Here is a 57,671-nt window from a genome sequence, read left to right as displayed (position 1 = left end):
CTTGCGCTCACGCTATCGGTTCGCCTCGACGGCGTTCGTGGACGTGACGGCTGTGACGTTGACGGCGGCGACCGCAGCCTGGGAGGATTCTATAGAATCTGATTGCCGTAAGAGGGAGCCCGGGCATGCCCGATTTCGAGTTGAACGCCGAAGAGCAGGCCATTGTTGAAGCTGTCGCCGAGTTCGTCGACAAGCAGGTCAAGCCGAACGTGCAGGAGATCGAGCACGCCAACGAATACCCGACCGCATTCATCGAGGCCATGAAGGAGATGGGAATCTTCGGACTTGCTATCCCCGAGCCGTACGGCGAAGTGAAGGTCTCTACGCCCTGCTATGCGCGAGTCACCGAAGAGCTCGCCCGCGGCTGGATGTCCCTGGCTGGCGCGATGGGTGGGCACACTGTTGTCTCCAAGTTGCTGATCGACTACGGCACTGAGGAGCAGAAGCAGAAGTACCTACCGCGGATGGCGACCGGCGAGTTGCGCGCGACCATGGCGCTTACCGAACCCGGTGGCGGCAGCGATCTGCAGAACATGCGCACCGTCGCCAAGAAGGAAGGCGACGAGTACGTCATCAACGGCTCCAAGACCTGGATCACGAACGCGCGCAAGGCTGGTCTCGTCGCGCTGCTGTGTAAGACTGACCCGACCGCCGAGCCTCGCCACAAGGGAATCTCGGTGCTGCTGGTCGAGAAGGTGCCCGGCTTTGAAGTCTCCAAGGACCTGCCGAAGCTTGGCTACAAGGGGGTTGAGTCCTGCGAGCTCAGCTTCGACGGCGCCCGAGTGCCTGCAGACGCGCTACTGGGCGGGGTCGAAGGTAAGGGATTCGCGCAGATGATGCGCGGGTTGGAGATCGGTCGAATCCAGGTCGCCGCTCGCGCCACTGGTGTTGCGCGCGCAGCTTTCGATGACGCCCTCGCATACGCGCAGGAACGCGAGTCGATGGGCAAGCCGATCTGGAAGCACCAGCAGGTCGGCGCGACGCTGGCGAACATGGGCACCAAGCTGTCCGCGGCGCGGCAGCTGCTGTGGCACGCGGCCCGCTCGTACGAGTCAGGGGAGCGCGCCGACATGGAAGCCGGTATGGCCAAGTTGTTCTGCTCGGAAACCGCGATGGAAATCGCGCTGGACGCGATCCGGGTGCACGGCGGGTACGGCTACTCGACCGAGTTCGATGTCGAGCGCTACTTCCGTGACGCGCCACTGATGATCGTCGGCGAGGGCACGAACGAGATCCAGCGCAACGTGATCGTCGGCCAACTCGTGCAGCGCGGCGGTCTGAAGTAGCTGGCCCCCGACGCGTCGTAAACCTGGCGATTCGAGCTGCTGCTCGGAAGCGGTTCGATGTGCCGCTCAGCAATCCTGGCGGCAGATGTGGTACCAACTACGGTCCAACATCTGCCGCCAGGATTTATTCGCGCGTGATGTTCGATGGACATGGGGATAGCGGCTTCGGTGCAGACATAGCGTTCGGCCGCGAGTGCTACTTCAGGCCGATCTCGTGCTGAAGGTGGGTGACCAGTAGTGCGCCCACATGGCGGATGTGCGCGCTCATCGCATGGCGGGCGGCGTCGGGATCGCGTGCGTGTAAGGCGTCGAGGATCGGTTTGTGATCGTGCACCGACGCCTGCGCCCACCCGGTGATCGCGCCGTACGACGAGAGCGGCACGTGCGCGACGGTAGAACGTAGCAGATTCGCCAGTCGAACCGATTCGGCCGCTCGGTTGATCGTGCGGTGTACCTGGTGGTTGAGCCGATCGACCTCCGCGGTGTCCCCGCGCGATTCGGCGGCGACCAACCTGGACTGGAACCCATCAATAGCGGCGATATCGGCGTCAGTGAGGTTGGCGACCGCGCGGAACGCTAACTCGCCGGCGACGTACGCCTGGACATCGAAGAGGTCATGGATATCACGAGTCGTGACCGGTACAACGCGAAATCCGCGACGTGGTTCCCACTTCACTGAACCCTCGGAGGACAGGGTCATCAGCGCCTCGCGAACCGGGGTGTGGCTGACGCCAAGCTCCGCGGCCAATTTGTCGGTGCGAACGAACTCCAGCGGCGCGAGTTCACCGAGCATGATCGCCTCGCGGACCCGTCCGGCCACACGTTCACTCAACTGCGCCCCGCGACCAGCCTGTTCGCTCAGTGGCCGAAGCGGCTTGGACACGTCTTCCTCCGGTGACTAGGTGCTGACGAGCCTATCGCCGGGCGGGCAGCGCAGACATCCCGGCGGCACAAGCGCCGCGGATATTCACACTGCTGGCGTGTATCCACAGCCTCGCACACCCCACGGCGGTTGTCGTGCTCGGCCAGTACCGTGGCCGATGTGAGTGAGACGACGCAGGCAGAACTGACCAGCGAGCGAGCCGACGTTGCGGCCGAGGTGCTGCACAAGATGGCTGGCCCAGATGCCGTTCTACGCGACGACCAAGCGCGGGCCGTCGCTGCGCTATGTCAACCAGCTGCCCGGGTGTTGGTGGTACAGGCGACCGGATGGGGAAAGTCCGCTGTCTACTGGATCGCCACCGCGATCGGTCGCCAAGCGGGCCGCGGCGTGAGCCTGGTGATCTCCCCGCTGCTCTCGCTGATGCGTGATCAGGTCGATGCAGCCGCCCGCGCCGGTCTTGTAGCCCGTACTCTGAACTCCTCGAACATTGATGACTGGTCGCGCATCGAGCAGGAGATAGCCGACGACGCCCTCGACGTGTTGCTGGTGTCGCCAGAGCGACTGGCGAATCCCAACTTCGGCGCACGCGTGCTGGACCAGCTCGCCGGGCGGATCGGCATGCTCGTCATCGACGAAGCCCACTCCATCTCCGACTGGGGCCATGACTTCCGTCCCGACTACCGCCGCATCTCCACGATGCTCACCCGACTGAACCCTGAGGCCGCCGTCCTGGCGACGACCGCGACCGCCAACGCGCGGGTGACAGACGACGTCGCCGCCCAACTCGGTGACGCACTGGTGTTGCGCGGGCCGCTGGCGAGATCGAGCCTGCAACTGGTCACCCTCGATTCGATGTCGCCGATTGATCGATTCGCGTGGGTGTGCGAGCGGTTGCCCGAGTTGCCGGGCAGCGGAATCGTCTATGTGCTCACGGTCGCTCAAGCAGATGAACTGACGTCCGCAATCAAGGACGTACATGGTGGTGGCTATCCCGTCGCGGCGTACAGCGGCCGCCTGGACGCGGACGAGCGTCAGCGCCTGGAAGAAGCGCTACGCGCTAATGAAATCAAGTGCCTCGTCGCCACGTCGGCACTCGGCATGGGGTTCGACAAGCCCGATCTCGGTTTCGTCGTACACGTCGGATCACCGCCCTCGCCGGTGTCGTACTACCAGCAGGTCGGGCGCGCCGGCCGCGGAATCGATCGCGCGGTCGTCGTACTGCTGCCCAGCGATGCCGACCGGCACGTGTGGGACTACTTCGCCACGGCGACGATTCCGGTGCCCGCGCAAGTCGAGGCCGTACTCGATGCACTGCGCGCTGACGGAACGCCGCTGAGCGTGCCCAAATTAGAGTCCTCTACCGGCGTACGGCGTACCCGTGTCGAGTTGATCTTGAAACAACTTGCCGTTGACGACGTCGTCGAGCGGCTCGCCGATGGCTGGATCGCGACCGGGGCGCAGTGGTCGTACGACAAAGCCCATTACGACTCGGTCGTTGCAACGCGCGAGCGTGAGGCGGCGATCATGCGGGACTACGCCGCCGCGCGGCGCTGCCTCATGCAGCTACTACAAGAGAGCCTCGATGATCCGAGCGCCGCACCCTGCGGGCGGTGTTCGGTGTGCGCGCCCGAGGCGAGCGATGCGCTGCGTCGTCCCGTCGATCCCGAGTTGCGCACGCGCGTGGAGCAGGCGCTGCGGGGGCAGGTCAGCGCGTTAGAGCCGCGGAAGATGTGGCCGGGTGCCCCGTCCGAACGTAAGGGGCGGATTTCGGCGACAGTGGGCGCCGACTGGGGGCGCGTTCTCGTCGATTACGACGCGCCGCAGTGGGCTGATCTGGTGCGGACAGCGCTGAATGCAGACGCTCCGGCGCCCGCCGAACTGCACGATTCCGTCGTGCGACTGCTCGCGTCGTGGAGCCGTGGCGATCGACGGTACGCCGCGTGGGCGCGGCGACCAGAAATCGTGGTGGACCTCCCAGCCGGCGGGTTGGAGACCCTCACCGCGACCCTGGCCGACGGCATTGCGCAGACCGGCAGGATGACGCGCGCTTCGTTCGAGGCGGAGCCACTGACGCATGGTTCGCGTCGAGCCAGATCCGAAGATTTGCCCAGCGGGACTAAAGCTGCGCTGTGGGACGGGTCCTTGGTCCTCGGTGCCGACACCGCTGACCGGGTTGCGGGTGCTGCGGTGCTACTGGTCGTTGACCGTGACTCGATGGGGTGGGCGATCACCGTCGCCGCAGCCAAACTGCGCGAGGCGGGAGCGGAGGTGGTGTTGCCCCTACTTCTGCACCGCACGGCCAGTTGATTCGGGACGTCTCGACCGTTAGCCACCCAGTTCGCTCATGCGCCACCAGCACGGTCTGCAGCTGCGCTCGTATCGAAGACCTCGCGGGCGATCGTGATGGCTCGTCGGGTGGCCGGGTTGGTCGCGCCCGCCCGCCACACGAGCCGTATCGGAAATTTGGCCTGAACGTCGTCCGCCAGCCGAATGTAGTGCACACCCGCCACGTGCAGCCGGTCCCGATGGTCGACCACGACGGCAGCGCCGACCCCAGCAGCGACAAGTGCTAACAGACTGAATGGGTCCGGCGCCTCGGCGACGAAATTCGGTGCGATCCCGGCGCTTTCCAGCATCGTCACCGTCGCGTGTCGCACCCACGAATCGTGCTCGCCTGGGTACGACACCAACGGTTCGCCGGCCAGCGATGCGACCGCCACTTGCGGCGTCGTGCTCAGTGGGTGTCCCTCCGGTACGGCCAGCACTAGCGTTTCCTGCCCGAGCGCCACCGATCCAAGGTCGGTCGGCAGTGGTGATCCAGTAATCGCCAGGTCCAGCTGTCCGCGCCGGACTAGTTCTATCGCTCGCCCGCTGTATACCTGCGGAACGAGGTCGACCGTCAGCGCGGGCTCACGCGATCGCACCTCACGCACCAGGTCTGCGAGGACGGCATACCCCGACGTGCCGGCGAACCCGGCGCGGACCGATCCGGCTGTGCCGGTCCGTCGTGCCGCCGCGATCTGTCGAATCTCCTCGACGCTCCCCAGGATTCGCCGGGCCGGTTCCAGCAGAGCCGCACCGTCGTCGGTCAGCCGCACCGTACGCGTAGTTCGCTCGAACAGCACCACGCCGACCTCGCGCTCCAGTTCCCGAATCGCCGCGCTGAGCGGCGGCTGCGAAATACGCAGGCTTTCGGCCGCGCGACTGAAGTGTTGATGCTCGGCGACCGCAACCAGCGCGCGCACATGCCTCAGTTCCATGGGTGCCTCTTTTAAATGTGGTGCCTATTAATAATGCGGCAAATCATCTTGGACACCGCTAAGTATGCGTGTCAGGCTGGATGTGCGGAACCACCGAGGGAGAATCTATGAACTTCTATACTGCCGATCCTGCCCTGGCTCGACTGATCGAGCGCAATGCCTCCGCCGAGGATCGAGCGCTACTGACGCCGCTTCTGGAGCGTCTTGGCGCCGACACCGCGCAGCGGATCGATCCGTTGGCCGAACTCGCCGACAAGAATCCGCCTACGTTGCGCCCGTACGACAAGGACGGTGAGCGCACCAATGAAGTCGTCTACCATCCGGCGTACGCCGAGATGGGCGACATCCTCTTCGGTGAGTATGGGATGTCCGCGATGTCGCATCGCGGTATGCACGGTTGGGCCGCCAAGGTGCCGCATCTGCCGAAGTACCTGATCACGTACCTCTATGTGCAAGCCGAATTCGGGATGGCGTGCCCGATCAGCATGACCGACACCGCCGCCCGCACGCTGCGGATGTACGGCGGCGATGACCCGGAGATCGCCGAGGCGGTCCGTCGCCTCATCTCGACCGACGACGATCGGTTCACCGGGGCGATGTTCATGACCGAACTTCAGGCCGGCACTGACATCGCCAAGACCGAGGCGGTCGCCGAGCGCGAGGGAACGGGCTGGAGACTGCACGGACGCAAGTGGTTCGCATCGAACGCCGGCGCGGACATCACCCTGGTCCTCGCGCGATTCCCCGGCGGCGACGCAGACACGACCCGCGGTGTCGGGCTGTTCATGATGCCTCGTCGTAAACCCGACGGGACGTTGAACGATTACCGTATTGAGCGGCTCAAGGACAAACTCGGCACTCGTTCGATGGCCTCCGGCGAAATCCGACTCGAAGGCGCGTACGCCGTCCAGGTCGGCGAACTCGAACGCGGCTTCCGGCAGATGACCGAGATGGTCAACATGTCGCGGCTCTCGAACGCCGTACGCGCGGTCTCGCTGATGCGCCGTGGTCTGTACGAAGCCACCGAGCATGCCCAACGCCGCGTCGTGTTCGGCCGCCCGTTAATCGATCAGCCATTGATGCGCCTGGACTTGCTGCGGCTGAGCGCCGACGTTGAATCGGGCCTGGGATTCGTTGTCTATTGCGCCCAGCAACTAGAACGCGCGGACGCAGGTGATGACACGGCCTCGTCCCTGGTGCGGATCCTCACCCCGTTGGCCAAGCATTATTTGTGTAAGCGCGCTCGGGTGGCCACCGGCGAAGCGATGGAAATCCGGGGCGGTAACGGTTACATCGAAGTATTCGTGCAGCCGCGACTCGTTCGTGATGCACACCTCGGTTCGATCTGGGAGGGCGCCAGCAACGTCATTGCCCTCGACGTGCTCCGTTCGATGCGCAAAATCGGCGCGCACAAGATTCTGTTCGACGACCTCCGGGTGCGCCTGGACGCGCTCGCGGACGCGAGCCTCAGCGAACAGCGTGACGCGCTCGCCGCGCGGGTGAATGCGATCAGCGAGCGCGCGGAACGCGTGCTATCGGCGGCCACGGACGATGCCGAAATTCTGATGAGTTCGCTCGCCGACGATATGGCCACCGCGATCATGGGGGTGCTGTTGGCCGAACAGGCCCAGTACGAGATCGACCAGTACGACGACCACCGGGTCGCTTTGGTGGCCGACGCATTCCGCCAACTCGTTCTTGACCGCGATGAAAACTTCGCGCCGAAGGGGATTAGCTACGTTCCCCAGATCGTCACCGGCGCCGCCGTCGACCGCGCTGCGGTAGATCTCACCAACTGATGGTGAGATCGGTGCTAATACCGGCGCCGACCTAACCTAACGGGTCCGAAACTGCGACGACATGGCAAAGTAGGGCCGTCATATTCCCCCGGGTCCGAGGAGTCATTTATGCCAGGGATCAAGCTGTCCGACGCCGGCGACGGCATCCGCATCCTCAGCATCGACAACGCGAAGAAGAAGAACGCGCTGAACAACGCACTCTGCGCCGAGATGGCCCAGAAGGTGCGTGAGGTTGCCGACGACAAGTCCGCCCGCGTGCTCATCGTGACCGGTGAGGGCGGCTCGTTCTGCGCCGGCGCTGACCTACCCGACGTGTTCGGCACCATGGGCACCGATGTCAACGACATCCGCGACCACCTCGGCGACACGGTATACAACAGCTTCTTGAGCTTGCGCGATCTGAAGATTCCGGTCATCGCGGCGGTCGAGGGACCGGCCGTCGGCGCCGGCCTCAATATGGCGTTGTCCGCTGACGTCGTGATCGCATCGCCGGACGCCGACCTCGCGGCGACATTCTCGAAGATTGGCCTGCATCAGGGCGGCGGATGCACCGCGCTGCTCGTTGAGGCACTCGGGCGCCAGCGCGCCTTGAAGTTGCTGCTGGAAGGCGGACGTCTCACCGGCCAGGAGGCCTATGACCTGGGTCTGGTCGCGTCGCTGTCGGCCGATCCGTTGGATGCAGCGCTCGTACTCGCGAAAACCACCTCCGACCTCGATCCGCGACTTGCCCGCAATATTAAGAAGGCCGTCCAGCTCGCGAACGAGGACGGCTTCGAGGCGTCGCTGCAGTTCGAGACCTGGGCACAGGCATACACGGCTACGCAGCCGGGAATCCAGACGATGATCGAGAAGCTCCGGCGCTAAGAGATCGTCACTGCGGCGCACGTTCCTTCGGGGCGCGCCGCAGTCGTGTGTCGACCTCGCTCGGATTCGATCTTCCAGGCGGCGATCAGAGGATCTCAGCAGTAGGACGAACAGTTCCCGGTGCCGCCGCACCGCTTGACGACACGCTCCGGGGCCGGATGAGCCTGAAGGTCTCGATGTCATTGCTGAGATTTGCGGTGCGGAGTCGCTGGTGCGGATGACCGCAAATGACGCAGTGAAATCAGGGTGGCATCGCACCTATGTCGATGCCTCGGTTCTCAGGCTGCGTTTTTGGACCAAGCAGCGTCCGTTCGCTCGTCCCAGGCCGCCCGAAGTGGGGTAGTCGCGCTCGCCGGTCGGCCTCGATGGCCGTGCGAGCGACTCCGGCTGTGTGTGCGGGCGGACTCGTGGCGGCTTGGCGCCTGAACGAGGCGCGGGTTGATTGGTTGAGGGCGGAGCCGTGGCGGGTGAGCGGCTAAACGTGACTCCGGCTACAGGCTTGAGGTCGAGCGCTACTTGCCGGTGAACCGAGGCTTTCGCTTCTCGGCGCGCGCCAGTCGCCCCTCGGCGACGTCCTCGCTGTTGAAGCATGCCTCGAAGTTGTCCACGAACGTCGGGTCGTCCAAGTCGCGCTCCGGATTATTGAGCACTGTCTTGCTGTAGGCCAGCGATAGCGGCGCCAAGGTCGCGATCTCGTGCGCCCAGTCCACTGCATCTTGCAGGGTCCCGGCGCGATCCACCAGGCCGGCAGCATGTGCCTCATCGCGGTTGATCTGTCCGGCGCCTAGTAGCAAACGTCGTGCAGCGCCACCGCCGGCGAGTTCGGCCAGTCGGCGAATCGTCCACGGGTCGACGGCGAGCCCGTTACGGGCCGTCGGTACGCCGAAGACGGCTGGCGAATCGACCACGCGTAGGTCGCAGGCAATCGCTAATTGGGTTCCCGCGCCGATCGCCGGGCCGTTGACGGCCGCGATCACCGGCATCTTTGCGTCCATGATCTTGTTGAACAAGCCGTACAGCGATACCAAGAATGCCTCGCCGTACACGCCATCGAGATCGGCGCCCGAGCAGAAACTTGTGCCCTCACCGGTGATCACGATCGCGCGCGAGCCGCGGGCCTCCTTCTCATGGATGACCTCGCCGATCATGTCGCACAGGTCCCCGGATAGCGCATTGCGCCGTTCCGGACGGTTCAGGGTGATGATGGCGACGTCGCCGTCGTCGTGATGATGCAGCATGTCGTCTCCGAGCACGAAATGGGCGTCTGTGCGGTGCCCAACTTATCCCGCTCGGAACCGCACCGCCTGTCCGGGACGCGTTTGCGCCAGGTCAGGCAGGCTGGTACGGCGTATGACGGCCAACACCGGATACCCGCCTGTTGTGGGCGTATCGGCGAGAAAGCACACCGGTGTACCAACGGTCGGGATCTGTACTGCGCCCTGCATGAGCCCCTCACTGGGTAACTCCGCGTCGATCACTCGCGGTAACGGTGGGCCATCGAGGCGTACGCCGATCCGGTCGCTGTTGGCGCTCGCGACGTATCGCGTGCGCAGCAGCATTGCCCAGGCGTCGTCGGCGAACCAGTCCGCGCGGGGTCCGCGATCGACGACCAGTTCGATCACGTCGGGCGGATCGGCGGCGGGGAACACATCGACCCCGGCGATGTCTCCGACCGCCGCGGTGCCGATCCCGAACACGTCGCCGGCGGTGACCGCCGCCGCCCCGATCCCGCCGAGCGTGTCCGTCGATGTCGACCCCAACACCACGGGAACGTCCAGTCCGCCGCGTACCGCGAGGTAGTTGCGCATCCCACGCGGCGGTAGGCCGATGCGCACTTCGCTGGCGGCGGGGGCGTAGAACGCGGTGCGGACGCCGACCGCAGCACCATCGCGCAGTACCTCGACCATCGGGCCCGTCACGCACAGCCAGGCGCCGCGATCGATGCGCACAGCGAGCCCGCCAAGCGTCGTCTCCAACGCCGCCGCACCAGGTGCATTGCCCAGAATTCGATTGGCCATCGCAAACGCGCGTTGGTCGGCCGCGCCGGATCGACCGACACCGAGATAGGCGTATCCGGGACGTCCGAGATCCTGCACGGTCGTCCGTGCGCCAGGCTCGATAACAGTAATGGTCCTGTCGCACCGAACTGCGTCACGCGGCGTGAACGGGCTGGTCATAGCGCCTCGAATCGCACGCGCATCCCCGGGCCGAGCAGCGCCGGCGAGGATCGGTCCTCGTTCCACATCGGGGTATCGGTGTGTCCGACCAGTTGCCAGCCGCCGGGAGAGCGGCGGGGGTACACGGCGGTGAACCCGCCGGTCATCGCCACCGACCCAGCCGGTACGGCGGTTCGGGGACTTGGTCTGCGCGGCACTCGTAACCTGTCGTCTAATCCGATCAGGTAGGCGAACCCGGGAGCGAATCCGTGGAAGGCGACGGTGTACTCGGCGCCACTGTGCACCGAGATGACCTCATCGATGCTCATTGCGGTGAGTGCTGCCACTTCCGATAAATCAGCCCCGTCGTAATGCACCCCGATCGTTGCGAGCTCTCCATGCTCTGCTGCGCGTGGAGTTGTGTCGATCTCCTTCAGCGCAGGTAAAGCGGCAGAGAGCGCCTCGGGATCAGTGAATGACATCAAGAGTGTCAGGGCGGCAGGGACGACGTCCTCCAGCCCGTCCGGCGGATCGTTCTGAATGGCGGCGTACGCGCCGAGGACGTGATCAATCGAGTCGAGTTCGAGTAGCACGGCACGTTCGCCGTACGGTAAAAATCGGCGGTTCATGCGAACGCTCGCACGTCGATTTTCGCCTCATGTAGGGCATCGCGTACGGCACGGGCGGTGGCGACGGCGGTTGGTGAGTCGCCGTGTACGCACAGCGATTCCGCATGTACCTCGATGGTGGAGCCGTCGAGGGCAGTCATCCTGTGATCGAGCGCGAAGCGGACGGCGCGTTCGGCCACCTGCTGCGGGTCTTCGATCTTTGCGCCGGGAGTGCCGCGCGTTGCGAGGCGGCCATCGGGGGTATAGCTGCGATCGGGGAATGCCTCGGGAACGACTCGCAGGCCTTCGGCGGCGGCGAGGTCGAGCCAGCGAGCGCCGGGCAACCCCATGACGGGGAGGTCTCTGCCGAACAGTCGGAGTGCCTCAACGACGGCCCGTGCTTGAGCCTCGTGATGCACGATCGCGTTGTACAACGCTCCGTGCGGTTTGACATAGCGCAGCGCGGTACCGCTAGAGCGGGCCATCCCGTCGATGGCGTGCAGTTGGTAGAGCACGTCTGCGGTGAGTTCGGCCGGGTCGACGTCGATGAATCTGCGGCCGAAGCCGATCAGGTCGCGGTACGCGACGTGGGCGCCGACCGAGGTTCCAGCCTCAGCAGCCAGGCGGCAGACCTGCATCATCTGGGTCGGATCGCCGGCATGGAAGCCGCAGGCGACATTCGCCGAGGTGACGATCTGTAGCAGGGCGGCGTCCTCAGTCATTCGCCACAGCCCGAGGCCCTCGCCGAGGTCGGCGTTCAAGTCGATGCTCACGTTGGGCTCCATGCGCTCATTCTTCCGCCTCGCGCGCACACGCACCACTTGGGCTCAGCCCGTCAACGTCGTGGGCGTTCCTAGCGGTGGGCCCTACCTGCGTGGGTTCTACCGGCCCGGCGGCGATCGTTGTCCGCCGACGGCCTAACGAGCCAGATGGCGCGCGATCACCAGTCGCTGGATCTGGTTGGTGCCCTCGAAGATCTGCATGACTTTGGCTTCACGCATGAACCGCTCGACAGGGAAATCCTTGGTGTACCCGGCGCCGCCCAGCACCTGGACGCCGTCGGTGGTGACCTTCATGGCGTTATCGGTCGCGATCAGTTTGGCGATCGAAGCTTCCTTGGAGAATGGCAGTCCGGCGTCCTTGAGCCGCGCCGCGTGAATGTACGCCGCACGTGCGCTGGTGACCGCAGCTTCCATATCGGCAAGCAGGAACGCCAGGCCCTGGTGGTCGATGATCCGTCGTCCGAACGCGGTGCGCTCCTGGGCGTACGCGACCGCGGCATCCAGCGAACCCTGGGCCAGGCCGACAGCGCAGGCGGCAATGCCAAGTCGGCCCGAATCCAGGCCGGCCAATGCGATCGGCAGCCCTTGGCCCTCGTCCCCGAGCCGGTTGGCCTCGGAAATCGGCGCATTCTCGAAGCGCATGGTCGTGGTGGTGGAGCTCATCAGCCCCATCTTGTCCTCGGGCGTGTCGGAGGTCAGCCCGGGCGTGGCGGCGGGTACGTAAAAGCAACTGATGCCGCGGCCGGCGTCCTCGGACGTGCGCAGCATGGTGATGTAATAGTCGGCGTGCCCGCCGTGGGTGATCCACGCCTTGGCGCCGTTGGCGACGTACTTATCGCCGTCCTTCCTGGCGCGCGCGATCATCGCGGCCGGGTCGCTGCCGGCGTGTGGCTCGGACAAGCAGTATGCGCCGAGGGTACGACCGCCGAGCATGTCCGGTAGCCACGCGTTGCGCTGTGTTTCGCTGGTGAACGAGACGCCGATTCCGCAGGTCAGCGCGTGCACGCTGACACCGACGGCGACCGCGGCCCAGCGCGCGGCGAGCTCCTCGAGCACCTGTAGGTAGACCTCGTACGGCTGCCCGCCGCCGCCGTGTTCCTCCGGGAACGGCAGCGCCAGCAGCCCGGCTTCGCCGAGCAGACTGAAGGCCTCTCGGGGGAAGCGTTCTTCGCGTTCGTACGGCGCTGCCTTCGGAGCGAGCTCCTTGTCGGCGATCTCGCGGGTCAACTCGATGAGGTCGTTGCCTTCATCGGTGGGCATCAGGCGCTGGACAGTCACGACGTACCTCGCTGAGTTAATGACGACTAACTCGAAGATTCTAACTGGCCGTGCCCGGCGCGAGACAGCGGATCGGGGTCGACGGTGCGCGCTGGGGTTGACAGCGTTCTTGTCGCGCTGTTTCACTCGCATCGAATTGTGATTCGAATCATGATTCGTTGCCTTGATGGCTCGCCGAGCTCGGATGCCAGCACCGCTGACCGGACGAGGGCCGCCGACAAAGCTGAGGAGCGCAATGAAGTTCGACCTGAACGACGAGCAGCGTGAACTACAGATGATGGTGCGAAGATTCGCCGCAGAACACCTGCAGGAGCGACGCGAATCGATTATCCGAGGCGAATCCGGGTACGACGACACGTCGTGGCGTCGGCTCGCTGTGGATCTCGGTGTCGTTGGGCTGACGATTCCCGAAGATCGTGACGGATCGGGCGCTACTGCCATCGAAGCGGTGATCGCGCTCGAGGAACTGGGTCGGGTGTGCGCACCACTACCGGCCGCCTCGACCATGACGGCGGTCGAGGTGCTCGCCCGCACGGACACAGATGCCGCCGGCAAGACGCTTGCCGCCGTGGCGTCAGGAGAAGCGCGAATCGGCCTACCCGTTGACTGGGCGGAGGTGAACCCCAGCGTCAGCGCGTCGACCTCGGGTGACGGGCCGCGGGTGTCGGGGAAGTTGCTGGTGCCGCACGCGGCCGAATTGACGCACCTTCTGCTGGCGACCCCCGGCAACGATCGCATGGCGCTCATCTCGCTACGCACGCCGGAAGTCACTTTCGCTGCCGTCGACACGCTCGATCTCAGCCAGCCGATCGGCGCGATCGAGTTGGCAGGTGCGCCGTACATCGCGCTGACTTCTCAGCGAGGTGACCTCGCTTCGATTGCGCGTGAGTTTGGCGCGCTGTACCTCGCGGCGGACTCACTGGGTATCGCGCGGTGGTGCCTGGAGGTGGCAGTCGAGTGGTCGAAGGAACGCGAACAATTCGGTCGCCCTATCGGGGCGAATCAGGCGCTCAAGCACATGTGCGCCGACGCGCTGGTGGAAATCGAGACCGCCGCGGTGCTGGTCTATTACGCAGCGTTTGCGCTGGATGGCGGACACGATGACGCGGGCGTCTACGTCTCACTGGCCAAACAGCAGGCGACGGATGCCGCCGACCTCGCGGCGCGCCAGGCGATCCAGATACTCGGTGGGATTGGCTTCACCTGGGAACATCACGCCCACCTATACCTGCGGCGCGCGAAGGCGAATGTCGCGCTGTGCGGCGATCGAGATCATCATCTTGAGCGCGTTGCAGAAGCGATCTGCGCGCCGTACGAACTGTCGGCGGGGGTGCGCTGATGAATCCGACCTTCAATGATGACCTTGAGCAGTACCGGGTAGCGGCACGCGACTTCCTGCGCGAGCTGGTTCCTTCGGATTGGCGCGGCAGCGGCCAACTGGCCGATGCGGAGTATCGCCAATTCAACCTGGACCTACGGAAACGGCTGTACGAGGGCGGTTACCTCGCGGTCGACTGGCCGAAGGAGTACGGCGGCCAGGGGCTCAGCCCCGCACACCAGGTGGTGCTCGCGGAGGAACTCACCGCTGCCGGCTTGCCGAACGGCACGGAGAACGACGTATTCGGTCTGCAGATGTTTGGCAATACCGTTCTGCATTGGGGAACCGAGGAGCAGAAGAGGTTCTACCTGCCGAACATTCTCAACGGAACGATGGTGTTCTGCCAGGGGTACTCCGAACCGGCATCGGGCTCCGATCTCGGATCGCTGCGGACAGCGGCGACCCTCGACGGCGCTACTTGGCGGATCAATGGGCAGAAGATCTGGACCTCCGAGGCCCACCATGCCAACTGGATCTTCGTACTCGTGCGCACAGACCCCGATGCGCCGAAGCACAAGGGCCTGACCCTGCTGGCGTGTCCGCTGGATCAGCCAGGGATCGAGATCCGCCCAATCCGCCAAATCCATGGAAACGCCGGTTTCAACGAGGTGTTCTTCACCGACGCCACGACAACGGACTTCCACGCCATCGGTCCGGTGAATGCTGGCTGGCGCGTTGCGATGTCACTGCTGGAGTTCGAACGCGGCGGCGCAGCCGCAGTGTTCGCCGCGCGGTTCGAGGAGGAACTCGGCCGCCTCACCGAACTCGCGGCCACTCACGGCAAACTTGGCGACAGCGAGATTCGTCGTACGCTCGCCTGGTTGCAGGGCCGGATCACTGCGATGCGGATGCTGGGCTACCGGGCGCTGACGAAGTCACTCGATGGCAATGCCCCAGGACCAGAGTCGGCGATGACGAAGTTGTACTGGACCGAATGCCACAACGTCGTCACGGAGTTGTCGTTGCGCATCCTCGGCACTCGGGCCCTGGTGCCGGAAGGGCGAATGCCGACGATCGTGGACGGACCCGACGCGCCTGGCGCCACGCAGGATCCCGGTACCTGGGTGGGCGCCTATCTCGCGTCGCGGGCCAGCACGATCTACGCGGGCACCAATCAGATTCAGCGAAACATCCTGGCCGAGCGTGTTTTGGGAATGCCTCGATAGATCGAAAGGGGCCACGCGATGAGCAGCGGAGTGGTGAGGGTGCAGGGTCGACTAGACGCGAATGACGGCATGTGAGGTGTCGTGATGTTGTTGCGTCGGTGATGATGAGATCTGTCCAGCCCCGTGAGCGAGGAGAAACCAATCGTGGACCAGCTCCAGAACGACGACGTACGCGAGCGCCTGCTCACGCATGGGCGGGCAGTGCTCGCCAGAGACGGATTCACCAGGGCTCGAATAAAGGACATCGCGGAGGCGGCCGGCGTCGGAATCGGCACCTATTACAAGCACTTCCCGACTAAAGAAGCGTTGTTTCAGGAACTCGCCGGAACCCTCCTGACCGAGATGATCAATCAGAAACAAGGTCGGGTCGCGCTTCGCGACGAGGATCCGATGGATGGCATCGAACGGGCCAACCGTAGGTATCTGGACTCCTATCGCCGCAGTACCGACCTGATGGGAATCATTGAGGAACTGTCCGCGGTGAATCCAGAGGTGAGGCGGGTGCAGCAGATGCGAAGTGATGCGTTCCGCAGCCGCGCAGCAGGTCACATCCGCGCCCTGCAGGAGGCTGGTTTGGCCTCGCCCCATATCGATCCGCGCTCTGCGGGCATTGCGCTGACTGCCATGGTCAGCAAATACGCCCATGCGTGGCTCGTGCACCCCAGTCAGACGACCGGGCAGCCGGACTTCGAGGAGTCGGTGTACACGCTCACCCTGTTGTGGGGCAACGCGATCGGGCTGGACACCTCCGCCTGGGTAGCCCGCTGGAACTCAACATCGACTCCGTAACTGCCGTGACTTTGCGGCCACTTCGATGACGACAGGAGCAACAGGTGGATCTAGGGCTTGCCGGTAGCCGGCTATGGTCCCGCCGAATTGGGCTCGATTGGAGAAGTCATGGCTGAGTTCGCTGCAGTACCCGACCTGCTTGCGCAACGCGCGGCCGAGCACCCCGACCGTCTGTATGCCACCGAAGTCGCTGGGCGTTCGGTCACCTATGCGCAAGTGTGGTCCGAGAGTCGGCAGTGGGCCGCGGTGCTCGGCGAGTACGAGGTGAGCGCCGGCGATACGGTGCTCTCGATACACGACCCTTCGATCACCGCATTCGAGGTATGGATGGGGACGGCAGCACTCAACGCGATTGAGGTGCCCGTGAACACCGAGTACATCGGAGACCTGCTCACCCACGTCGTCACGAACTCGCAAGCCCGCGTGCTCACGTGCAGCGCGCGTCACCTGCCGCAAGTGCTGGCCGTGCGGGATGCCTGCCCCGACCTGCGGAGCATCTTGGTCTCTGGTGTTGACTCCGTCGCGGACGTCGAGGGGATCGCGGACGTTCAGGGGATCGACGTCGTCGCGGTTGACCCATTGGTGCGGGCGGCTGCCCCGCTGGAGGATGTCGCGCACCCACAGGCGTGGGACATCGCCTGCATCGTCTACACCTCAGGCACAACCGGACCTTCCAAAGGTGTCATGACCGGGTGGGGACACATTCAAGAGGCCACGTTCGGGATGGCTCCGCGCCGCGGATTCTGCACACCTGATTCGGTGATCTACGACCCGTACCCGACCTTCCACGTAAGCGGCAAGGGTGGCTACGTCGCGTCGATCTTCGGTGGCGGGCGCGTCGTCATCCGCGAAAAGTTCAACACCGCGCAATTCTGGAACGATATCCGTGAGCACGACTGCACCAGCGTGCTGTTGATGGCGACCACTGCTAACTTCGTGGCCGGGCAGCCGCCGCGTCCGGACGATGCAGACTCGCCATTGCGCTACGTCATGTTCTCGCCGTGGATCGCCGACGTCGAGGGCTTCAAGGAGCGCTTCGGGGTCGAGGCGTACACGAACTTCAACATGACCGAGATCTGTTGCCCGATCGTCGCAGGTTGGGACAACGAAGTCATCACCGATCCGTTGGCCTGCGGCAAAGCGCGTCCAGGATTCGACCTCCGCGTGGTTGATGATCACGACCGCGAGGTGCCCACCGGAACCATCGGTGAGCTGGTGCTGCGTCCCGACGAGCCCTGGAAGATCATGGCTGGCTACTGGAAAATGCCCGAGAAGACTGTCGAGGCGTGGCGTAACCAGTGGTTCCACACCGGCGACCTATTCACCGTCGACGCCGACGGAGTGTTCCGGTACGTCGACCGCAAGAAGGACTCGATCCGCCGTCGCGGCGAGAACATCTCGTCGATGGAGATCGAGAAGCAGGTCGTCGCGCACCCCGCGGTGCTGGAGGCGGCCGCTGTCGCCGTCCGCGACGAGGTCAGCGGTGAGGAGGTCAAGGTCGTCGTCACGCTGAATGATGACGCGACGCTGCAGCACTCGGAGTTGGCGAAGTTCTTGGATGACCGACTGCCGCGGTTCATGCGCCCGAGGTACATCGAGATCCGGGAGGAGTTGCCGAAAACGCCGACCTCCAAGATTCGCAAGGCCGCGCTGCGGGAGGACGGCGTACTGCCGATGACGTGGGATCGCACGACAGCCGGCTGAACCGGAGAGTTAGCGGTAGATCGGTGCCTCGTCGGGGAATCCGGCCATTTCGTTGAGCTGGCGAACGCGCGAAATCCAATCCGCGGCGTACGCGGCCTCCGCGTCAGTGGTCCCCTCGAGCGGTACTGCGCTACCGGTCGACTTATCAAGTCGAGCGGCCCGTTCATCGCCGGGATACCCCCAGGTGTACGTGACGTGCGCGTCGTCCTCCGCAGTCTTGCGGAAGGGGATGATCTGCCGAACCATGCGTGCTCTCCATTCCTCGGCTGAGGGTCGATCTCTGCGACGGGCGCGCGGCGGCGCAAGATCCCACGGTCGTCCGCTCGCCCACCACGTATTGTGGCCGCGATGGGGTTGTTGCGCAGTCACGGCCCTTACCGCGAACGCCGATCAGGGATGGTTCCTTGCTGAGCGAAACCGACTACCGAACATATGTGACCGGCTACCCGACGGGGGTCGTGTACGCCGTTGAGAACCCAGATACCGGCGATCAGTTCGATTTCGCGGGGATCGCAGACGGGGAACTGGTGTACACCGTCGCATCGCTGTACGACGCAGTTCAGCCGGATGGCTCGCTGCTGACCGAAACCGCGGAGCTGTATCTCGGACTGGCGGCTCTGCAAATGAAGGCCGCAGCGGGAACGACCGTGCTGTGGGCGTGTCAGTTTCAGTCAGATGCTGATGCGTTAGCGCGACTGCTGAGCGAGTACGACGAGGCCCTGCGCGCCGCGGCCCCGCTCGCTGCGATCGACGTTCGGGCGGTGCCCGTTGTCGAGGACGTGAACCAGTGATTCGGGGCGCCGGTTCGCGCGGTGGCGCGTTCACTGGCACGCCTCCGCAGGTTGGCGCGCGGTTCGTGCGGGTTCGGTAGCGTAGATCAAATGACTAGGTCGGTATCGAGCCCCGTAGCGGCGATCCTCGTCCCCGTCGGGCAACCGCTCGGCGCGGTGGTCGAGGACGACGGAAGCACGTACCTACGCGTTCGGCTAGGCCCGGAGATTCATCGGCTCGACGAATCGTCAGCATCGATGTGGAACGCGTTGCACCGTACCCGTCCAGGCACTGAACGTGGGATCGACCGCGGATTGTTGGCGGCCGTGCGCCCAGCAACCGTCACCGATCCGGACCGCGAAGTCGAACTTCTGCTGGATCTCGGTCTCGTCGTGGAGGTTACCGTCAGCTCCCCGGAGGTGCGCCAGGCATTCGCCGATTCCTATCGGCTCCTACCTCTGCAGGAGATTCTCGGCAACAGCGACGGCGAGCAACACGCGCATTCGCTGGTCGCCGGCGGAACACATCGGACCTTGGCCATCGACACTCCGCTGCGGGACGTGCTCATCTACGCGCCGCGCGAAGATGACTTGTACGGCACCTGTTACGTACGTTCCGGGGCGCTGGTCGCGGACGAGGAATGGTCACGGCTGTCGGATCCGGACGCGTACCTCGAACACGTGCTTCGGCACGTACATCCGCTCCTCGAACGCCACGCCGCTTACTTCGACCTCGCGCTCGAGCCGAGCCCGCAACGGCAGCACACGGCCAAAGCCGGCGATTTGACCGATGGGTCGAATGAGCCGGAAGCGATCGAGGATGACTCGGACGAGGAATGTCTCTTCGCGGTGGGGTACCCCAGCGGTGCGCGGTACATGTGGCTGGGACTGGAAAGTGTGAACATCCGGGTTGGGGATGACGAGTTAGAACTCGCCACGGATCAGGCGTGGCTGGTGTGGCTCGCAGCTCACGGCAAGGTTGACGGCCTGACCGTTGACGATTCGGAGCAGACGATCTGTGCCATGGCACGAGATGCGGGAGTGCTCGCCCCCATCTTCGAAGTCGACGATCAGCAACTTCGCGGGATGGTGGTGCGCTCGGGAATCGGTCCCGAACTCTTCCAGTTCGCCGCGACCCACAGGCTCGAACCGCTGCTCTGCGGTCTCGGCAACAGCGCAGATGAGCCCGACCGGTACGTTCTGGGGATCGATGCCGACAATCCGCTCGTTGAGTTGTCCGCTGAGCAGTACGCCGTCTGGCGGGAGGCGCACTTGAGCGCGAGTCTGCTCGATGCGGCCCGCGCCGCCGAGGACACGATTGATCTGCGGCAGTACCTGCGGGTCGTACAGTATCTCTCTGTGCGTCACGCCGCCTATATTGATCGGGTTCGGTGATGATCGACCTCCCTGACCGCGTGGTCGTCCCGTTTGGTCGAGTTGTGCAGACTCAATGGGATCCGGCGATTGCCGAACGCGTCGTCACGGTGGCGGTACCAGGACTGTTCGTCGGGCTCACCGAGGACGAGTACACGGTCTGGTCGGCGGCAGCGGCCGGTAGATCGGCCGAGGAGTTACTGCGCGAGGTGCGTGTCGATGGGCCGCGTACGTCGTACGACGCGGTGCGCCGCTACGGCCTAGTCGCCGAGATCACCACCTCCGACGATCAGGTGCTCACCGAGACCGCGGGGATGAGATTGCTGGCGCACTCGCGGCTGGGCGTTCATGGCCGGCACGCGCTCGTGGTCGGCGAGCCTGATGCAACGCATGTGGTGCTGTCGCCTGTCGGTTTGGAAATATACGGGCGATGCGCCGGCGCGCACTCGCTCGCCGCGACGGTCGCCCTAGTGTCGTCGCTCGCGAGTGAGACCGGCAGTAACGACCCGGAGGTCATATATCCCCAACGGTTGGCGCGGCGCGCCCTGGCGGAGTTCTTTCCGCTAGTACGCGAGGGTCTGGCTTCCTTCGGATTCGTCGAGGGGGTGAGCGATGAGTGAGCGACTGATCGGGTTGGGCGCGCTGATAGCCCTCGACCCTCACGACCTCACCGATGATCTCCCGGCGGTGTCCATCCGTGTCGGCGCGGCCGAACGGGTATTGCGTTCGGCTGACGACTTTCGCGTCTGGGCATCGCTATCGCGTGAACCGAACACGCTGGGAGAGCTGACGCGCTTCGTGCATCCAGAACCGGGCTATACCGGTGAGCAGCGGTTGGTGGGTGCAGAGTCGGCTGCCGATATCGTTGAGCGGCTGCGATCAGACGGCACGGTCGTCGGGATCCACGACGGGCAACCACAGGTGGATCTGGCGATGCGATTGCGACTACTGCCGCTGTGGCGGGGAAGTACGCACCAACTGGCCGACGAAGAACGATTCCCGATCGGTACAGCGCACGGCACGGTATCGGTGCTCACCGCGGCCGAACACGCGGTGTGGGCCCGCCTGGACGGGCACAACAGCATCGCTGAGATCGCGGTCGGTATGTCGATTCGGGATGGCCTCGATGATGCTGCCGCATCACTCCCGGACGCATGGCAGGTATGTCTGAAGTTGGTGCGCCAGGGTGCGGCATACTTCGACCTCGCACTGACCTAGCGCCGTCGTACGGTTAAAGCCCACACGGGGGCGGGGGCCTAGTTGACTCCGTCTCTGGGTGGCCAAGCAGCATCGATGAGGTCGTAGATCGGTGTGCTGGCGATGTCGCGCGCCTCGTGCTCGATATCGAGATCGTTGATCCCGTCGCCCAACTCAGCGGTGTGTGTCGCGGGGCTATCCCAGTCGGGCAGCACTTCGGACAGTCGCTGTTGTAGTTCCAGGGGGAGCAGTCCCCGGCGTGTGGATGCCTCCGGTCCGCCGTCAAGGTCCAGTCCCATCGCCTCCGCCCGCTCGTTGAGTGCTATGGCTACGGCGTCCTGCAGCCCTCGGGTGGTGTGCTCGTACTGCCACACCAACTCTTGCAGCAGGGCCACCTGGCGTTGGTCGGCCATGCTCAGCAGCGCGCCATCGGTCGGGCGGGAAGTCGGCGACAACAGCGTTTCGTCGCCGAAGGACAATGTGGTCTGCTGCAGCAGCGCGGCCGAGGTAAGCGCCGCGACCTCGAGCGCGATATCCGCGGTGCTCGCGTTCATATCGAGCACGATGCGCAGGGCGTGCCCGTCGATCGTGACGACAAGCGCCTGCGCACCGTCCGAGTCGCCCGTTTCGAATATCAAGGTGAATGGCGTCTGGGGTGGCATCGTGATTCGCACTTGTGTGGCGCTGATGCGCGCGAGAGATGCGCCGAGCCGTTCGGCGGCGCGTTCGGCGGCCGCTAGGCCGGTCGGTACGGCGGCGGGACCGCTGGGCGCGATCGTCGGTTTCTGGTCATAGTCGGGTTCGTGATTATCTGCAGGGTTGTGGTCCCCGTGGCCAGGATCGTGCTCTGGGTTGTTCTGGTCTTGGTCGTCGGTGCTTGGCTCAGTGGAAGAGTCAGTGGACTGCTGCGGACCTTGCGATGGCTCGTCATCGTCCGGATCCGTCTGCTCGGTCTCCGGCGTTGATGGTTCATCCGACGGAGTGTCTTCGTCGGAGGCGTCTGGCTCCTCGGGCGTCGTCGACTCTGGTCCGGGCCGATCGGGCTCCGAGGGCTGTCGATCAGTGGGCAGGTCCGGCGTCAATGGACAGTCTGCAGGCGTGATCCTCGGGCACGTGCATTCCCGGCCCGGATCCAAGGCGCACCGATCGCGTTCAGCAGTGATCGTCACGCCCGTAAGCACCTGACGCCACAGCCGCATCTGCCGCTCGAAGTCAGTGCGATCCGGCGGCGGACGTAGCGTCGATCGATAGGACCGGTACGCGTTCTCATCTCGCTCGGCGAGCGCCCGAGTAATCTCCGTGTCCCGCGCCTCACGCGCGGTGGCCGCCTCGCGACGTGCCGTGCCCATGCGTTCGTTGATGCGTACCCGCAGGCGTTCGGAGCGCTCTGCGAGCCGTCGCAGCTCGGGTGCCGCGTCGGTCCCTGCGACCTCGTGACGATGTTCGGCGACGAGCGCGGCGAGGTCGGTGACGGTGCGTCGGCGCTCGTGCAGGGCGACGGCGCTCTGGTCAGCAATCTCGGTGATACGTCGTTGTTCGGCCTGCGCGATGGCGTTCTGCTCGTCGCCATCGATCCGCGCGAGTTCCGTAGCCGCGTCCAGTCGTGCCTGGGCCTCGTCGGCGATAGCCTGGTCGACTTCCGCCCGGTAGGTCCGCTCGATGCTGCGTACGCGCGGATAATTGCGCAGTCGGTCGGCGCCGTCGATCGCGACGAGATCGCTCTCGCGGGTGGTGCGGGCATCTTCAGATCGCTGGGTGATCTCCGCGAGAGCGGCCTGTAGATCTTGCTGGAGCGCCTCACGTGCGGATTCAGCCGCTTGCGCCGCCGCCGCAACATCGCGGTCCCGACGTTCGTCGGCTCGCGTTGTCGCGTCGGCGATCTGCTGCGCGGCGACGTCGTGGGCGTGGTGTCGGAGGCTGGCGAGTGCCTCGCGGTAACTGTCGCGCGCGAGCCGCACATTCTGCACAACCCGATCATGCTCGGTCAGCGCATCGGCAGCCTGCTGCGGATCGGAGCCGTCCAGGACTGCGTCATGACGGCCGTCCTGGCGCGCCACGGCTGTGCTGATGTCCTGGTGCGCCTGGCGTAGGGCCGCCAGATGGTCATTCGCTGCCTCCACGTGCACCGTGGGCTCACCGCCCGGTAGCGCTGCATGGAGCCGTTCGAGTGTTTCGACGAGCTGAGTGGTCTCGGTGTGGGCTCGTTGATCATCGCCGATCCGATGGTGCGCGGTGAGACGTTCCAATGCCTGCTCCAGTGCGCGTGAGCGGGCGGTGACCTCGGCGGTATGGGCATCAGTCTCGGAACGCGCCGTGGCGACTTCGGCGAGCACCCGTTCTGCGGTGGCCGCGGCATTGTCGATCTCGCGTTGGTTGGCGGGCAAGGCAAGGTGTACCGCTGCTGTCCCGAGCGGGTCGCCGATACCGCTGATTCGTGCGGCCGCCGCGGCGAATGTCCGCGTGCTGCTTTCCATACCTCGAAGGGAAGTATCGATATCGGCAAGAATCGCAGCCAGCGTCTCGCGATCAGCGCGGCTAAGCCCGCGGGCGTTGAACTGCAGCTGGGCGCGCGAGGTCTCGAGATGGGTGCGTGCTGCGTGCAGTGTAGTTGCGGATTCGGATCGCAGCGCCGATGCCGCGTCCCTCGCTAGGCGCAGTTGCTGTCCCTCGCGTGAGTCGTTCAGTGCAGCGTTCGACTCGATCAGGGTCCGACCGGTGGCTATCGGCAGGTCGCTTCCTCGGGTGCGCACGGTGGGCTCCGGCAGCGCGTGGGCGAGATCGAAGGATGCATTGCGCACGCTGTCGGCGACCGCGGTGAGCGATACTTGCGCGTCGTCGATAAGTCTCGTGGCGGCGTCGTGCTCGTCTTCTGCGGCGCGGATGCGCTGCTCGGCGAGTTGTGAATCGACTGCAGCGAGATCGGGAGCAGTGGACAACAATGCGGTCGCCTCGGTGAAGGCGATGCGCGCTGCGCGTATGACGTCTGCGATCTGGGTAGCTTCGGTGTGGGCGCGCACTGCTGGGGTTTCCGAGCGCCAGCTCAAGGTGTCCGGGATTTCGGCTTGCAGGTCCGAAGCGCGCCGCAGGGTCGCGGTGAGTCGGTCCTGCAGCGCCTCGAGTGTCGCCGCCGTATCGCTCAGTCCCGCCGCGGTCTGGGCGATGTCCAGCTGAACCCGGGCCTGCCCGATCTCTCGCTCGATGGCCTCGGAGCGCACCTGGGCTTGCGTGCGTGTGTGCTCTAGGACCGTCTGCGCAGCGTGCGCATCGGAGAGCGCGGAATCCGCCTGTGCAACCGAACGCGGCGGCTGGTGGCGTAGGTCTTCCAGTGTGTCGAAAGCACGACGGGCCTCCTCGCGCTCGGCGATCGTCCGCTGATGGGCTGCTTCGAGCGCCTGCAGGGACGTGCGGGCGTGATCGGTGGCGTCGATGACGCGGGGATCCGTCGACGTCGCGTAGCGATCGGTGTCTAGGCGCAGACCCGGTAGGTCCGCGAGCTGAGCCTCGAGATCGGTACCACGTCCCTCGACGTCTGCAAGGTAAGCGCGGGCAGTCGCCGACAGGTTCTGAATCGCGGCCTGGGTGAGGTGCCCGTACGCGGATTCGGCACGCGCCGGTCCCTGTGCGGCGGTGACCTCCACCTGCGCACTCAGGTCGGCTACGGCTTCGACGGCGCGCGCGAGGCGCCCTTGGAGGTCGTGCGCGCGGATCGATGAGTCTGTCAGTAAGTCGTCGGCGGCCGAAATCAATGTGGCCTCGTGGGCGCGCAGCGCCTCGGAGAGTTCAGCCAATTCGTTTTCACTGTCGGTGATCGCGGCGAGATCTTGTCTCGCACCATCGACGGCGTCAGCGGCGTCGGGATTATCGACGGGCACCGCCGGCAGCGACTCGCGGACGTAATCGGCTAGTGCATCGGTAGGCCCGGTGCCGGCCGCATCGAGTGCGTGGCGTGCCGCACTAGCGGTCCGGACGACCTCCGCAAGAAGGCCGCCTCGCTGCGCCTGTGCGGTGAGGTTCGTGGCGGAGTCCGAGATGCGCGTACCCAGGGCGGTCGCTCGCGCCGCCATCGCGTCCAGCGTGGACTGATGTGGTGCGGATTCCGCGGCTTCGGCACTCGCATCGAATCGGAGTTGCTCCAGTTCCCTTACCTGATCGGCTATCTCGGCCGTCATCTGCTCGACGCTCGCCGCTGCCGACAACAAGCCATCGCGATGGGAGGCAGACATGATGACGTTCGCGTCTGCGGCCAATCGACGAGCACCCGTGATCTCGTCTACGGCGGATATCGCTGCGGCCTCGAGCGCTGTCGCGTACGCCGTACGCACGGTGCTCGCGGTCGTCTCGGCCAGGGCAGTACGAAGGGCCTCTTCGGCAGCGGTCTCGGCTTGCGCGGCGTCCGCTCCCGCGCGCGCGAGGACGTCGGCTGCGCCCGGCTGTGCGGGCGATCCGGTCGCCATTAAGTCGCCGGTCAGCGCGGCGCTACGCTCGGCTGCTCGATTCGCGTCGAGGCGGGCCTGCAGTGCGCTACGTGCTGCGTCCTGGCTTTGCGGGTCACCCGTCGTCAATAGCAGGCGGATCTCATTGACCTTGGCATTCGCGCGGTCAGCGGCGAGTCGAACGGCGTCCTGCGCGGCTGGATCGGGCGCGGCGATACCAGCGGGTGCCGGCGCGACGAAGTGCCCGGCGGACTCCAACGATTCCCGGGCTCCTTCGGCGACCCGCTGGCTCAACTCAGTGGCGCGCCCCAGGTGCGCCTGGGCATCGGTCAGCAGCGTGGAAGCGGCTCGAGTCTCAGTGCCGACGTGAAGTCCGGCGACGGCGTCTCTAGTCGTCTGGGCCAACTGCTCAAGGCTCTGTTCGAGTGGCACTAACCGCGCATGGTCGGTTTGCAGGGAACGCAGCGATCCGGCGGCCTCGGCGATGTCCGCGGTCGGCAGCGGCGCCCCCTCGTCGGCGAGCGACTGATCCAGCGCCGCAGAGCGGTGGTCGATAGCCTCACGCAGCGGCATTAGGTCGGTGTGGGCCGAGGCGACCGCGGACGCGACCGTGTCGGCGGTATGCAACAGGACCGCGAGTGCGGAGTGGTGCATGACCCTCGCCGAGGCATCATCGAGTAGACCCGTTTGGTACCCGAATTCGGCGGACAACTCCGCAGCCCGCCGGGCAGAGGCGAGCACGTGCGCCAGATCGACAGATGTGTCTACACCGCGCGGTGCGTTCCGGATCCGAGTGGCCGTCTCGGTTGCTGCGCGTTCAAGTGCAGAGGCCTCATCGAGGGCGTCCTGGGCGCGTTGGGCAGCCTCGGTCATCGCCGCGGCGGCATCCTCGGCCGATGCCAATGCAGCGTCGATCTGGCTGTTTTCCCCGCGGGGAAGGACAGCAGCCGCATTGAACACCTCGCCGACGGGCCCGAACTGCGCGAACGAATCAGCCGCCGCACGGGTCGCGTCCTGGGCCACCCGCGATACCTCTCGCGCGGCCTGTTGCGCCGGGGTCATTGACCCAGCGGTGCCCTGATCGCCTGTGTGTGGTGGCTGGGGAGTGTCGGCCGGGACAATCCGATGCCGACCTGTGCCGCCCTGGCGGGTATCTGGTGGAGTTGCGTTGTGGTCATCGGCAAGCACGCGTGCGGCGTCAGCGAGGTGATCGCGTACGTCACTCAGTAGCGCCGCAGCGCGGTCCGCTGCTGAACCAGCGGTGCGGATACGTGTGCCGGCCGCCGGTAGGTCGGCCCGCAGCTGTTCGTGGATCCCAGCCAGCGCTGTCGTCGACGCGGAGAGGAGGGCCTGCGCGATCTGGATTTTGCGACGCGCGTCGAGGTACATCTCATGGGCACGTTCGGCCGGGATCCGTGTCGGGTTGCCGGCCGCGTCGTACGCGACGAAATCGGCCGGGATGTCGGCCAGGGCGGCATCAATGCGGACGTTGAGAGCGGTGAGCTCGCTGGTATGTGCGTCGACCGAGCGCTGCGCCGCGAGTACCGCATCCGCAGCGTCGGCAGCACCATTTGCCATCTGTAGCAGTGAAGCGCGCTCGCGCGCATCCGCCATCACCGAATCGATCTGCGCGAGGCGGGCGACGACCTCCTCGGAGAGTCGGTCGATGGCGGCGGGATCGTCCGTCGATTCGAGCCGAGCGGTCACGTCGGTAAGTTGCGCTACGTCTGCCTGCTGCAGCGCCGAGAGTGTCTCGAGCGTTGCTACCCGCTCGTCGAGTTCCGCGCCGAGGGATCGCTGTAGGTCCCGGATTGCCTCGTCAGCGATAGCGGACGGCGCAGAATCGCTGCGGCGTGTACGCGCATCAGTGTGCTCACGAAGTTGGGCGGTAAGCACGGTGCGGCGCTCCGCGTGCGCGTCGAGCGCGGCGATCGCATTGGCGTGAGCGGCGTGCATCGTGACGTTCGACGCTGACTGCTCCGCGGTGGCTGTGTGCTCGGCTACGGCAGTGACCGCTGCGTCGAGACGCGCGACGATCGCGCTGAGGCGCTCGGTGTCGACGTTGGTGTGCTCGGCGCCGATCCGGGCGGCGACGCGCTGCAGCATGGTGTGGGTGTTCTCGACGACGAGAGCCTGCTGCTGCGCCTGCGCGGCTGCTTCGGTCGCTGCGTCAGCGGCAGTGCGCACGGCGTTGACGTGTTCGTGAGTGCTCGGGCTGTGCAGGGCGCGGGTGGTGAGACGCTGCTGCGCGGCGAAGGCTGCCCGCGCGTGCTCGCTGGCTTGGTGTGCCTCCTGTTGCGCGAGGGAGTTCCGCTGTGTGGAGCGGCGCGATTCGAACTCCGCGATGGCGACCGCGCTGTGCCGCTCGAGCAGTGCGAGCGCATTGTCGAGGTCACTGCGCTGGGCCCGCAGTTCGGTGGCTGCATCCGCGACGATGGCCAACGCGTTGATCGGAGGTAGTGCGGGCTGAGGCGCTTGTGCCGAGTCGGCGGCCCGTGCGGCGTCGGCAGCGAGATCGGCCGCGCTGCGGTTGAGTGCGTCGATTCGCGCGATGCTCTCGGCCAGCGCGGTGGTGTCGATGCCGTCGCCGACCCGGGTGCTCAGTGCCCGGGCCGCCTCGATCGCCGACGTACTGTCGGCATTAATGCTGCGCGCGGCGTCTCGCGCCTGCTCGCTGTGTGCGGCGAGCTCTGCGATCGGTATCGCCTGGTGCGCTACTTCGAGCGCGTCGCGGACCTCGGCGAGGTTCTGTGCGGCGGCATCGATTTCCGCACTCAGCCCAGTCCGCCCGCGCACGGAGTGGACGGTGCGGACGGCGTCGTCGAGTCGTGCGGGGTGGGGCTGTTCGATCAGCCGGGCGGTGCGGTGGCTCAGGGTCTTGGCGCGTTCGAGCCGCTGCTCCGCAGCCGCTGCTGCGTTCCGGGCCGCGTCGAGCGAGGTGAGGGCGTTCTCGATCGCGACGCGCCCCGCTGGGTGTGAATCCAGATATGTGGTCAGTTGCGGTTGCAGACCGGCCGTTTCGGTGCGCAGCTGTGCGAGGTCATCGGCGATCGCGTCCGCGCGTACCGACTCCTGGGTGAGCAAGGTGGCGATCGAGTCGGCGGTGAGCGTGCCGACTGTTTCTTCTGGTAGGTCTAGAACGCGCGTGGCGTCGTCGGTGTGTGCGATTCGTGCCCGCGCAGCAGCCACCTCGTCGCGTAGATACGCGGCAACCTGCTCCGGGGTTTGGTTGAGCCGCCGGGCTTCGGACTCATTCATCGCGTCGATCGCGGTATGCGGTTGGCCCTCGCCCAGCGCCGCGTCGACGGCGGCACGTAGGTCCCGTAGTTCCTCCTGCACGGCCACATCGGACTCGGTGGCCAGCGTTGGCGCGATGACCTCGAGCCAACGGTCGAGCCGTTGTGCCCGCCGGATCGCCTCGCCTCGAACCATCATGTCGTTGCGTGAGAGACCCTGCAGTGTTGTCTGAAGCGTCTCGACTTGCTGCCGAGGAGTGCGATCGAGTTGCGGATTCGCACGATGTGCGCGTTGTCGCGCATCCTGCGCCTCGCGCTCGGCCTTCTGCAGGGCGCCGCGAACTTTTTCCACCTTCTCCGGAGCGCGTTCTTCGGCGATCTTGCCTGCGCGTTCGGCCGGTCCGGTCCCAACGGCAGAGGCAACTGCCGCGAGCGCCGAAACCGCAGAGCGTCCGGTGAGCACGTCGGCGATCGCAGTGACAAACGGAGCGGTGGAGAAGCGCCCGAGATAAAACAGCCGAGACGCGACTCGTCGTACCGCCGGGTCGGAGTTCGTCGTTGAGGCAGGGGCTACGGTTCCGGCCGTTGAGTCGGACGCCGCGGGTTCGCTAGTGACGTCAGGTTCGGATTCTGCGGTCTGCTCGGTGAGGGCGGGATCGAGGTCGGCGATCCGGGCCAAGATCTCGATGTTCCGGTCCGTGATATGGCTGGCCACCAGATCGCGGGCCATTCCCGGCTGCGCGGCCTCCTGCACGGCAACCAGAGACTTCCACTTGTCCGGGCGAGCGAACCGGTCATGGAACTTACGCAGTTCGTTGGTCATTTCGATCGACCGCTCGCCTTGCCAACCGAGGCCCGTTGCGGACGCACCGGCGAATAGTGCGGCGCCGATCGCGGAGCTACTCATGCCGCCGGCGGCCATCATCGTCGAGGCTATTCGGCTGGTGAAGACCGAGATACCTGCGGCGAAGTAGCGCCCGGACGCGAAGTCCGACAGTCCAGCGGTGAGTCGCGCACCATTCTCCGGATGAGCCTGCAGTACGGCGAGCTTCTGCTGGACTCGCTCTTCGAGGCGCTGCTGCAGCCGGATCGCCTCTTCCCGGTCGGGACCGTTGGAGATTTCATCAAGGGATGTCGCGATGTGTTCGCCGTATCGGCTGGCGATGTCGGCGACAGCCGCGTCGACCTCGCCGATGGCCAACCGAATCTGGCGCCGTAGCCGGCGAAATGGATTGAGCCGAGTGAACAGCGGCGCCGACACGATTTGTGCGGTCGCGTCGAGGACCTTGTCGAGAGCCTGCTCAAGGCGAGCGGTATCGATCGTCGGAGTAACCACAGGGGTGCCGGGCAGTGCGGCGCGTGCGCGGTCGGCGATCGCGGCGAGCTCGGTATGTAGCTCGAGGTTGTCCGCGTCGTCCTGCAACAGCGCGGTGATCTCGGCGATCCGCTCGGCGTCGGCCTCCTGCTGTTCGGCCCGCCTCAGCAGCTCATCGATCTGCGCGCTTTGAGCTTCATACGCGTCCTTGGCAGCCACGTCGGTGGCGACCTGGCGTGCTTGAGCCTTCTGCGCCTGGACCCGGTTTTCTCTTTCCGCTTTCGTGCGGTCGATCCCCGGGTCGCCGCTCAAACCGACCTTGCGCAGCAGCCCGCCGCCGATCGCACCGGCAACGAGGTACCCGGCCGCCGCGACGCTCATCGCGACGGACTGCGTCGTCGACATCTGGATCACGTCTATCACGTTGCGATCGGTGAGTACATCGGCGATCGGGAAGACGCCAAATGCCATCGCGCGGGCCAAGGCGCCGCCCATTGCCTTGAACCGTACGGTCGACGCGCTGGCAATCTTGTCCAGCGAATCGACGTCGCGGCTGGGCGACGTAGTTCGCTGACGCGCGATGTGTTCACCTACTTCGGCTTGACCACGCGCATGCGCGTCGGCCAATGCGCGGAGCCGAGCACGCGCCTGTTCGCTGCTCGTCGACTCATCGGCGTGCACACCGCCCAGCGATTCACTCTCTGCCAGTGCGCTGCGCACGTCGTGCAGTTCCTTGCGCAACTGTCCTGCCTGACGGTCCTGGTCGGCGGTGCGCGGATTGCGGTCATTGGCGACTCGGGTGTTGTCAGCGGCGCTGTGGAACTTCCGGATGTCCGCGATGACCGAGACGGCGGTCGCGACAGCGCCGCCGGCCGCGGTCGCGATGAGTATCGGTACGGTGTCGATAGCGCCGATCAACGTCGCCGCACCTACCGTCGCTGCGGCGGGGATCGCCTGTGCCGCCAGCGCTTTGACGGTGAACTGGCGAACAGGGGCGGGCATGTCCGGGATAGCTCCGTTCTCGTTGGTGTTGAACGAACGCACCGCGTCCTTCAATCGAGAACTGCCGTCGAGGTCCGGGATCCCTTGTAGGCGCGCGAAGTACTGGCTGATCGTATCCGGATCGAGATTGCCGTCCGCGTCACGATTGACGGTGAGATCGAGCCCGAGCGCGGTCAGTTCTGCGGCAACGGCGGCGCGGGCCGCAGCGCGATGACGTGGCTTGAGCGCCTCGAGGTCATCGAACCGCATCAGCAATCCAGTAAGCCGGCCGATATCGCGCGGACTGAGTGATGGATCGGTATCGGTGGCCACCTGCGAAATGACCGGGGGAACTTGCTGCCGTGGGTCGTCGGTCAACAGGTCTTCTGAGTTGTTCACCGCGTCCGGTTCGAGGGCCGCGCTCGCGCGAGCGATCTCTTGTGCGATCACGATGGGTACGTCGGCGGTGGATAGGCGCGTCGAGAGCGTGATGTCCACGTCTGCTTCGATCGCCCGCTCGGCGCCTCGGCCCTGCATGCTGGCGGGATCCGAAATGTGCATGCGGGCGACGTCATCTTCGATTGACGCGACGGAATCGGTTGAGGTGTCGACCGTCGACAGGTTAATCGTCAACGAGCGGGTCGGCGAGGCCACAGTGAGTCGAACCGTGCTGTCATCGCTGGCCGCTTGGGTGATCGTCATCCCAAGTGCTCTAGTAAGCCGGTCGAGCACGGACGCGCCGCGGCGTGGGGTGTGCTCCAGCAGCGTGCGAAGTGCGTCGGTGGTTAGCGTGCCGCTGTTGTTCGGATCAGTCGTGAGTCCGTGCTCGGCCACCTGCCGCGACGGCGGTCGACCCTCGCCAGGGTCGGCGTTGCCAGTCGGGAAGGTTGTGCCTGCGCGCGCGCCCGATGCAGGTGTACCGCCGAGCAGTTCCCGATGATAATCGACGATTTCGCGGGCCTTGACCGTGATTTCCGGATACCGGGAGTGCGCCGCAGCTTCCACCTCCTGCCGCATTAACGTGCGGTGCTCATCGGGCGACAGCACGCTCATGAACGGAGCGAGATTCGGATCGGTGGCCACCATCGAGGCGAACGCCGCGCGTGCCTCTGGATGGCTGGAAACGACATCGACGTGGGGTGGATGAGTGGCGAGAAACTCCGCGCGGGCTGCATTGCGTGCGCTGAGGATCTCTCGGCGGAGCTCGGGCGGCGCGGTCGCGGCGGTGTGACCGGATTCGTCGAGCATGGTGCGCGCCAACTCATCGGCCCGTTGGTTTGCCTCAGCGGCGACGTGGCTGCGCAACGCGGCGATTTCACGCGCGAACTGACGGCTCAGGTCCCGGCGGTGCCGTCCGACGAACTCGCCGTCTTCGAGCATGGCGGCGTAGCCGTCCTTCAGTTCCAGTCCCGTCCGTCCTCGCATCCCGTCGAGGTTCGCGACCGCGGAGCCGAGCCCGAGGGGGTGAGTAATGCCGATGGGTAGCCCGGTGTGCTCGACTTCGAACTCAGTCGAACTCGGCGTACCGCCCAATTCGGTCCACCGGAATTCGAGGCGTCCGTAGCCACGCTCGCTCTCCGGGCGGGGGTCGTTGTCGGCGACCGTCTCCAGAAAGCGCATCCGTAGGTGCTCGAATAGACGGTTGGTGATCGCGTGGTGCAGGTCGTCGTGCTGCGCATTGAACTCGGCGTTGTCGGTGAGCGCCGCTGCCACCTGTGCTGCCAATGTCCGTTGTGCCGCCTCGTGGTCGGCTCGCTGTTGAGGGGTCGCATCGGGCGAGGGCGGATCGGCCAAGGTACTCAGATGCTGCGTGATCTGACTGATGACGTCGTTCTTGGTGCGTGCTCCGGCTAGTGGAATGCCGAGGTCGGCGGCGATCTGTCGCAGCGCTGGGGCGCGGTAACTGGACAGGGCGTTGGGGTGCGTATTGTGTCCGCGACCGGAGCGAGGATCTATCGAGCCAGGGGTGAGGTGCGGATTGCCGAGGAGTTCGAGGATTCCGGCCGGACCGGCGGTCGTCAGCGCCCGGTTCAGGGCAGCCCGCCGCGCGGCGACTGCGCCGTCTAGGTCGATCTGCAGTTCGGTGGCAATGCCCTCGTGCTCCTGGGCGGTACGTCGATGCGCGTGCGCCTCATCTTGGGCCTTCTGAGCGGCTTCGCGCAACTCCGCACTGCGATTCAGGTCGGCTTCGGCCTCCGCGGCGGCAGCCAACCGCTCCGCCTGACTCGTCGACTGCTGGGCGTCTGCGGTGGCCTCATCCTGCAATGCCCGAATATCGGCGATCTGGGTCGCAAGACGTTTACGCACCGACCGGTCGAGCAGCACTTCGTCGAGCTGGGGAAGTTCTTCGTTCACGAGCGCGTTCGCGATACGTGCGAGTGCGTACTCCGCGGACCGGACCGGATCGCTCTGGTAATTCCCGGATGTGAGCACGCCGCTATTGGAATCTAACGCGGTGAGCAGCGGGTGAGCGGGGTCCAGTTTCAAATTTTCCCACGGCGCGATGCCGTTCGCGACCTTGTGTGCTTCGTGTTGTGGCATGCCCTCACGCATCGCCGTAATCTCGGCATGCTCGTGGGTGATGAGGAGTAGATCGGTATCGAGATGGCTGGTGTCGCCGGTTGCGAGCCGGAGCCAGGCCTCCGCAACACCAGTTTCGCCGGCGAATGGCATCTTGAGTTCGCCGTTATTGGTGACGTGCGTGATGATGTTGTGGAATAGGTGCTGCTTGATGTCCTGGATCATCTGCGTCGTGACCGGGACCGGACCATCCGCTGTGTGGATCTGCTGGCCATCCAATGTCGCGACGATGCGTAGCACATCATCCGGCAATGCGGCGATCATCAGTCGGCCGCGTTCGGCGAGTTCGGCAGTTGCCCGATCCGGCAGCGCGGGCGTGGTTTGGTTTGTCCCCCCGGACGCGATCTGGGTTAACCGTGGTGAGTTTGATTCGGCGGCGGATTCGGTCTGTTCGTCGGACGTCGCTTCGCTATCGATATCGCTGCGGACAGGTACGGAGGGAACGACGTCCTCGGTAGCAGACGTCGGCCCGTCGGCGGGCGATGACGTGTCATCGGCGTTAGTTGTGGACTCAGAACCTTGCTGTCGTGGCGAAACCTGGTCGGCGATCCTCGTCGCGGTGCTCGCGCGCTCGTCCTTTTGCTGCGCGGCTTGCTGTCGCGTAGCGGGCGCTGGTCCATCTGCCGCAGCCTGGCTCGTCAGGTGTTGCAACACGGTTACTTCGGCTACCTGGTGGGTAAGTAGATCGACATCGGCTTGCGTTGGGTCTCCACCGATGAGCCGTGCGTACGCCTCTTGCGCCGCGGTGACCGCGTGCTGACCATCGCGACTTACCGAAGAGTCAGCGGAGAAGGTGTGCGACATCGCCGCGCTGATCTGAGTCGGCGTCAGATTGATCCCGTGAGTATCAAAGTCGGCCGTCTGTAAGTTGTCGGCGGCAAGCCGGACGGCGGGCGGTACCACCGGCACGTTGAACGCGATCATCGGACTGATCATCGATCCGAGGCGCGATCGCAGAGATTGTTGGCTTTCGGCGCGCGCTGTGCTGTCCGACGTCGTCGCGACGCCGGGGGTCGAGCTGTGACCGGCTGGGCTGGCGACCGCATCTGTTTGCGTGTCCGGTCGGTTAGCGGCGGTGTTGTTCTCGGCGGTGGACGTACCGGCTTGCTCATTCGGAGCGGACGCGTCTGGCGAGTTTGAGGCGCCCTCGTTGGCTGTCGTTTCGCCCTCGTTGGCTGCCGATTCGTCGACCTGCGTGGCGGCCTCTGACGTTTGGTCGGCTGCCGCCGGGTCGCTGGGCGTGGCGGCGGGATCTGCAACCTCCGAGGCCGTCTCCGCAGAATTGTCCGCTGAGGTGGCCGTTTCTTCGGTGGAGTTCTGCTCGGAGGTGCTGGTTTCCTCGGCGGAGGCCTGTTCGGAGGTGCTGGTTTCTTCGGCGGCGGTCGATTCGACAGTGGTAGTTGCTTCCGTCGTGACGTCGGCGTTCTGGCTGGACGCGACCTCGGCTGCTGCGGTGCTGTTCTCTCCCGCGGTGCTGTTCTCTCCCGCGGTGCTGTCGGTCGCCGTATTGGTGGCTCCGGCGTCGCTCACCTCCGCGGTAGCGCCGGTGTTCTCGGTGTTGGATGCCGGCGTCGTGCTCGTGGTCTCTGATGACGTGGATTCTGATGATGTGGTCTGTGCCGACGTCGATTCGGTCGAGTTCGAACTCGATGCTGTGTTGGACTGCGAGTTATTCTGCGACGACTGGCTACCTGATTGAGTGCTGCTTTGGCTGCTTGACTGCGATCCCGAGCCGGTTCCCGCCTGTGTCGACTGACCGCCAGGTGCGGACTGGCCGCCAGGTGCGGCGCCGGTGGCGACCGCGCCGCTCTGCTGTCCGCCGTCGCTGGAGGTGGAGGTGTCCGCGGATTGAGCCACCGGCGTACTGGAGGAGTACTGCGCAGCGGAACCAGAATCTGTGGCGGTCGAACTTTGGGCACCAGTTTGTGACGCCTGGCCGCTGGTCTGTGCGGACGACTGCGTGCCGCTGTTGCCTTGCGACGATGCGCTGCTTTGCGACTGTGAACTGGTCTGTGCGGACGATTGCGTACCGCTGTCGCCTTGCGACGATGTGCTGCTCTGCGTCGAGCTCTGTGACTGTCCGCCGTTCTGTGTCGCGCCGTCCGAGTTCGTGCTCACCGAGGGCTGCCCGGCGTTGCTGGGCGCGACACTAGGGGCTGCTGCGGTCGAGCGGCTGGGTGCGGTGATGTCCGCGGCCATCGAGGTGGCCGCAGTCCGCAGGTTGGTCATTGTGTCGGGTGAAAATGGACTGGCCGTGTTGTATCGCCCGGCTGCGGTCGCTGCGGCGCCAAGCAGAGCATCAGGGCTGAACGCTGCCGCGAGGTCCCAGTTCCCATATACCGTGCCGTTTGCGATATAGCTGCCGGTAGGGGAGGCCAGCATGTTCGTGCCGGCAGAGATTGCCAGGTTAGTCATGTGCCGACCGACGACGTTGCTGGGTCGGGGGATGCGCCCGAGCGGGAAGCTCAGTCCGGCACCGACGAGTCCGCCGACTGCGCCGCCGACCCCTGCGGCCACAGTTCGTTGCACGTCGTACGACGTACGGTTGCCCTGATTTATCTGAATGAGTTGAGTGGTGACGTCGATGAAGACCTCTTCGGCGACCTCCTCGACCACTTCGCGGCCGACCCGCGTGGCGATCTGGCGGGCGGCCGACTGTCCCGCGGTCCGCGCCGCGGCGACCGTCGCCTGCTTGATGACCATCTTCTTGACGACGTTCTGCACGAATTTGCGACCGGCTGCCGTCAGCAGTTTCTGCATCACCATGCGGATGGCCGTCACCAACGCTTGCCGAACAGCGGCGCCAATGACCAGCGATCCGCCGCCGGTCAGCCAGGACAGCATCACCGAGATGAAGGCAGCAATAATCGCAATGTAGAACGCGATATTGATCGATATCTTCGCGTAGTTGACTTCGGTGGCGAATGCTCTCGCTTGTTGTGAGTACTGTCCGGCCATCGTGGCCAGCACCGGAACTCCGGCGTCCTGGCCAAAGAAGGCGGCCTCGGAGAAGTTGTAGAACTGTTCGAACGAGGGGCCTTCCCAGCCTTCGCTCAGAGTCGTAGCTGCCGCGACATATTCGGATGAGGCATCCTGCAGGACTTCGGAGAGTTCCTGCCAGTGGTCGGCGAGTTCTTGGAGCATGGTCTCGCTGCCCTTGGGCCAACTCTGGCCGCCCGCGACCCACGAGATGACCTCATTGGCCCAGTCAGGCAGATCAAGGACGGCCCAGGCCATCTGCTCGTCGTTCGGATGCTCCGGCATAACTCGATAATCAGCCCGCCGTCGACCCTCGGGCGGTGCTCGGCTGTGTCGGCTCCGAGCTTTCGGCCGATCGTGAGCCAGGATCTGGCTGCATACCCGGGTCGTTCTGAACCACATCGTCGGCGAGCTGATCCTCGCGCCGATCGGCCGCGCCCGTCGTGGTTTCCGTGTCGGCCGCACCATCGCGGCGCTTTCGCGCGCTCGTTGAATTCGCTGGGCGTGCCGCACCGGGACCGCTGGTCGATGAGGCACCTCCGCGAGGCGCGGTGGAGCCGCCAGCCGAGCCGGGCGTCCTCGAGTCGCCGTGACTGGACGGAGCAGTTGCCCGGCCCGGCGACGGCGGTGCGGTGGGTGCTCCTGATCGAGACGGGGCGCCTGGCGATCCCGAACCCGCCGGGGACGCCGGCGCGCCGGCACTCCTGGAGGCGCCCGGTGCCCCCGACGGAGCACCGCCCGCTGGCGGCATCATGGGCGCGCCCCCGGCTGGCGGCGTCATCGGCATACCGCCGCCCGGAGGCATCATCGGTACGCCAGCACCGGGTCCACCGGCGCCCGATCCACCGGCGCCGGAGTCTGCGCCCGGCGGCGCAGCGGTCGGCGCTGCACCGCCACCCGAGTCGGCTGAAATGCCGCTGGAACCGGGTCCACCGCCACTAGAACTTGCGCCGCCACCGGAACCGGCACCACCTGCAGCAGTATCGCCGCCGGAGCCGATGGTGGTTCCGCTGCTGCCACCTGCACCGCCCGACCCTGACCCGCCGGCCGTCGACGATCCGGAGGCGGACTGGGCCTGGTCTGCTCCGGGGGTGGATGACGATGTAGGGCCGCTGCCCGAATCGGACGTCGAAGTGCCCGACGCGCCTGCCGTATCTGCGACGTCCGTCTGTGGTGTCGCAGCTGAAGTGGAATCGTGCGGCGCCGCATCGGCGCTCGCGCTGGTGGCCTCTCGGGCCATGAACTGCCCGTCGGCGGGCTGGGCCGCGAAGGTGCCGGGCGTCCCGGTCAGCCCGCTCTCTGCGAGAAACGATCCCGACGCGGTTGACGTCCCCGCGACGGAACTTGCTGCGAGCCCGCTGCTCGCGAGCGACGCGACGCCGCTGGAGGCTGTGCCCGCTCCGCCCGAGGAACCGCCCGCTCCGCCGGAGGAACCGCCAGCCGCGGCACCGCCTCCGCCGCCCGAACCCGCAGTGGGGTCGGCGTCCACCTGTACGGCATCCATCCTGCGGCCGGCGACGGCGTCGGCGGCGTAGGTGGTGTTGAGTGCAGTCTCCACGTTGTCCGGGAGCGCCAGGACGGGATCGATGACCTGCTTCGCGTCCTGATCGAAGGTCCCAGCCTTCGAGTCGGTCAGATAGCTCGAACTGAATTCCTGCCCGTCGCTGTCCTCGCCCCAGGGATTTGCCGCGTGCGCGGACTTGATGCTTCCGATAATTGAGTTCCAGCGCGACTCCAGTGGGCCCTTCGCGCTGTTAAGTTCGCTGATTCCGCGTGCGGCGATGGCGGGGTCCACGCGAACGTGGGTTGGCTCCGTCACGGTGTCTCCTCGTCATCTCCTCGACGGTTTACGGACAAGGCTTCCAGAACTATCAGAGAATGCGTCTCATTCAGGTTGCCTTCAGATGGCTGGCGCGTGACAAAGCCGCGCGCTCGTGCGCACCGGGACTGAGACGTCACATCCCCTCTCTGCGGTTCAGTCGATCTTGTACATCCTCCAGAACATCTTCCGGACTGCCCTGAAGCTGCACTCGCATTTGATCGCGCGGGACGACGGGTTCGAAGATATCGAGCACGCGTTCCTGGGCGGCTTCGCTGGCGCGGCGAATCGTGTCGAGAATCGATTCGCCGAGCGCGCGGGCGTCTGGGCGCCGATAGATACGCGGGTCCAGATCGAGCGCGAGAATCGCGCCACGTGGGTCGACCGTTACCTTGACCAGGCCATCGGATGACCGCTCGGTGACGGATACTTCTCGTGCTTCACGCGCCAGACGGGGCCCTTCGGAAACGAGGGTCTCGAATTGCCCACGCAGTGATTCGGCGAACGAGCGCATCGACTGGAGCTGAACGTCGTCGGGCGGGCCGCGGTGGTCGTCGTCGGTGCTCATCGTGAATCCTTTCAATGCAGGAGAAATCGATGTGCAGGCCGGTCCCTATCTTACGGCCGGACGCCCGCCCGACAGCGGCCTCCCCGATCGCTACCATGGTCGCCGTGATCGAGTTTCGCCGACGACGTGCCCGAACCGCGCTGATCGCGGGGGCTCTCGCGGCGGTTCTGGGCGTTGCCACGCCGGCCTACGCGGCACCGGGTGATTCTGAGCAATCGGAGGCGTCCAGTCAGTCATCGCAGAGCGAGTCGACGTCCAGCGCACCGGAGCCGGCCTGTGACAACCCGCCGTCCGCCGCTCAGATCAACCCGAAAGTTCCCTGGACCGTAGCGAACTACGACCCGGCGCAGCGCCTTTGGCCCTACAGCACCGGTAGTGGCGTCACCGTTGCAGTCGTATCGACTGGGGTGGCGCCCACCCAAAGTCAACTGGCGCCGCAGATCCTCACCGGCTATGACTTCGTGCGTAACACCAGCGAAGGGATGGACGACTGTATCGGCCAGGGCACGGCGATCGCGACCGTGATTGCCGCGCAAGAATCGGATCAGACCGGATTTGTCGGGCTTGCCCCGGACGCGAAAATTCTGCCGGTCCGGGTTGCGGAGAAAGAACAGGTCGTCGCCAACACCGATGAACCCCTCGACCCAGCGACCATCGCCAGCGGTATCGAGTGGGCCACCGAGCAGGGTGCTCGAGTCATCGTGGTCGCCGAAGTCAGTTTTGTCGACGATCCCGCCTTGGCGAGCGCCGTGCACGCGGCACAGTCCGCTGGCGCCGTGATCGTTGCACCCGTCGGCGACGACCATCCGAAGGACGAGCCGGCGTCCTTGCAACCCACACCGGCGGAGCGAACTCCTTACCCAGCGGCATACGAGGGTGTGATCGGTGTGGGGGCGATGACCTCGAGTGGTATTCGGGTACCTGCCTCTCAGGTCGGCCCCTATGTCGATGTCCTCGCTCCGGGCGAAGATGTGACTGCGGGCGCGCCGAGCGGTGGACATCAGGTATATAGCGGAACGGCGATAGCCTCCAGCTTCGCCGCCGCCGCCGTAACGTTGTTGCTGGCCCAGCCCGATACGCCGTGGGTACCGAGCGGCGGCCTCGAAAAGTCGCTGGCGGTTGAGTTGCGGCTACGCAGCACGGCATCACCAGTGTCCGGCCACTTCGCCGAGTTGGGGTACGGCGCAGGCGCGGTTGATCCGGCCCGCGCGTTGACCGACCTGACCAACTCCGAGGCCGCTGCGAGCGCGACACCGTACGAACCCCCGGTGCTCAGTGAGCAGGAACTGGCTCAGCAGAAGTTTGCCGAGGATGGCGAGTCACGTGCGCTCGCGCTGACCTGGGGCGCCCTGGGTGGGCTGGCTGCCGTGGTCCTGGGACTATCGCTACTTCGCCGTGTCCGCGCCAATAAGGCTCGTGTGCTGAGTACGCCGGAACGGGTGGAGACCGAACGCGATCAGGAACTGCAGTACGTGCCCGGCGAGCAATTGTTCGCACCGCCGGCGAAGCCGGAGTAACCAGCAGCCCGGGGTAACCACCAGCACGGTCACCGCACCCGATCGGGGGCCGCGTGGACAACAGGCGCCTCGACCGCCAGCTGCCCCGTCACAGGAGCCCTAGACGGACACCGAGCCCCACCCCCCCGCGCATACGCGAAGGGAGCGTCAGCAGTCGCTGACGCTCCCTTGTAGCGGGTGCGCGGATTAGCGGTCGAGTACGCCCTTGGCGAGGGTCTCGCCCTGCTGTGCGATCTCGGCAGCCTCGCCGAGGTTCTTCTTGAAGGACCCAAGCGCGGTATGGATCTCCTGCGCAGCCGAATCCCAGATCTGCTTGCGGCGGACGAACGCTTCCTTAGCCGACGCCGACTCCCACTTGTTCATCAGCGCGAGTCCATCGCGATTTACCTGATCGACCTCAGCCTGCATCGCCGATTCGGCGTTGCCGATCGAGCCGACTCCGTCACCCTGGATATTCCAGTCGACGGCATAAACTTCTCCAGCCATTGCTGCTTCTCCTCGAATCCTTGGAAAGTATGCTCGTGCGCGAGTCTCTAGACGTTGCCGAGGTTGGCGAACTCGGCCTCGGTCTTCTGAATTGCCTGCTGGCCCTGCTCGTCCGCCTGGTTGTACTGAACGCCCGCCTGCGACATGTCCTCACCCAGAGTGGTGAGAGCGTAGTGAAGCTTGTTCGTCGCGGCCTCGACCTGCGCCTTAGCGGAGATGAAGCTCGTGCCGCCCGCACCCTTCCAGGTCGACTGCAGCGGCTCAAGGCCGTTCATCAGTGCGGCAAGCATGTTCTTGATGCGCTCACCCGCGTCGGAAGCCTGCTTCGCGTACTCCGCCGGGTCGGAATGACCAATACTGGTACCGGTTGTCGACATCCTCTTCTGGCTCCTCGGTTGGTTGTATTCGAGCGGTCCTGCGATCCTGATCAACACAGCCGCCCCGCTGGGACGAGCACCAGGCTAATTGCGTTCCGCCCCGGCGCGGAACCGATTTCGGAAAGGTTCACCTGGTGGTCACCCAGTGCTGGCCAGGGCAGTTAGCCGCTAACCCGCGCAGACACTGGGTCCAGCGCGGGTCCCTCGGGGATCCGGGCCACGAGCGTTGCGGGCATCGTCACTGGGGTGACTTGATCGAGACCTAACGCGGCGGCGGCCTGTTCTCCGGGCACCGCGAATCGCACGCCCTCATCCGTCACCAGGTACAGCGCGCCGTCGGTCGCGGTCGGAGATTGCGCAGAACGCACATATACCGCGTGCCCGCCGCGTACCAGCACCTGATCGGCCAGCACGGTGCCATTGCTCGTGCGCTGCGGGGTCGCGAGCGCGTACTGGTCGTCTTCGGTTGACGGGTCGACGGCGACGTCGAGTTCGGCGGAATTGCTGCCAAGCGATGCGCATACCGTGGAACTGGCGCTGGAAACCTGCGCGGGCGTGGGGATATCGCGGGGAGCATCATCAAATGACGGCGGCGGCAGATCCTCACGTGGCGCCGCAGTCACCACGGCGTTGTCGACCTCGATCGCGGTGGGGCTCTTTCCGTCGTACGCCGCCGACGTCCCGGGCGCGGACAACGTCACGTTCGCTTCAACCTCGCTGATGTTGCGCAGGTCATTCTTGCGGACCAGGTAGAACTGCTTGGTCGTGTCATCGACGAGGACTTGCCCGACCTTGTACTGCTTCACCGCTGATGAGGATTGGCCCGCGGAGGACGTCGTGAGCGGTTTGATTTCCTGTCCCTCAGGCAAGCTGTCCAGCAGAGCACGACCGACCTCGATCTGCGGTGCGTCACGTAATCCGAGCGCGGTGATCGCAGGGTCTGGGTCCGGGAGTAGGAAGCGGTGCCCATGCCACACCAGGTACACCGCGTCGGAGTTCATATCTGCCAGCAGGAGGCTGCCGTCGCCGATCGGATTGCCGCCCGGGTCCGATTGACCGACCAGCAGCGTCGTGCGCGGGGTCAAGTCTCCGGTCTCCGTTTTCGTCAACCCGCTGCACATCACCCACGGATCGGCGAGGAAGCTATCCGGTTGCGGGATCGAATCCGGCGCACCGGCGATGCCCAGGCGTGGACCTCGGGGAGCGTCAGCCAGTGAGGCTTGCGATACCGATACCGGGGTGGGATTGCCCACCAGCAGCGCAGCCGACGCATAGTTGAGCACCGGGTGCAACGCGAACTCGCGTGTCTCCGGATCCTCGAGCCATGCGTAGGTCGCGCCGGTCTCCTCCTCGATAATGACCGCGCCCGCGTCCTTCCACGTCGTGTTACCGCCGCCTTTGATGACGCCGATGACGCCGGTGACCGCTAGGGCGAGGACGGCGACCATGACACTGCCGAACATGGCGCCGCCCATCCGGCGCAGCGGAGTCTGAGCGGGGTCGGTCTCGCGCAGCACGAGCCCGGAGACGACCCGGCGAAGACTGAACTGGTACGACTGGAACAGGTCGCGTTTGGTTGCCACGCGTCAGCCCCACAGCCCTCGAACGTACGAGAACAGTCCGACCACCAGGCACATGATCGGCACGATCGCCAGCGACGCAAGTATGTCGAGGATGTCCGCGATTCGAGCGACGTACGGCGTAGGTTGCCGCGTGCGGAAGTAGCGGCCCACGGCGATCAGCAGCAGCGCTAGCACCGCTAGCGTTGGTACCGCAATCGTCGCACGCTGTTCGGCGTCCAACTCTGCGATGAGTGAAAAGGCCAGGAGGGCAAGCGATCCTGCACCGCTGACTAATAATGGAACGCGGTGACGCGCGGTCGGGAACAACCGCGCTCGCAGCAGAACCGTGACCGCCACGAGGGCGACGAAGATGACCGCCGAGGTGCGGCCGGAACCCAAAAGCAGCAGGCTGCTAACCAGAGAGACCGCAGCTGATCCCATCAGCAACCCAGTCAAGATCTCGTCCGAGCGGCGAACGGTGCCGTGCACTCGCTCGAGGGGGATCTGCGGTTCGTCAGCAAGTAATTCATCCGTGCTCGTCGGCAGTGCCGGCACGGGCAGTTTGCCCAATCGGATCGACAGGATCGGAAACGCGGCGGTGAAGATGGTCACCGTCGTGATGGCGATCGCGGCGGCATCCGCCGCGTCGATGTGATCCGCGAGCGCCAGCGAACAGGCCAGTAAGCCGACGAGCCCGATCCACGCGGTTGCGACGAAGTACTGGATTTGCTGCGCGACCAGCAGGATCGAAAGTATCGAAGCCACGACTAAACACCCGCTGGCCAGGATGTACTGCCACGCATCGAAATCAGCGAACGCTTGGTCGCCACCAAGGACGACTAACCCACCGGCCGCGGCATACAGCGTGCCCATGCTCGCGCACGTCACCGCCGACGCGGTATCGCCTGGCTGCGTGCGTGAAAGGCCATACGCAGCGAAGAGCAGCACCAGGGCGACAGCCAACGCAATCAGGCCGGGGCTTTGCCACGAAGGTCCGGACTGCATCAGCCAGAACAGGCCCATGAGCAGGCTCAGCGTGCCAAGTAGAAGCCCGGTCAGATGGGTGTGAGATCCAGACCATGGGCTCGTCGACTTACGAGTGCCGGTCGCTATCGCGTCCACAACGTCGTCGTAGTCGACTTCCGGCCACTCGGTGAACCGACCGACCATGTGAAGGACTTCACCGTCGCGTACTTGCTGGTCCTCCAGCGTGCGGTCGTGATCGATCGGCGTCCCATCGGCGCGGTGCAGAACCCAACCGCCGTCGCGCTGAGCGTCGTCTGCCGCGGATTCGCCTGCGGCGGTGATCAACGACAGCATCAACTCCGCGACCGGCACGGACTGCGGGAGCGCGATGTCGATTCTGCGTTGCGGTGCAGCTACCGTAATTCGGGCTAGGTCATCTGAAACTGCGCGCGTCACGGGTGACTCCATGAGATGAGGGGTCCTGGCTGGCGTGGCTACCATAATGGCACCCCTCTCGGACCGTGGAGTTTTCCGCCCGTCTAAGGAGTTACCGCTTGGGAACGTTGATTGTTCGCCGTCAGCCGCGACGGGAGGCTCCGGAGCTCCCGACCGGTGAGGTGGTGATCGACCCGCCCCCAGAGATTCCGCGCGACAGCGGGAAGAACTGGTCGCAGATGCTGATGATGCTGCCGATGCTCGCCGGCGCCGGCGCGATGGCCCTGATGTTCAGTAGCCGCGGTGGTTCCGGTCCGATGGGATACGTGTTAGGTGCATTGTTCGGGCTGTCCGCGCTCGGCATGATCGGTGTGGGCCTGATGCAGAACACCGGCGGTGGCAGTAAGCGCGAGCGCACCGCGCAGCGGCGCGACTACATGCGTCACCTTGCCTCGCATCGCAGCAATGTTAAGAAAACGATTACCCAGCAGGCGAAGGCGATGTTCTATCGCCACCCGGAACCCGATCAACTCCTCGTCACAGCGGCGAGCTATCGGCTATGGGAACGTCGCCGCGAGGACGCCGACTTCGGCGCCGTACGGCTCGGGCTGGGGCCGCAACAACTCGCGACGCCGCTGATCACGCCGCAGACCAAACCACTGGACGAGCTCGAGCCGGTATGCGCCGCGGCCCTACGAAAGTTCGTCAACACCTACGCGAACGTGCCAGGGCTGCCGATAGCGATGGCGCTCAACGGGTTCAGTCGCGTCTACATCACCGGAGAGGATGATCACGCCCGTGCGATGGTGCGCGCGCTGCTGGCGCAAACCGCCGTACATCATTCGCCGGACGACGTGATGATCGCGATGTGTGTGGGGCACGAGGAGCGAGCGAATTGGGAATGGGCGAAGTGGTTGCCCCACGGATTCCACCCCGAGCGTGAGGACGCCGCTGGCAACCTACGCCTCGTTGCGCCGAACATGCCCTCGATCGAAGCGATGCTGGATGACATCCTGAGCGTGCGGCCCCGGTTCAATCCGGCCGGACCGCAGACGCAGATCGCCGGCCCGCATCTGCTGGTCGTCATCGATGGCGGCGATGTGGCCGGCTCGAGTCACTTAATGGCCGATTCTGGCCTCGAAGGTGTGACCGTGATCGATCTCTCCACTCCGCCGCCGCGGATGCTGGAGAGTTCCATGCTCGTGCTGAACGTCGACGAGAATCGCACGGTTCGCAGCCGTACCGACGATGTGGAGTCTGAGTTAGGTATCGCAGATCGGTTGAGCCTCGCCGATGTCGAGGCGCTCGCACGTTACCTAGCGCCCCGCCGGATGTCGATCGGGTCGGTCGGGGACAAGGCGATGAGCTCGGCGATGGGCCTGGGCGAGCTGCTTGATCTCGGCGACCCTTATAACTACGACGTCACTCGCGGCTGGAAGCCGCGCGCCAACCGTGATCAGTTGCGGGTGCCGATCGGCATCGGGCCGGACGGTCGACCGGTCGATCTGGATATTAAGGAATCGGCGCAAGATGGAATGGGCCCGCACGGGCTGCTGATCGGGGCGACCGGTTCGGGAAAGTCCGAACTGCTGCGAACCTTGGTGCTCGCCCTAGCGATCACGCACAGTTCGGAGAATCTGAACTTCGTGCTGGTGGACTTCAAGGGCGGTGCCACGTTCACCAAGCTGGACCGGTTACCGCACACCTCAGCGGTCATCACGAACCTGTCGGACGAACTGCCGCTGGTCGACCGAATGGTCGATGCGATCAACGGTGAACTGTTACGCCGTCAGGAACTGCTGCGTACCGCCGGCAAGTTCTCCAGCCTGCGCGATTATGAGAAGGCCAGGCTCGCCGGCGCACCGCTAGATCCGATGCCCAGCCTGCTGATCGTGTGTGACGAGTTCTCCGAGTTGCTCTCGGCCAAGCCGGACTTCATCGACATGTTCGTGCAGATCGGCCGCGTCGGGCGCTCGCTGGGCGTGCACTTGCTGCTCGCGTCCCAGCGGCTGGAGGAAGGACGTCTTCGAGGCCTGGACACGCATCTGTCCTACCGAGTATCACTACGCACAAACTCGGCGTCCGAGTCACGAGTCGTCATCGGAGCGCCCGATGCGTTCGAGCTTCCGCGCGCTCCCGGCCACGGCTATATCAAGTTCGGCACCGACCCGCTCGATCGCTTTCGCGCCGCGTACGTATCGGGTATGTACAAGCGAAAGAAGGCTGGCCAGGCTGCGGGCGGAACGCCGAGTGAGGTCGCGATTCTCGCGTACGACACGCTTTACCATGCGCCCAAGGTGGAGGCCGAACCGACGACGGACGTCGAGGAGAAGCCCGACGATCCGGACGAAGGCGTCGGTGAGAGCTTGCTCGATATCGTCGTCGACCGGATCGAGGGCCGTGGCCCGGAAGCGCACCGCGTGTGGTTGCCGCCGTTGGCCGAGCCCCCCACCTTGGATCAGCTGCTGCCGGGACTCTCCGTAGATCCGCAGTACGGGTTGACGGTCTCGGGATCCGACGTACGTGGCACGCTCCGGGCGAACGTCGGAGTGATCGACAAACCCTTCGAACAACGTCGTGAGACCTTGCAGATCGACCTCACCGGAGCCGGCGGGCACGTGATGGTCGTGGGTGCGCCACAGTCCGGGAAATCCAACTTCCTGCGCTCGATCGTGTGTGGGCTCGCGCTGACGCATACCCCAGCGGAGGTCCAGTTCTACGGTTTCGATTTCGGTGGCGGCGGACTGGGCGCGTTGCGCGAACTACCGCACGTCGGTTCAGTTGCCTCACGGCGCGATACGAACACGGTGCGGCGCACCATGGCCGAATTGAAGCAATTGCTGGAGATGCGTGAGGCACTGTTCGCGCAGCACGGCGTGGAGAACATGGCCGCATACCGACGGGCCAAGGCGCGCGGGGAGTTCGCCCAGGACCCGTACGGCGATGTGTTCCTGGTCATCGACGGATGGCAGACCGTGCGCAACGATTTTGAACCGATCGAACCCATCTTGAACGAGATCGGCACCCGGGGCTTGTCGTACGGGATCCACTTGGTCGGTTCGGCGTCGCGTTGGATGGACCTGCGATTGGCGCTGCGCGACATGTTCGGCACCAAGTTCGAGTTGCGCCTGGGTGACCCCGGAGATTCAGTTTTGGGGCGTCGCGTCGCCATGAACGTGCCCGATGACAAACCAGGGCGCGGTCTCACCGACGACCTGCTGCACATGCTCACGGCTATACCGAGAATCGATGGCGTGCAGGAGGTGGACTCGCTACCGGACGGTGTTGCCGATCTGATCGCGCGCGTGAAGGAAGCCTGGCCGCACCCCGGGGCGCCCGCGGTTCGGCTGCTGCCGCCTGAAATCGGGTATGAGGCAGTGCCAAGCGATCCAGCCCGCGGTGTGTCGATCGGCTTGTCCGAGACCGACCTCGGGCCGGTGTACGTCGACGTCGCCAACGAACCGCTACTTGTGGTCTACGGCGATAGCGAGTCGGGTAAGTCGAACCTGCTGCGGGTGATGGCGCATCGGGTGATGGAGCAGTACTCGCCGGATGAGGCAAAAATCATCATCATCGACCCGCGCCGGTCGCTACTTGGCGAAGTCCCGGAAGACTACCTACTCGCGTACGGGACGACGCCAGATCACGCCGGCAAGATGTGCGAACAACTGTCGCGTTCGCTGACCAGACGGTTGCCCGGTAGTGACGTCACCCCGGAGCAATTGCGCAACCGAACGTGGTGGAGCGGCCCTGAGCTCTTCTTCTTCATCGACGACTACGACCTCGCGAGCACCGGATCACCGCCGCCGCTGCAACCACTGGTGGACTTCATGCCGCAAGCGCGTGACATCGGGCTGCACCTGAGTGTCACCCGTCGATCCGGCGGCGCCGGACGGGCGCAGTACGAACAAATGCTGCAACGGATGAAGGAGCTGGCCGCGCCCGGAATCGTGATGTCCGGCACGCGCGACGAGGGTGCGCTGGTGGGCACGGTGCGTCCCGAGGCGCTGCCGGCGGGTCGCGGTTATTACGTGACTCGACGTGAGGGAACCCGCCTCATTCAGATCGCCTGGAAGCCTCCCGCAGACCTGTAGTTCGCGTGCCGCGAGCGGCGATGTCGGATCCGCATAAGGCGGACGGGAAACGTCCGGTGAACTTCTTCGCAAGCACGTCGCCGCCACCCAGGATGCTCTGTATGTTGGGGAACGGCTCGGCGGGCGGCCACGTCCCACACGCGGTTGCCGACGAATTCAGATGATGTGACGAAGGAGCAATTGTGGGCGATTTCGACCTGCCCGGTATCAAGGTGGAGTCCCAAGCGTTGATGAACTTCGCTAAGGGCGCCGCCGAGGACTACCAAACGCATGGCACGACGATCACCGACAACTTCTCGAAGTTGGGCATGAAGGTCGGACTCAGTGGTCTGCCGTCCGCCGCGTTGCTGGCGACCTGGAACAACAACGTGATGCTCGCGACGTCGAACTTCCTGACGGACGTGAACTACGGACTTCAGGCCGTCACGACCGGCGCGGTTTCTGTCGCAGCGATCTACCAGGAGAGTGACACCGACGCCGAGGCGCAGATGAACGCAGTGAACTCCGCGTTCTACCCGGTCTCCAGCGATCAAACTCTCAGCGCGCAGCGCGCCGAACAGCAGGCTCAGGCCGAACAGAACGGTGAGCAGACCGAGCAGGAGATCCAGGAAGAGGCGGCCAACACCTCGATCACGGAGTCGTACGTCCCCACCGCACCGGTGACGTCCTCGACAAACGTTTGCCGCCCAGCGGATCCGTACAGCGCTCAAGGTGCCGAGTCGCTCGTGGACCAGCACCAGGCCGAGGACCAGAACGATCAGGAGAACGGTGGGCACACCCACTACGACGAGTACGAGGCTCCGGAGGACACCCCGGAGGGTGCCAACGTGCCGGGCGCGCCGGAAGCAGAACAGCCCGACGAGGTGATTCTTGCGCCAGGGGCAGAGCCAACCGGGTCAGATCCGACGGTCGTAGCGTAAGGGGCGCTCAACAATGACCGATAACTTCGGCGCGCCCGATCCCGGCGCCGGTGCGTATGAGCCCGGGGTTCCAAGCCAGAGCTACTACCCGTCCTACGATGATGCGCCCGAGCCGATCCCGGCCAATCAAGACCTGCAGTACGGCGACATCAACATGCACTACGTGGCGATCACGAAAGAAGAGCCGGACACGATCTGGGACGCGGGCTGGGCCTGGGGCCAGATCGGCACAGCGCTAACCTCGGGTGCCGACGCCATCCGGCAGCAGGGCATCACGCTGTCCTCGAAATGGGAGGGCGCGGCAAAGGAAGCCTTCTTGATGAAGGTGGGCATGCTCACCGCAGTGCTGGATAACTGGGCTGAGAAGGCGAACTCCAACAAGTCTGCACTGTGTTACAACCTGTACGGCGAAGTCGTTCGCAAACGCAACGCAATGGTCACCTTGTGGCAGGAGTACAAGGAGAAGTCTGACACGCTGCGTTCGGAAGAGAACGCGAACGACAGCATAGGGGAACTCGGCACCGACATTGTCGAAGCCTTCGGCGGCAAGGACCGCCTGGCGGAGAACCTGGAGCACTACTCGAGGCGCTCGCGGGAGGAAATTCTCACGCCGATGTCGACGGCGTACGACACTGCCTTCCAATCGATGAGCACCGGTGCGGTCTACCAGGGCCCCAAGGACGCGCTCGTGAAAGAGTTCACAGCTCCGGGAGTCGGCCCCGGCCCAGGTGCGCCGGGCACTCCTGCGGTTCCGGGTGCACCGGCCCCAGCCGCGCCGACCGCGCCCGCGGGGTTGAATCAGCCGATGCCGGGAGCCGTACCTACGGCTGCGTTAATCGGTATGTACGGACGCCCGCAGTCGCCCGACGTCGGCCAGCTCCGCGACCAAATCATGGCGGGTTTCCGCCAGCCGCCGACGAATCCGCTCAACGAACAGGCCATGCGCGACGTGCAGCAGCACATGCTCGATCATCTGCCTGCACCCGAGGCGCCGGAAGGAATCTCCACCCCCGCCATCGCGCCACCGCCGGTCGCCCCGGCCTTACTGCGTCCGACGAGCTCTGCTCCGGCCAACTCCGCGCAAACCGGCCGCGGTGCGGCCCCGACGGCGCCTAATCTTTCCGCCGGCAGCGCCCGGCCGGCAGCGCCCGGGATGCCCGCAGGCCTCAATGGCCGCGGCGCGGCGCCCGCGGCGCCGGGCATGGGCAGCCCGGGGGCCGGTACCCGACCGCCGACCGCACCAGGCCTTGGCGGGCGCGGGAGCGCCAGCCCCGCTGCGCCTCCCTCGCGATCCGGCCTGGGTGCTGGCTCACCTGCACTTGGCGGGCGCTCCGGAGCGCCGACCGCACCCGGCGTGGGCGGTCGACCAGGCGCCCCGGGTGTCGGTGGACGCCCAGGCGCCCCAGGTGTCGGTGCTCGCCCCGCCGCACCCGGCCTCGGTGGACGGACCGCGGGCGGTCGACCGATTACGCCGAGCACGTCGCCCAACGTGCCAAAGACGCTGCAGGGTCGCCCGACGGCACCCGGCATCGGCGCGCGCCCCGGTGTGACCGGCAAACCCGGCGCCACCAGCAGACCAGGGGTTGGCAGTTCGGCGTCGCCACGGCTCGAGTACGGCACACCCAAGGGTGCTGGGTCGTTGGGTGGGCGCTCGACTGCGGTTCCGACGTCACGGCAGGCCAACGCTGAAGCGGCGCGTCGCGCGCTGCGCACGTCGCTGACAGGGCGCCCCAACGACGTCGCTGGGCATCCGCAGACGAGCAGAGGCGCGACACCACGGCGCCAACCAGCGGCCCAGCCGCACAAGGCGCGGTTGGCAGAGCGCAATTCGCGGTCTCGCGCGGACGAGAAGCCGGATGAACAGTTGTCGGCGGAACTGGCGTTGGTCGGCGGCACCGAGTTGTTCGAGGCGGACGGTGCCGGTGACGGCGTCATCGCGGCGCGCACGCCTAACGAGCGCGTGACGCGATCGGGCCCCGCGATCGGCGCCAAGCGAGACTGATTGCGGTCGGAGCGCAGCCGGTGTCTCGTTAGGATGGTGGCGTCCACCGCAAAGGAATTCACGTGACAGATCGTCAACAGCAGGCACCAGACGCCGTATTGCGTGCGCCGCGACCGGCGGCCGAGCCGGTCGCGGCCCCGAACGAGGCGCGCTCGGACAGTGCCGCGCAGCGACCTGCTAAAACGACGCCTGTTCCGGCTGCCGGTCGGCAGGAATCTTCGCAGCGAGAGGTCATCCAGGGACGGCGCGCCGAGGTCAACACCGCAACTGCGCCGGCGTCGGCATCGGCTGCCGCGACATCCCCGATCGCGCGTCGGCGCGAGGCCGCGCAGCGATCATCGCGTGAACTCGCCGAACAGCAGGCGATTGCGGCGGCAGCGAAGAAGGCCGCACCGCCGGCCGACCCGCAGGACGATCAACGAGTTATCGAGCCGCCGGTCGAAATCCGGCAACGCCGATTCGGCACCGTTCACGCCGGGCAAGTCATGGCGGCTGAAGGCGCGATCGTCGCTGTAGCGGCGGTTTCTCGAAGTTCTATGGTGACGCTGCTATCGGTGGCAGCGGTCTCATTGATCGCGCTCGCGATCTGCTTCGTGCGCATAGATGGACGATGGCTGTACGAATGGCTGGGCACCGCCCTGCGGTATCTCGCCCGGCGCCGCGTCACGGCCCTCGAACCGGCTTCACCGGGTTCAGCGATCGTGTCCGCGGTTGCGCACGGCGGCGCCTTGCGCAGCCTCGACGTCGACGGCCGCGGAGTTGCGGTGCTCACCGACTCGACCGGGTTCACCGCGGTGCTCGAGGTGGTTCCCAGCGATCGTGCAGATCTGAGTAGTGAACGAAGCCTGCCGTCGCTGGCTGAACTGCTGCCGCACAACGAGGCCGGCGATGTGCCGATTTCGGTTCAGCTCATCACGCACGTCGTACCGGCGCCCAATGTCGCGGCCCTCGACGACGCCGCCGCCAACTCCTATCGGGAACTGAGCGGCGGCACCATCCCCGCTCGACGCCGCACCTGGGTATGCGTGCAGGCGATGTTTTCCGCCGATGTGCCCTCGCCGGCGACGGTGGAGCAGTCGCTGCTGAATGCGGTACGACGGGTAGAACGCAGGATGCGCAAGGCCGGATTCCGGCCCCGCACACGGACGGTTCGCGAAGCTGCCGAGGATCTGGCTACGTTGATCCGGATGGATCCGACGCAACCCACGGGGACACTGCGCGAGAGCTGGCGTCAATGGCAGGCGGACACCGCGATGCACGTGACGTACGGGGTACGCGAATGGCCGGCGCTCTCCGAGCGGGAGACCGCCAGCGCATTGATCGAAGGCATCGAGTCAGTGCCCGCACTGGCCAGCACCACCTCACTGGCAGGACGCCGCGTCGGTGACTGCGTGGATGTGGAGGCGGTCATCCGATTTACCGTGCGCGAGGACTCGACACAAGAAGCCGTCGACGGAGGTCTGCAGCGCGTGCTGGGTCAGTCGGGCGCCGATCTGCGACGACTGGACGGTGCACACCGCTTCGGCGTCGGCGCGACACTACCCACCGGCGGTTTTGCAGTATGACTGACAAATTCGCGGACGTACGCCGCATGGTCGACATGAACGCGCCCACCCAGGTGCGGGGGGTGCGCACCAGCAACGAAGTGCTAGGTGGGGTGGAGTACACGGCAGGTGGCGCCGGCATGATTCTCGGCCGCGAGCACGGCGGCCAACTCGCGGTGCGCGAACTGTTCAGCAGTGAGCCGCGCGAGATCCTCGCTGTCGGCACGATCGGGCTGGCCAAGGTCCTGGCCTTTCGCGCCTTGGCGTTGGGTGCCCAGGTATGGGTGGAAACCCGCCGCGTCGCGGCCTGGGATGCGTTCATCCGAACGTCCGCGGGCGCGTCGGGCGCGATTCGAGTCGTCCGCGAGTTTCCTGATGCCCGATTCGCCAGCGAAGATCGCCCTGTGTTCGTACTGGTGGACAGCGATTCGTCGCTCGCTGAAGATGACCAGGTAGGGCTCTCGTGGACGACGGTATTAACGCTATATTCGCAACTTACGCCGTGGAACGTCGCAGACCTGACGTACGCCGACCTGGCGATCCTGCAGAAACTGACCCCCGCCGAAGCGCGGCTGGCCGCCGGGAGTATTCGGGGAAGTGACCTAGCGCAGCGGCTCGAAGCGGTCTCTCATAACGAGCTTGGGCTGCTGTCCGGGAGCAACCTGGACGTCGTCACCCTCGAGTTGACGGCAGTCGAGCGTTACATGATCGGGGACGTCAGCCGAACTCGCCGCCGTGCTGCGGCGCGGGATTGAGATCGATGAATTCCAAGCGATATTGGCGAACCTGACTCGACGGTACCCAACTGCGGTACACGCCGCGCTCTACGCGTTCTAGGCCGGCTTCGGCGGCTGCGGGCGCGTCGTTGGCCAGCGACTCTACGAGCAGTTCGGCAGGTTCGGTCCGCTCGTCGAGGATGGCGACCGGTACGTCGCCGACTTCTCCGATTGGCCGCACATAGTGGATGGTGTCGCACTCGGCCAACGGAACTTCACGCACGAACTCCTCGCCGATGGGTTCGAACCCCTCACCGTCGCGTGTGCTGTGCAGGCTGACGAGCTGTTCATCCTGACCAAGGTAAATCGCGGCGTCATACTCGGTGCCGAGATAACTGGCGACGATGCGGGCACGGGCGATCATCGCTCGTCCTGCCCATGTGCGGAGGCCTGCACCTCATCGGTGCGGGCAATGAGCCGCCAGCCCCCGGCGGCCAGGTCGAGCATCGCGATCCGGCGTTGGCCGGTTTCGCTGATCTCCCACAGTTCGGCGCCCGTCGGCAGCGGCGCGCAGTTCGCCTTGAACTCGCGGATGACCTGCGTAGGCGCCGGCCCGAACCCGAGCCCGACAAAGGGCGGCTCTTCGACGATTGAGCCGCCAACCAGGTCCCGGGCGGCGGCCGTCTGACCGCCGTACGCGTCCGCGTAGAGAGAGAGGGCCAGCGGCCGCCAGCGCAGCACGAAGGTGGCGCCGTACTCGTCGAGGTAACGCTCCCTGGGTAGGCCGAGGTCATCGATCAGAACGCCCGGATTACTGAGATGTTCGACATGCCAGTAGAACTGGCAGTATCCCGATACAGTGCGCACGCGCGCTTCGATCATGGCCTCGACGTCGGTCGGCGCGATGACCTTCTGCAGGACCAGGTCGAAACGCCCCTCGGGCGTATCGAGCAGTTCGATCGGTGGGGCGGCTAACCGTGCGAGCATGCCCGACTCGAAGTAGAACGCGACGCCGAGCCCAGGGTTGATTGCCAGCCCGAACGCCGGGTCGGGCCAGGCGGCGGCGAGATCGTCCAGGCGGACAATGACGCCGTGCGTCAGGTTGCCCGATGCCGCCATCGCCATGGCTTCGAACGACGTGTACACGACAACGAAAGTTCGTTCGTCGTCGGTATACGTCGGCCATCGGGCCGGGTCCTTCTGCTCGAAGGCCTCCTGCGTGGTGGGCATGACGAACTGCGCGGGCATCAGCAGCCCGTAACAGCGTGCGGTATCTGCCGCAGCGAACGCTTCGGTCAGCTGTTGCTCGAACTCGCTGGAGGCCTGCCAGGGCAGGTGCGCTCGGATCGGCCCGGTCATCGTCCGCCGTGCAAGGAGCACCCGAAAGCCAATGACGACAACGCGTGTCCGGCCTGCTGGGTGGCCGGTTGCAAGCTGTCGAAATCTATGTAGCCGCCCGGCGAGATGGCCGGATCCGTGGGGATGCAGACCACCGCGTGGCATATCTGCTCGAGTCCGCGCTTTGTCTCCGCGACGTCGATCACGGGCTGCTCCGGCACATTACCCATCACCACAATTGAGCGGCTGGCAAGTTCGCCGTGCCCAGTCGCCGTGAGCCAATCGAGGGCGTTGTGCGCCGCGAGTACGCCGTCCACGCTCGCCGACGTCGCGATCACCAACGCATGCGAAGCCTCGATCACCCGGCGCATCAGCGAACCGGCGATACCGGTTCCGCAGTCGGTGACTGACACCGAAAAGTAGCGATACAGCGCGCGCACGGCCGCGACATAGGTTTGCTCGCCGAACTCAGCGCTTTGCGCCGGGTTGCGCCCTGACGGCAAGATCCACACGCCGTCGTTCGTACGGGCGATCACACCGCGCAGCACATCCAGCGTGCCGGGATCGCCCATGGACGCGATGTCGTGCGCGGAGGCGATCGGTGGCGTGCCGAGCCGCAACAGGAGCGATCCGTACGTGGTGTCGGAGTCCAGCAGCAGCACGGGTTCGGCCCGCACCCGGGCGATGATGCGAGCCAACAGGATCGCCGAGGTCGTCTTGCCCACGCCTCCCTTGAGGCCGACGACGCTGATCCGACGTGGCGTTTCGATCGTGCTGGTGAGCGCGTCGCTGGTGGTGTTGGTGGGAAGCTCGGCGGGGATCGGCCGCCCGCGCCCGAACCAGCGTCGCTTCGGGGGAGTGACGTCGGTGAGGTGTGATACCCGCGGGTCGAGATGCGGGGCGATCGGGCGGAGATCGTCGGCTCGCCGATCGCCCTGTACTGCGCTACCGGGCTCGGTGAATTGCTGATTTATCGGATCTTGAGCGGCGCGCGGGGTGCCGTTCTCGTGATCGTCGAACCCGCGTCCCGCTGCGGCGTGCTTCGGTCCAGATCGTTCAGTCGGCGCCGGGGTAGTCGCGCGTGGCTCAGGTGGCCGGAGCCGACTCTGCGGAGCGTTCTCGGGCTGACGGGGTACCGGGCGCTGAAGGATGGCGTCAAAATCCGAGGGTTCTGCTGCTTCGCCCGACTGCTGCGGCGTACCGCCGGGCCGAGGTGCGGGCGGCGCGGTCGGCGGGGCGGTGGGCGGCGGTCCCGGCGTGGACGCCTCCTGCGGGTCACCGTCGTACGCCCGGCGCGGACGTGGGGGTTGAAGCGACGACGGCGGACGTTCGGAGCCCGTGGGGGCGTGCTGCCCCTCAGGCGGTTTCGTCATGCGCTTCCCATCGAGTGGTTGGTGACTGCACGCTCGATCATAGGCGTCCATGGCGTTTGGGTCAGGCGGCTTAATCTGTGGCCTACCTGACTGCATGGCATACGGCGATGCGCGCTGCAATAATCGCAGTCGATCCCCACGAGCCTCTACGAGCCGAAGAGCGGAGCCAATGGCCCAGACAATTCAGGTGGACCCCAACAGCCCCGGTTGCTATGTGAACCTTGCTGAAGCGATAGCGGAGGCGCCCACGGGCTCGACCATCCGAATCGCTGCCGGTGAGTACCCAGAGAGCATTCGCCTGGACTCCAAGGTGCTCACATTGGAGGGCGAGCCTCTCGCCGAGGGTGGCGATGAGCAGCCGTCCTTGACGACCAGGATCGTGGGCGGCGGTGGATGGGCGCCAATCGTCGAGCAGACCGGTGGCGAGTTGACCCTGCGCCACCTCGCGGTGAACGCTGCGGACGCCGACGCGGTGAAGGTCGTCGAGGGGACTCTCACGGTGGAGTCGTCGGTGTTCACCGCACGATCGGGAAACGCATTGCGGATCTCCGACGGGTCGACGTTCTCAGGTCGCGATGTGACCTTGGAGAACTCCCAGGTGGGGTTGGTGGTGGAGGACGCCGAGGGTGAGCTGATTGACGCGCTCATCCGGGAGATTGGCGACGACGGCGTCGTGGTGCGGCTCGGAGCTTCGCCCACGTTGCGCAATTGCAAGATCGCCAATGTCGGTGGCCGCGGAATCTATGTGTACGAGTCGGCCAAGCCCGTCGTCGAAGGCTGTGAAATCACCGGCAGCCGGGCCGAAGGAATCGCGATCGCACAAGGTGGCGCGCCGACGCTGAACCTGTGCAAGGTGATCGGGGCGGGGTCGTCGGGGATTCGCTTCGGTCCCGGTACCGGAGGGCAGTTGCGCAATTGCACCACCGAGCGCTGTAGCACGCCCGAGATCGATATCGCCGAGGATGCGGACGTCGAGCGGATTGATACGAACGCCAAATCGGCAGGTTTGGGCGCCGTGGAGGCACCCAAGGGTGACCCGCAGCGCGTCGAGTCCCTGCTCGCCGAACTCGACGGCATGGTGGGACTGCAAGGGGTGAAGGCCGAGGTCAGGTCGATCATCGACGAGATCCAGGTGA

At 65.5% G+C, this 57,671-nt stretch carries 37 protein-coding genes (1 of these 37 running past the window's edge); 19 read left to right on the top strand and 18 right to left on the bottom strand.

Annotation, left to right across the window (positions count from 1 at the left end):
- The first annotated feature begins 125 nt into the window (after window positions 1–125).
- The gene (locus E1H16_RS10940) at window positions 126–1,286 is read left to right on the top strand and encodes an acyl-CoA dehydrogenase family protein (protein ID WP_134323907.1); all 1,161 of its coding nucleotides are present in this window, start codon (window positions 126–128) and stop codon (window positions 1,284–1,286) included.
- A 196-nt stretch (window positions 1,287–1,482) separates the two neighbouring features.
- On the opposite strand, the gene E1H16_RS10935 is transcribed toward E1H16_RS10940, so the two are convergent.
- Window positions 1,483–2,169 carry a GntR family transcriptional regulator gene (locus tag E1H16_RS10935; protein WP_208378999.1) on the bottom strand — a complete coding sequence of 229 codons (687 nt, stop codon included), beginning with the start codon at window positions 2,167–2,169 and terminating at the stop codon, window positions 1,483–1,485.
- Between the two features lie 159 nt (window positions 2,170–2,328).
- On the opposite strand from E1H16_RS10935, the gene E1H16_RS10930 reads away from it, so the two are divergent.
- On the top strand, window positions 2,329–4,476 hold the full coding sequence (locus tag E1H16_RS10930) for a DEAD/DEAH box helicase (protein ID WP_243837824.1): 2,148 nt from the start codon (window positions 2,329–2,331) through the stop codon (window positions 4,474–4,476).
- 35 nt (window positions 4,477–4,511) lie between these two features.
- Here the strand turns inward: E1H16_RS10930 and E1H16_RS10925 are convergent, their stop codons facing one another.
- Window positions 4,512–5,429, bottom strand: coding sequence for a LysR family transcriptional regulator (locus tag E1H16_RS10925; protein ID WP_134323906.1), 918 nt, complete (start codon window positions 5,427–5,429; stop codon window positions 4,512–4,514).
- 107 nt (window positions 5,430–5,536) lie between these two features.
- On the opposite strand from E1H16_RS10925, the gene E1H16_RS10920 reads away from it, so the two are divergent.
- Window positions 5,537–7,228 carry an acyl-CoA dehydrogenase family protein gene (locus E1H16_RS10920; RefSeq protein ID WP_134323905.1) on the top strand — a complete coding sequence of 564 codons (1,692 nt, stop codon included), beginning with the start codon at window positions 5,537–5,539 and terminating at the stop codon, window positions 7,226–7,228.
- Window positions 7,229–7,336: 108 nt separating this feature from the next.
- On the top strand, window positions 7,337–8,092 hold the full coding sequence (locus E1H16_RS10915) for an enoyl-CoA hydratase-related protein (protein WP_134323904.1): 756 nt from the start codon (window positions 7,337–7,339) through the stop codon (window positions 8,090–8,092).
- Between the two features lie 512 nt (window positions 8,093–8,604).
- Here the strand turns inward: E1H16_RS10915 and E1H16_RS10910 are convergent.
- From E1H16_RS10910 to E1H16_RS10890, 5 genes are all read right to left on the bottom strand, one after another.
- Window positions 8,605–9,330, bottom strand: coding sequence for an enoyl-CoA hydratase (locus tag E1H16_RS10910; RefSeq protein ID WP_134323903.1), 726 nt, complete (start codon window positions 9,328–9,330; stop codon window positions 8,605–8,607).
- 42 nt (window positions 9,331–9,372) lie between these two features.
- Entirely contained in the window at window positions 9,373–10,269 is an 897-nt protein-coding gene (locus tag E1H16_RS10905; RefSeq protein WP_134323902.1) for a 5-oxoprolinase subunit C family protein, read from the bottom strand.
- A complete protein-coding gene (locus E1H16_RS10900) occupies window positions 10,266–10,877 on the bottom strand; it encodes a 5-oxoprolinase subunit B family protein (protein ID WP_134323901.1) in 612 nt (203 codons plus the stop codon). The genes E1H16_RS10905 and E1H16_RS10900 overlap by 4 nt, the downstream gene beginning before the upstream one ends.
- Entirely contained in the window at window positions 10,874–11,629 is a 756-nt protein-coding gene (locus E1H16_RS10895) for a LamB/YcsF family protein (RefSeq protein ID WP_243837823.1), read from the bottom strand. Before E1H16_RS10895 ends, E1H16_RS10900 begins: the two co-directional genes overlap by 4 nt.
- Window positions 11,630–11,773: 144 nt before the next feature.
- Window positions 11,774–12,916, bottom strand: coding sequence for an acyl-CoA dehydrogenase family protein (locus tag E1H16_RS10890; protein ID WP_134323899.1), 1,143 nt, complete (start codon window positions 12,914–12,916; stop codon window positions 11,774–11,776).
- Window positions 12,917–13,151: 235 nt separating this feature from the next.
- Here E1H16_RS10890 and E1H16_RS10885 point away from each other — a divergent pair, with 235 nt between their 5' ends.
- From E1H16_RS10885 to E1H16_RS10870, 4 genes are all read left to right on the top strand, one after another.
- Window positions 13,152–14,255, top strand: coding sequence for an acyl-CoA dehydrogenase family protein (locus E1H16_RS10885; protein WP_166741721.1), 1,104 nt, complete (start codon window positions 13,152–13,154; stop codon window positions 14,253–14,255).
- Entirely contained in the window at window positions 14,255–15,460 is a 1,206-nt protein-coding gene (locus E1H16_RS10880) for an acyl-CoA dehydrogenase family protein (protein WP_134323897.1), read from the top strand. The genes E1H16_RS10885 and E1H16_RS10880 overlap by 1 nt, the downstream gene beginning before the upstream one ends.
- A 144-nt stretch (window positions 15,461–15,604) precedes the next feature.
- Window positions 15,605–16,249: a TetR/AcrR family transcriptional regulator gene (locus tag E1H16_RS10875; RefSeq protein WP_166741720.1), complete on the top strand. Its 645-nt coding sequence runs from the start codon at window positions 15,605–15,607 to the stop codon at window positions 16,247–16,249.
- A 108-nt stretch (window positions 16,250–16,357) separates the two neighbouring features.
- Window positions 16,358–17,953, top strand: a complete 1,596-nt coding sequence (locus tag E1H16_RS10870) for an AMP-binding protein (protein ID WP_134323895.1) — start codon at window positions 16,358–16,360, stop codon at window positions 17,951–17,953.
- Between the two features lie 9 nt (window positions 17,954–17,962).
- Here the strand turns inward: E1H16_RS10870 and E1H16_RS10865 are convergent, their stop codons facing one another.
- Window positions 17,963–18,199, bottom strand: coding sequence for a hypothetical protein (locus E1H16_RS10865; protein WP_134323894.1), 237 nt, complete (start codon window positions 18,197–18,199; stop codon window positions 17,963–17,965).
- Window positions 18,200–18,357: 158 nt separating this feature from the next.
- Here E1H16_RS10865 and E1H16_RS10860 point away from each other — a divergent pair, with 158 nt between their 5' ends.
- From E1H16_RS10860 to E1H16_RS10845, 4 genes are all read left to right on the top strand, one after another.
- The gene (locus tag E1H16_RS10860) at window positions 18,358–18,744 is read left to right on the top strand and encodes a hypothetical protein (RefSeq protein ID WP_134323893.1); all 387 of its coding nucleotides are present in this window, start codon (window positions 18,358–18,360) and stop codon (window positions 18,742–18,744) included.
- Window positions 18,745–18,834: 90 nt separating this feature from the next.
- A complete protein-coding gene (locus E1H16_RS10855; RefSeq protein ID WP_134323892.1) occupies window positions 18,835–20,118 on the top strand; it encodes a hypothetical protein in 1,284 nt (427 codons plus the stop codon).
- On the top strand, window positions 20,118–20,717 hold the full coding sequence (locus E1H16_RS10850) for a hypothetical protein (protein WP_134323891.1): 600 nt from the start codon (window positions 20,118–20,120) through the stop codon (window positions 20,715–20,717). The genes E1H16_RS10855 and E1H16_RS10850 overlap by 1 nt, the downstream gene beginning before the upstream one ends.
- The gene (locus tag E1H16_RS10845; protein WP_134323890.1) at window positions 20,710–21,315 is read left to right on the top strand and encodes a hypothetical protein; all 606 of its coding nucleotides are present in this window, start codon (window positions 20,710–20,712) and stop codon (window positions 21,313–21,315) included. The genes E1H16_RS10850 and E1H16_RS10845 overlap by 8 nt, the downstream gene beginning before the upstream one ends.
- A gap of 38 nt (window positions 21,316–21,353) precedes the next feature.
- Here the strand turns inward: E1H16_RS10845 and E1H16_RS10840 are convergent, their stop codons facing one another.
- The 3 genes from E1H16_RS10840 to E1H16_RS10830 all read right to left on the bottom strand — a co-directional run bounded on the left by E1H16_RS10840 (window position 21,354) and on the right by E1H16_RS10830 (window position 39,205).
- Window positions 21,354–37,103: a WXG100-like domain-containing protein gene (locus tag E1H16_RS10840; protein WP_134323889.1), complete on the bottom strand. Its 15,750-nt coding sequence runs from the start codon at window positions 37,101–37,103 to the stop codon at window positions 21,354–21,356.
- 10 nt (window positions 37,104–37,113) lie between these two features.
- A complete protein-coding gene (locus tag E1H16_RS10835) occupies window positions 37,114–38,637 on the bottom strand; it encodes a hypothetical protein (RefSeq protein WP_134323888.1) in 1,524 nt (507 codons plus the stop codon).
- Between the two features lie 136 nt (window positions 38,638–38,773).
- Window positions 38,774–39,205: a YbaB/EbfC family nucleoid-associated protein gene (locus E1H16_RS10830; RefSeq protein WP_208378997.1), complete on the bottom strand. Its 432-nt coding sequence runs from the start codon at window positions 39,203–39,205 to the stop codon at window positions 38,774–38,776.
- A gap of 104 nt (window positions 39,206–39,309) precedes the next feature.
- Here E1H16_RS10830 and E1H16_RS10825 point away from each other — a divergent pair, with 104 nt between their 5' ends.
- Window positions 39,310–40,722 carry a S8 family serine peptidase gene (locus E1H16_RS10825; protein ID WP_166741719.1) on the top strand — a complete coding sequence of 471 codons (1,413 nt, stop codon included), beginning with the start codon at window positions 39,310–39,312 and terminating at the stop codon, window positions 40,720–40,722.
- A 186-nt stretch (window positions 40,723–40,908) separates the two neighbouring features.
- Here E1H16_RS10825 and E1H16_RS10820 read toward each other — a convergent pair whose 3' ends face one another.
- From E1H16_RS10820 to eccD, 4 genes are all read right to left on the bottom strand, one after another.
- Entirely contained in the window at window positions 40,909–41,208 is a 300-nt protein-coding gene (locus E1H16_RS10820; RefSeq protein WP_134323886.1) for a WXG100 family type VII secretion target, read from the bottom strand.
- Window positions 41,209–41,255: 47 nt separating this feature from the next.
- Window positions 41,256–41,585, bottom strand: coding sequence for a WXG100 family type VII secretion target (locus tag E1H16_RS10815; RefSeq protein WP_134323885.1), 330 nt, complete (start codon window positions 41,583–41,585; stop codon window positions 41,256–41,258).
- Window positions 41,586–41,746: 161 nt separating this feature from the next.
- Window positions 41,747–43,168 (bottom strand): type VII secretion protein EccB, encoded by a 1,422-nt coding sequence (gene eccB / locus E1H16_RS10810; RefSeq protein ID WP_134323884.1) that lies wholly within the window; start codon window positions 43,166–43,168, stop codon window positions 41,747–41,749.
- A 3-nt stretch (window positions 43,169–43,171) separates the two neighbouring features.
- Window positions 43,172–44,569, bottom strand: coding sequence for a type VII secretion integral membrane protein EccD (gene eccD / locus E1H16_RS10805; RefSeq protein ID WP_166741718.1), 1,398 nt, complete (start codon window positions 44,567–44,569; stop codon window positions 43,172–43,174).
- A 98-nt stretch (window positions 44,570–44,667) separates the two neighbouring features.
- On the opposite strand from eccD, the gene eccCa reads away from it, so the two are divergent.
- From eccCa to E1H16_RS10780, 5 genes are all read left to right on the top strand, one after another.
- Window positions 44,668–48,642 carry a type VII secretion protein EccCa gene (eccCa, locus tag E1H16_RS10800; protein ID WP_134323882.1) on the top strand — a complete coding sequence of 1,325 codons (3,975 nt, stop codon included), beginning with the start codon at window positions 44,668–44,670 and terminating at the stop codon, window positions 48,640–48,642.
- Between the two features lie 182 nt (window positions 48,643–48,824).
- Window positions 48,825–49,562, top strand: coding sequence for a hypothetical protein (locus E1H16_RS10795; RefSeq protein WP_134323881.1), 738 nt, complete (start codon window positions 48,825–48,827; stop codon window positions 49,560–49,562).
- A 13-nt stretch (window positions 49,563–49,575) separates the two neighbouring features.
- On the top strand, window positions 49,576–51,564 hold the full coding sequence (locus E1H16_RS10790) for a hypothetical protein (RefSeq protein WP_134323880.1): 1,989 nt from the start codon (window positions 49,576–49,578) through the stop codon (window positions 51,562–51,564).
- A 62-nt stretch (window positions 51,565–51,626) separates the two neighbouring features.
- On the top strand, window positions 51,627–53,129 hold the full coding sequence (eccE, locus tag E1H16_RS10785; protein WP_134323879.1) for a type VII secretion protein EccE: 1,503 nt from the start codon (window positions 51,627–51,629) through the stop codon (window positions 53,127–53,129).
- Complete coding sequence (locus E1H16_RS10780; protein ID WP_134323878.1) at window positions 53,126–53,863, top strand: hypothetical protein; 738 nt, start codon at window positions 53,126–53,128, stop codon at window positions 53,861–53,863. The genes eccE and E1H16_RS10780 overlap by 4 nt, the downstream gene beginning before the upstream one ends.
- On the opposite strand, the gene E1H16_RS10775 is transcribed toward E1H16_RS10780, so the two are convergent.
- From E1H16_RS10775 to E1H16_RS10765, 3 genes are read right to left on the bottom strand one after another with little or no spacing between them, the layout of a single operon-like run.
- Window positions 53,826–54,248: a hypothetical protein gene (locus E1H16_RS10775; RefSeq protein WP_134323877.1), complete on the bottom strand. Its 423-nt coding sequence runs from the start codon at window positions 54,246–54,248 to the stop codon at window positions 53,826–53,828. The genes E1H16_RS10780 and E1H16_RS10775 overlap by 38 nt on opposite strands.
- A complete protein-coding gene (locus E1H16_RS10770; protein WP_166741717.1) occupies window positions 54,245–55,183 on the bottom strand; it encodes an SseB family protein in 939 nt (312 codons plus the stop codon). The genes E1H16_RS10775 and E1H16_RS10770 overlap by 4 nt, the downstream gene beginning before the upstream one ends.
- Window positions 55,180–56,535 (bottom strand): MinD/ParA family ATP-binding protein, encoded by a 1,356-nt coding sequence (locus E1H16_RS10765; RefSeq protein ID WP_134323875.1) that lies wholly within the window; start codon window positions 56,533–56,535, stop codon window positions 55,180–55,182. Before E1H16_RS10765 ends, E1H16_RS10770 begins: the two co-directional genes overlap by 4 nt.
- A 169-nt stretch (window positions 56,536–56,704) precedes the next feature.
- On the opposite strand from E1H16_RS10765, the gene E1H16_RS10760 reads away from it, so the two are divergent.
- A protein-coding gene (locus tag E1H16_RS10760; RefSeq protein WP_134323874.1) for a right-handed parallel beta-helix repeat-containing protein crosses the window boundary here: on the top strand, window positions 56,705–57,671 show its 5' portion. Its footprint extends 731 nt past the window's final position; 967 of the gene's 1,698 nt are visible here — the first part of the coding sequence; the start codon lies at window positions 56,705–56,707; its stop codon lies off the right edge, out of view.

The organism is Cumulibacter soli (assembly GCF_004382795.1).
Lineage (GTDB): Bacteria > Actinomycetota > Actinomycetes > Mycobacteriales > Antricoccaceae > Cumulibacter > Cumulibacter soli.
This window is presented reverse-complemented; position numbering and strand designations above follow the sequence as displayed.

Excerpts from the sequence above, each read along its gene's own strand:
- E1H16_RS10940 (WP_134323907.1), top strand. The coding sequence starts at position 126 with ATGCCCGATTTCGAGTTGAACGCCGAAGAGCAGGCCATTGTTGAAGCT.
- E1H16_RS10925 (WP_134323906.1), bottom strand. The coding sequence starts at position 5,429 with ATGGAACTGAGGCATGTGCGCGCGCTGGTTGCGGTCGCCGAGCATCAA.
- E1H16_RS10920 (WP_134323905.1), top strand. The coding sequence starts at position 5,537 with ATGAACTTCTATACTGCCGATCCTGCCCTGGCTCGACTGATCGAGCGC.
- E1H16_RS10915 (WP_134323904.1), top strand. The coding sequence starts at position 7,337 with ATGCCAGGGATCAAGCTGTCCGACGCCGGCGACGGCATCCGCATCCTC.
- E1H16_RS10910 (WP_134323903.1), bottom strand. The coding sequence starts at position 9,330 with ATGCTGCATCATCACGACGACGGCGACGTCGCCATCATCACCCTGAAC.
- E1H16_RS10905 (WP_134323902.1), bottom strand. The coding sequence starts at position 10,269 with ATGACCAGCCCGTTCACGCCGCGTGACGCAGTTCGGTGCGACAGGACC.
- E1H16_RS10900 (WP_134323901.1), bottom strand. The coding sequence starts at position 10,877 with ATGAACCGCCGATTTTTACCGTACGGCGAACGTGCCGTGCTACTCGAA.
- E1H16_RS10885 (WP_166741721.1), top strand. The coding sequence starts at position 13,152 with ATGAAGTTCGACCTGAACGACGAGCAGCGTGAACTACAGATGATGGTG.
- E1H16_RS10880 (WP_134323897.1), top strand. The coding sequence starts at position 14,255 with ATGAATCCGACCTTCAATGATGACCTTGAGCAGTACCGGGTAGCGGCA.
- E1H16_RS10870 (WP_134323895.1), top strand. The coding sequence starts at position 16,358 with ATGGCTGAGTTCGCTGCAGTACCCGACCTGCTTGCGCAACGCGCGGCC.
- E1H16_RS10865 (WP_134323894.1), bottom strand. The coding sequence starts at position 18,199 with ATGGTTCGGCAGATCATCCCCTTCCGCAAGACTGCGGAGGACGACGCG.
- E1H16_RS10855 (WP_134323892.1), top strand. The coding sequence starts at position 18,835 with ATGACTAGGTCGGTATCGAGCCCCGTAGCGGCGATCCTCGTCCCCGTC.
- E1H16_RS10850 (WP_134323891.1), top strand. The coding sequence starts at position 20,118 with ATGATCGACCTCCCTGACCGCGTGGTCGTCCCGTTTGGTCGAGTTGTG.
- E1H16_RS10845 (WP_134323890.1), top strand. The coding sequence starts at position 20,710 with ATGAGTGAGCGACTGATCGGGTTGGGCGCGCTGATAGCCCTCGACCCT.
- E1H16_RS10840 (WP_134323889.1), bottom strand. The coding sequence starts at position 37,103 with ATGCCGGAGCATCCGAACGACGAGCAGATGGCCTGGGCCGTCCTTGAT.
- E1H16_RS10830 (WP_208378997.1), bottom strand. The coding sequence starts at position 39,205 with ATGAGCACCGACGACGACCACCGCGGCCCGCCCGACGACGTTCAGCTC.
- E1H16_RS10820 (WP_134323886.1), bottom strand. The coding sequence starts at position 41,208 with ATGGCTGGAGAAGTTTATGCCGTCGACTGGAATATCCAGGGTGACGGA.
- E1H16_RS10815 (WP_134323885.1), bottom strand. The coding sequence starts at position 41,585 with ATGTCGACAACCGGTACCAGTATTGGTCATTCCGACCCGGCGGAGTAC.
- E1H16_RS10790 (WP_134323880.1), top strand. The coding sequence starts at position 49,576 with ATGACCGATAACTTCGGCGCGCCCGATCCCGGCGCCGGTGCGTATGAG.
- E1H16_RS10780 (WP_134323878.1), top strand. The coding sequence starts at position 53,126 with ATGACTGACAAATTCGCGGACGTACGCCGCATGGTCGACATGAACGCG.
- E1H16_RS10775 (WP_134323877.1), bottom strand. The coding sequence starts at position 54,248 with ATGATCGCCCGTGCCCGCATCGTCGCCAGTTATCTCGGCACCGAGTAT.
- E1H16_RS10770 (WP_166741717.1), bottom strand. The coding sequence starts at position 55,183 with ATGACCGGGCCGATCCGAGCGCACCTGCCCTGGCAGGCCTCCAGCGAG.
- E1H16_RS10765 (WP_134323875.1), bottom strand. The coding sequence starts at position 56,535 with ATGACGAAACCGCCTGAGGGGCAGCACGCCCCCACGGGCTCCGAACGT.